This window comes from Granulicella paludicola (assembly GCF_025685545.1).
In the GTDB taxonomy this organism is placed as follows: Bacteria; Acidobacteriota; Terriglobia; order Terriglobales; family Acidobacteriaceae; genus Granulicella; species Granulicella paludicola.
In genome coordinates this window covers 1-57,671 of the sequence record NZ_JAGSYC010000018.1, presented here as the reverse complement: position 1 = coordinate 57,671, position 57,671 = coordinate 1, and the positions used below count along the sequence as shown (strand labels likewise).

At 57.9% G+C, this 57,671-nt stretch carries 40 protein-coding genes, 1 tRNA gene and 2 pseudogenes (1 of these 43 running past the window's edge); 26 read left to right on the top strand and 17 right to left on the bottom strand.

Annotated elements, in window-relative coordinates; all coding sequences use genetic code 11:
• Together OHL14_RS02035 and lptB are read left to right on the top strand one after the other, a co-directional pair.
• Positions 1 to 2,037, top strand: partial view of an LptA/OstA family protein gene (locus OHL14_RS02035; protein ID WP_263377636.1) — the 3' portion only. Its footprint begins 450 nt before the window's first position; the window shows 2,037 of its 2,487 coding nt (coding positions 451-2,487); its start codon lies beyond the left edge, outside the window; its stop codon occupies positions 2,035 to 2,037.
• Between the two features lie 7 nt (positions 2,038 to 2,044).
• Positions 2,045 to 2,803 carry an LPS export ABC transporter ATP-binding protein gene (lptB, locus tag OHL14_RS02030; RefSeq protein ID WP_263377635.1) on the top strand — a complete coding sequence of 253 codons (759 nt, stop codon included), beginning with the start codon at positions 2,045 to 2,047 and terminating at the stop codon, positions 2,801 to 2,803.
• Here the strand turns inward: lptB and OHL14_RS02025 are convergent.
• Together OHL14_RS02025 and OHL14_RS02020 are read right to left on the bottom strand one after the other, a co-directional pair.
• Positions 2,778 to 3,668: a GAF domain-containing protein gene (locus tag OHL14_RS02025; protein WP_263377634.1), complete on the bottom strand. Its 891-nt coding sequence runs from the start codon at positions 3,666 to 3,668 to the stop codon at positions 2,778 to 2,780. The two genes, lptB and OHL14_RS02025, sit on opposite strands and share 26 nt — an antisense overlap.
• A gap of 125 nt (positions 3,669 to 3,793) precedes the next feature.
• Positions 3,794 to 4,618: a GAF domain-containing protein gene (locus OHL14_RS02020; protein ID WP_263377633.1), complete on the bottom strand. Its 825-nt coding sequence runs from the start codon at positions 4,616 to 4,618 to the stop codon at positions 3,794 to 3,796.
• Between the two features lie 445 nt (positions 4,619 to 5,063).
• Between OHL14_RS02020 and rpoN the strand changes: the two genes are divergently transcribed.
• From rpoN to OHL14_RS01980, 8 genes are all read left to right on the top strand, one after another.
• Positions 5,064 to 6,572, top strand: a complete 1,509-nt coding sequence (gene rpoN / locus OHL14_RS02015; RefSeq protein WP_396270717.1) for an RNA polymerase factor sigma-54 — start codon at positions 5,064 to 5,066, stop codon at positions 6,570 to 6,572.
• A 180-nt stretch (positions 6,573 to 6,752) separates the two neighbouring features.
• On the top strand, positions 6,753 to 7,076 hold the full coding sequence (gene hpf, locus OHL14_RS02010) for a ribosome hibernation-promoting factor, HPF/YfiA family (protein ID WP_263377632.1): 324 nt from the start codon (positions 6,753 to 6,755) through the stop codon (positions 7,074 to 7,076).
• Positions 7,077 to 7,155: 79 nt separating this feature from the next.
• On the top strand, positions 7,156 to 8,073 hold the full coding sequence (gene rapZ / locus OHL14_RS02005) for an RNase adapter RapZ (protein ID WP_263377631.1): 918 nt from the start codon (positions 7,156 to 7,158) through the stop codon (positions 8,071 to 8,073).
• 60 nt (positions 8,074 to 8,133) lie between these two features.
• Entirely contained in the window at positions 8,134 to 9,984 is a 1,851-nt protein-coding gene (locus tag OHL14_RS02000) for an ABC transporter ATP-binding protein (protein ID WP_263377630.1), read from the top strand.
• A 34-nt stretch (positions 9,985 to 10,018) separates the two neighbouring features.
• Positions 10,019 to 10,681, top strand: a complete 663-nt coding sequence (gene gmk / locus OHL14_RS01995) for a guanylate kinase (RefSeq protein ID WP_263377629.1) — start codon at positions 10,019 to 10,021, stop codon at positions 10,679 to 10,681.
• A gap of 115 nt (positions 10,682 to 10,796) precedes the next feature.
• Positions 10,797 to 11,012: a DNA-directed RNA polymerase subunit omega gene (gene rpoZ / locus OHL14_RS01990; protein ID WP_263377628.1), complete on the top strand. Its 216-nt coding sequence runs from the start codon at positions 10,797 to 10,799 to the stop codon at positions 11,010 to 11,012.
• Positions 11,013 to 11,038: 26 nt separating this feature from the next.
• Positions 11,039 to 12,061, top strand: a complete 1,023-nt coding sequence (locus OHL14_RS01985) for a uracil-DNA glycosylase (RefSeq protein ID WP_317890387.1) — start codon at positions 11,039 to 11,041, stop codon at positions 12,059 to 12,061.
• 57 nt (positions 12,062 to 12,118) lie between these two features.
• Positions 12,119 to 12,194, top strand: a tRNA-Ala gene (locus tag OHL14_RS01980).
• 112 nt (positions 12,195 to 12,306) lie between these two features.
• Here OHL14_RS01980 and xylB read toward each other — a convergent pair.
• Positions 12,307 to 13,800: a xylulokinase gene (gene xylB, locus OHL14_RS01975; protein WP_263377627.1), complete on the bottom strand. Its 1,494-nt coding sequence runs from the start codon at positions 13,798 to 13,800 to the stop codon at positions 12,307 to 12,309.
• A 123-nt stretch (positions 13,801 to 13,923) separates the two neighbouring features.
• Here xylB and OHL14_RS01970 point away from each other — a divergent pair, with 123 nt between their 5' ends.
• The 3 genes from OHL14_RS01970 to OHL14_RS01960 all read left to right on the top strand — a co-directional run bounded on the left by OHL14_RS01970 (position 13,924) and on the right by OHL14_RS01960 (position 15,770).
• Entirely contained in the window at positions 13,924 to 14,379 is a 456-nt protein-coding gene (locus tag OHL14_RS01970) for a VOC family protein (RefSeq protein ID WP_263377626.1), read from the top strand.
• A 123-nt stretch (positions 14,380 to 14,502) separates the two neighbouring features.
• Positions 14,503 to 15,336, top strand: a complete 834-nt coding sequence (locus OHL14_RS01965; protein ID WP_263377625.1) for an amidohydrolase family protein — start codon at positions 14,503 to 14,505, stop codon at positions 15,334 to 15,336.
• Between the two features lie 95 nt (positions 15,337 to 15,431).
• Complete coding sequence (locus OHL14_RS01960; RefSeq protein WP_263377624.1) at positions 15,432 to 15,770, top strand: L-rhamnose mutarotase; 339 nt, start codon at positions 15,432 to 15,434, stop codon at positions 15,768 to 15,770.
• Positions 15,771 to 16,038: 268 nt separating this feature from the next.
• Here the strand turns inward: OHL14_RS01960 and OHL14_RS01955 are convergent, their stop codons facing one another.
• The 4 genes from OHL14_RS01955 to OHL14_RS01940 are packed head-to-tail and all read right to left on the bottom strand — an operon-like array spanning position 16,039 to position 20,217.
• The gene (locus tag OHL14_RS01955) at positions 16,039 to 16,674 is read right to left on the bottom strand and encodes a LutC/YkgG family protein (protein ID WP_263377623.1); all 636 of its coding nucleotides are present in this window, start codon (positions 16,672 to 16,674) and stop codon (positions 16,039 to 16,041) included.
• A complete protein-coding gene (locus tag OHL14_RS01950; RefSeq protein WP_263377622.1) occupies positions 16,671 to 18,125 on the bottom strand; it encodes a LutB/LldF family L-lactate oxidation iron-sulfur protein in 1,455 nt (484 codons plus the stop codon). The genes OHL14_RS01955 and OHL14_RS01950 overlap by 4 nt, the downstream gene beginning before the upstream one ends.
• 40 nt (positions 18,126 to 18,165) lie before the next feature.
• Positions 18,166 to 19,008, bottom strand: coding sequence for a (Fe-S)-binding protein (locus OHL14_RS01945; protein ID WP_263377738.1), 843 nt, complete (start codon positions 19,006 to 19,008; stop codon positions 18,166 to 18,168).
• Positions 19,009 to 19,053: 45 nt separating this feature from the next.
• The gene (locus OHL14_RS01940) at positions 19,054 to 20,217 is read right to left on the bottom strand and encodes an L-rhamnose/proton symporter RhaT (protein ID WP_263377621.1); all 1,164 of its coding nucleotides are present in this window, start codon (positions 20,215 to 20,217) and stop codon (positions 19,054 to 19,056) included.
• Positions 20,218 to 20,487: 270 nt separating this feature from the next.
• On the opposite strand from OHL14_RS01940, the gene OHL14_RS01935 reads away from it, so the two are divergent.
• The 9 genes and pseudogenes from OHL14_RS01935 to OHL14_RS20125 form a co-directional block, all read left to right on the top strand.
• The gene (locus OHL14_RS01935; protein WP_263377620.1) at positions 20,488 to 21,693 is read left to right on the top strand and encodes a TIM barrel protein; all 1,206 of its coding nucleotides are present in this window, start codon (positions 20,488 to 20,490) and stop codon (positions 21,691 to 21,693) included.
• A gap of 89 nt (positions 21,694 to 21,782) precedes the next feature.
• The gene (locus OHL14_RS01930; protein WP_263377619.1) at positions 21,783 to 23,009 is read left to right on the top strand and encodes a substrate-binding domain-containing protein; all 1,227 of its coding nucleotides are present in this window, start codon (positions 21,783 to 21,785) and stop codon (positions 23,007 to 23,009) included.
• 333 nt (positions 23,010 to 23,342) lie between these two features.
• Complete coding sequence (locus OHL14_RS01925; protein WP_263377618.1) at positions 23,343 to 25,550, top strand: bifunctional rhamnulose-1-phosphate aldolase/short-chain dehydrogenase; 2,208 nt, start codon at positions 23,343 to 23,345, stop codon at positions 25,548 to 25,550.
• A gap of 106 nt (positions 25,551 to 25,656) precedes the next feature.
• The gene (locus tag OHL14_RS01920) at positions 25,657 to 27,078 is read left to right on the top strand and encodes a rhamnulokinase (protein WP_263377617.1); all 1,422 of its coding nucleotides are present in this window, start codon (positions 25,657 to 25,659) and stop codon (positions 27,076 to 27,078) included.
• A 66-nt stretch (positions 27,079 to 27,144) separates the two neighbouring features.
• Positions 27,145 to 29,118: a glycoside hydrolase family 35 protein gene (locus tag OHL14_RS01915; protein ID WP_263377616.1), complete on the top strand. Its 1,974-nt coding sequence runs from the start codon at positions 27,145 to 27,147 to the stop codon at positions 29,116 to 29,118.
• A 9-nt stretch (positions 29,119 to 29,127) separates the two neighbouring features.
• Positions 29,128 to 31,965, top strand: a complete 2,838-nt coding sequence (locus OHL14_RS01910; protein ID WP_263377615.1) for a glycosyl hydrolase — start codon at positions 29,128 to 29,130, stop codon at positions 31,963 to 31,965.
• Entirely contained in the window at positions 31,966 to 33,405 is a 1,440-nt protein-coding gene (locus OHL14_RS01905) for a glycoside hydrolase family 28 protein (RefSeq protein WP_263377614.1), read from the top strand. It abuts the gene before it with no gap.
• A 798-nt stretch (positions 33,406 to 34,203) separates the two neighbouring features.
• On the top strand, positions 34,204 to 34,593 hold the full coding sequence (locus OHL14_RS01900; protein WP_396270708.1) for a transposase: 390 nt from the start codon (positions 34,204 to 34,206) through the stop codon (positions 34,591 to 34,593).
• Positions 34,493 to 34,747: pseudogene (locus tag OHL14_RS20125) on the top strand (IS3 family transposase); the annotation flags it as partial. The gene OHL14_RS01900 and the pseudogene OHL14_RS20125, both read left to right, overlap by 101 nt.
• A gap of 117 nt (positions 34,748 to 34,864) precedes the next feature.
• Here the strand turns inward: OHL14_RS20125 and OHL14_RS01895 are convergent.
• A pseudogene (locus OHL14_RS01895) lies at positions 34,865 to 34,990 on the bottom strand (IS110 family transposase); the annotation flags it as partial.
• Between the two features lie 213 nt (positions 34,991 to 35,203).
• Between OHL14_RS01895 and OHL14_RS01890 the strand changes: the two are divergent.
• Entirely contained in the window at positions 35,204 to 36,031 is an 828-nt protein-coding gene (locus OHL14_RS01890; protein WP_263377613.1) for a hypothetical protein, read from the top strand.
• A gap of 205 nt (positions 36,032 to 36,236) precedes the next feature.
• On the opposite strand, the gene OHL14_RS01885 is transcribed toward OHL14_RS01890, so the two are convergent.
• On the bottom strand, positions 36,237 to 36,746 hold the full coding sequence (locus OHL14_RS01885) for a zinc-binding dehydrogenase (RefSeq protein WP_263377612.1): 510 nt from the start codon (positions 36,744 to 36,746) through the stop codon (positions 36,237 to 36,239).
• A 26-nt stretch (positions 36,747 to 36,772) separates the two neighbouring features.
• Here OHL14_RS01885 and OHL14_RS01880 point away from each other — a divergent pair, with 26 nt between their 5' ends.
• Positions 36,773 to 37,204 carry a beta-xylosidase family glycoside hydrolase gene (locus OHL14_RS01880; RefSeq protein WP_263377611.1) on the top strand — a complete coding sequence of 144 codons (432 nt, stop codon included), beginning with the start codon at positions 36,773 to 36,775 and terminating at the stop codon, positions 37,202 to 37,204.
• A gap of 90 nt (positions 37,205 to 37,294) precedes the next feature.
• Here the strand turns inward: OHL14_RS01880 and OHL14_RS01875 are convergent, their stop codons facing one another.
• From OHL14_RS01875 to OHL14_RS01840, 8 genes are all read right to left on the bottom strand, one after another.
• Positions 37,295 to 40,570 carry a carboxypeptidase regulatory-like domain-containing protein gene (locus tag OHL14_RS01875; RefSeq protein WP_263377610.1) on the bottom strand — a complete coding sequence of 1,092 codons (3,276 nt, stop codon included), beginning with the start codon at positions 40,568 to 40,570 and terminating at the stop codon, positions 37,295 to 37,297.
• A gap of 59 nt (positions 40,571 to 40,629) precedes the next feature.
• Positions 40,630 to 41,775 carry an acyltransferase family protein gene (locus tag OHL14_RS01870; RefSeq protein WP_263377609.1) on the bottom strand — a complete coding sequence of 382 codons (1,146 nt, stop codon included), beginning with the start codon at positions 41,773 to 41,775 and terminating at the stop codon, positions 40,630 to 40,632.
• A gap of 40 nt (positions 41,776 to 41,815) precedes the next feature.
• Complete coding sequence (locus OHL14_RS01865; protein ID WP_263377608.1) at positions 41,816 to 44,077, bottom strand: alpha-N-acetylglucosaminidase; 2,262 nt, start codon at positions 44,075 to 44,077, stop codon at positions 41,816 to 41,818.
• 287 nt (positions 44,078 to 44,364) lie between these two features.
• Positions 44,365 to 45,687: a hypothetical protein gene (locus OHL14_RS01860; protein ID WP_263377607.1), complete on the bottom strand. Its 1,323-nt coding sequence runs from the start codon at positions 45,685 to 45,687 to the stop codon at positions 44,365 to 44,367.
• 884 nt (positions 45,688 to 46,571) lie between these two features.
• Entirely contained in the window at positions 46,572 to 46,808 is a 237-nt protein-coding gene (locus tag OHL14_RS01855) for a hypothetical protein (protein WP_263377606.1), read from the bottom strand.
• A gap of 1,375 nt (positions 46,809 to 48,183) precedes the next feature.
• Positions 48,184 to 48,453, bottom strand: a complete 270-nt coding sequence (locus tag OHL14_RS01850) for a metallophosphoesterase (protein WP_263377605.1) — start codon at positions 48,451 to 48,453, stop codon at positions 48,184 to 48,186.
• A gap of 467 nt (positions 48,454 to 48,920) precedes the next feature.
• Positions 48,921 to 50,249, bottom strand: coding sequence for an OmpA family protein (locus OHL14_RS01845; protein ID WP_263377604.1), 1,329 nt, complete (start codon positions 50,247 to 50,249; stop codon positions 48,921 to 48,923).
• A 91-nt stretch (positions 50,250 to 50,340) separates the two neighbouring features.
• A complete protein-coding gene (locus OHL14_RS01840; protein ID WP_263377603.1) occupies positions 50,341 to 53,874 on the bottom strand; it encodes a beta strand repeat-containing protein in 3,534 nt (1,177 codons plus the stop codon).
• 1,674 nt (positions 53,875 to 55,548) lie between these two features.
• Between OHL14_RS01840 and OHL14_RS01835 the strand changes: the two genes are divergently transcribed.
• Complete coding sequence (locus OHL14_RS01835; protein ID WP_263377602.1) at positions 55,549 to 56,451, top strand: alpha/beta fold hydrolase; 903 nt, start codon at positions 55,549 to 55,551, stop codon at positions 56,449 to 56,451.
• Between the two features lies 1 nt (position 56,452).
• On the top strand, positions 56,453 to 57,580 hold the full coding sequence (locus tag OHL14_RS01830) for a glycosyltransferase (RefSeq protein ID WP_263377601.1): 1,128 nt from the start codon (positions 56,453 to 56,455) through the stop codon (positions 57,578 to 57,580).
• Positions 57,581 to 57,671: the final 91 nt, after the last annotated feature.

Genomic DNA, 57,671 nt, shown 5'->3' with positions numbered 1-57,671 from the left:
AACAAGGAGTCGGGCGAGGTGATTCATGTGCGCACCAGCGGGTTGGAGTACTTGAAGAAGCTGGGTGTCGCGACCACGAAGGAGCAGGTCGAGTTTCACTACAGCGGTATCGAGTGCACGGCGACCGGAGCCGAGTTCGACACGGACGAGAGCACGCTGCGATTGCTATCTGATGTCGTGGCGCACGGTGTGCTGCATGGGCAGCCGGTGGTGATCCATGCTACTACGGCTCAGGTAGACAGGACGGCGAATATTGCAACGCTGACGCAAACGGTGGCGGAGTCGAAGGGACGCACAGCGAGTGCTGACCTGACACTGCTGAACCTTCGCAAGGATGGTTCCATTGCGGCGTCGAAGTCCACGGGCCGTGTGCTGCTTACGGGTAAGACGCAGAAGGTTACAGCACAGGAGCTTGATGCAACGTTTACGGCGGAGACGGTGCCGCAGACGGGACGACTGAGCGGGAGCGTACAACTGGTCGACAGCAACCCGGTGCGTCCGATTGCGGGTTCGGCGTCGGCTGTCGACTTTAGCTTCGATGCGAAGGGGCAGCTGTCGAAGCTGGTGGCTACCGGCGCCCCGCAACTGGCGCTGGTGGACAAACGCCTGGGCGATCGTGGGCTGCAGCGCGAGATGCATGGTGACCGCATCGTGGCGCAGTTTGTGCAGGCGCCTAAAGGAGCGCATACCGAGTCGGAGCTGCGCGAGCTCCATGCGACGGGCACGGCGGAGGCACGCGGCGAATCACTGGCGAGTGGGGCGAAAGGTGCGGCGAAGGCGGCGCCCGGGATCAAGAAGACGACACTGACGGCGGACGATCTGGACCTGATATTTACGCCGCAAGCGGGCAAGAGTGAGCCGCAGAAGCTGCAGGCTCAGGGACACACATTGCTGCGCCAGGATGCGCCTGCAGGCGAGGTGGAGACGAGCGCGGGAGACCGACTGGATGCATCGTTTGGACAAGTCCTGACCAATGGCAAGGCACAGCTGGGGCTGACTTCTGCGGTGCAGACAGGACATGTAGTGGTGCATCGCGTGGGCGCTGAGAAGGCGCAGGCGAAGAGTGGCGTACAGCAGCAGATGGGCGACGCGACCGCGGAGAGGGCGAGCTACGATGGGGCGTCGGAGAAGTTAATGCTGACTGGAAATGCGCATCTTGTGCAGGAAAATGCGACTGTGACAGCGTCGACGGTGGTTCTGGATGATCGGACGCAAGACGCCGATGCGGTTGGCAAAGTGCAGGCGACGCTGTTGGGTGCAGTTGCGAGCGCGACGCACCCTGCGACGTACACGCACGTGCTCGCGGCGAGCGCGCACTTTACGCATGCGAGCAATCAAGCCGAGTTTCACGGTACGGATGCTCAGCCCGCGAAGATGTGGCAGGAGGCATCGCAGGTCCAGGCGGCGATGCTGTTGATGGATAACGTGAAAAAGACATTTGTTGCCCACGGAGCGACACCGAGCTCGTTGATCCACGCGGTGTTTGCCGGCACTTCGACCACGTCTCCGAACGCTGCGCCGCAGAAGCCAAGCCAACGGGCGAATTATGTACGGGTCGCAGCGGCAAAGCTGGATTACAGCGATGTACGGCGTGAAGCGGTCTTCAGCGGGCCGCAGGGTGTCACCATGGAGGCCGATGCAGGTACGATCAGGGCTCAGCGCGCTGTGGCGTATCTTGCTCCAGCGGGGCCGAAGACGACGATAGCTGTTCCGAACAGCACACCCTTCAGCGGCTCGCTCGATCATATTGTGATTACGGGTGATGTGTTGCTGGACCAGCCGGGGCGGCATGGGACGGGTGAACAGTTGGTGTACACGGCGGCGACGGGCGATTCTGTGCTGACGGGAACGCCGGCAAAGCTACCGAAGATTGTGGATGCGCAGCAAGGCAGCATCACGGGCGCCTCGCTACTCTTTGGTGATGCGGGTAGTACGATCATTGTGTCGGGCGAAACAGGCCCGAGCAAGCCGACCCGCGTGCATACCGAGACGCACATCGATCCAAAGTCCGACAGCAAGAGTAAAGAGAGGCAGTAGATCCAAGATGAGAACGCTGGCGGTCAAGGGGCTCGCAAAGTCATACGGTGGACGACAAGTCGTGCGCGACGTCAGCGTGCATATTACCCAGGGCGAGGTGGTGGGTCTGCTGGGGCCGAATGGCGCTGGAAAGACGACCAGCTTTTACATGATCGTCGGTCTGGTGCGCCCGGAAGCTGGACAGGTTACGGTCGATGGTGTCGATATCACAAGCACGCCGATGTATCTGCGGGCGCGCGAGCATGGGATCAGCTACCTGCCGCAGGAGCCTTCGGTGTTCCGTAAGCTTTCGGTGGAGGAGAACATTCTCGCCGTGCTGGAGACGCAGCACCTGACCTGGGAGCAGCGGAAGAAGCGGACCGAGACGCTTATCTCCCAGCTGAATCTTGGACACGTACGCAAGACGCAGGGGTACGCGCTTTCGGGCGGGGAGCGGCGACGAGTCGAGATTGCACGATGCCTGGCGATCGATCCAGCGTTCATTCTTCTGGATGAGCCGTTTTCAGGTATCGATCCGATTGCAGTACTTGAGCTGCAGCAGATTATCTTTGAGCTGAAGGCTTCGGGCATCGGAGTTCTGATTACAGACCACAATGTGCGAGAGACGCTTTCCGTGACCGACAGAGCTTACATCGTCAACGCGGGCAGCATTTTCCGTACGGGAACACCGGGCGAGCTTGGGCGCGATGCTGAGGTAAAGCGAATTTACCTAGGTGAGAACTTCAGTTTTGGGCAGGGCTCTAGTGGGCGCGGATCACTGGGCTAGCACGCTGTGTCCTGGTGGGAGATGGACTAGCGGGGGCTGATGCCGGGTAGGGCATGGAGAGAAGCTTGTTGACCAGCGCGGCCAAGGGCGGAAGTTCGTCCCCGGGTTTTGGGCTGGGGATGGAGAGATAGCTTTCTGTGGCCGGGAACTCGGCGGGAGGCGCTCCTGCTTCGGCGAGATAGAGCACATGGACGAGGCTCTTTAGGGCATTCGTGGGCTGGCTGGCCTGCGTATCGGCCATGGCTGCGGAGCGGCTGAGTGTAGCTTGGCGGAGGAAGGCGTCCTGCTGGCGGCGTTGTCGTATGGCGAGGGCCGCGAACTCGGCAAGGAGTTCCATCATGCGGCAGTCGCCGATGTCGAAGGCCTCGCGGTTGCTGTGCGCCATGATGAAGAGGGTGCCGCGGATGTTGTCGACGCTCCAGGGAAGCACGATGCCATCGGTGACCTCAGGAGCTGTGATGCCGATGAGGTCGTAGAAACGCTTGTAGAAGCGGAATTGCTGGGGGCCACCGCGTTCCAGGCTGACGCCGCAGGCGCTGGGATAGCGGGGCAGCTGGGCATTGAGGAACGGATTACAGGCGCCGTTCGTGGCGATCCAGCGGTAGAAGGTGGCGTCCGGTGCATTCGGTTGCTCGAGGCTTATGCCTGCGCTTTCGGCCCCGCAGAGCTCAACGGCGATGTCAACCAGCTCCTGAAGGACGGATTTTTCGTCGGAGAGGATCGCGCGCACAAGGCGGCGCATCGCAACGATCTGGATCTCTGTGTCCCGTGTATGGAGTCGACGCGCGGAAAAATCGGAGTCAACGCGAATATCGTTGGCTTCGATGCCAGTGTCATCGAGGTGGTGGGGGCACGGGGAAATCATGGGGTTATTCAACACCTGTTGCGGAAAGTTATCAATGAGAAAGGAAGGTTCTGGCTGGGGCTATCGACTACAGCAGTCGAGCCGTTGGTGCGAGTTCGCCCAGGCCTGCTCCTGAAAACAGTCCCTTAGTTTTCCCAGAATTCTCTGGTGGGATAGGGAATTGCCAGCATTTTGTTAGCAAGCTTGGAGAGGGGTTGCATCTGGTCGCCAGCACCAAAGCCGAAGAGGTGCTCGCTGCCGGTGTTGAGACCGCCTTCCGTCATGTAAAGGACATGGATAAGGGTTTGGAGAGGATTGGCGGCTGTGCTGGTCTCGTTGCCGAGCATGGATTTCGCTGACGTGCGAGCGGCCTCCTTCAGAAATTTGTCCTGGTGGCGTCGCTGGCGGATAGCGAGGGCGGCAAAGTCAGAGAGCAGCTCCATCATCTGGCAGTCGCGAAGATCGAAGGCTTCATGGCGTTGGTGGGACAGTATGAAAAGCGTGCCCTGTAGATCGTCTACGTGCCAGGGCAAAGTGATGCCATCGGCGATGGGCTGGGCCTCGATACCAAGGATTTCAAAGTATTCCGGCTCAAAGCGGAAGTGCTGAGGTCCACCGAGTTCGAGGCTGACGCCGCAGGCGCTGGGGTAACGCGGAAGATCTGCACCTAGGAAGGGGGTGTATTTCCCGGAGGTCGCAACCCATCGGTGACAGAGGGCGTCGGTGGCGTTTGGCAGCACGAGACTGAGACCAGCGCTGTCAGCCCCGCAGAGTTCAACTGCGATGTCGACAAGGGTTTGGAGAACGGACTCGTCGCTATTAAGGACCGAGCGGACAAGGCGGCGCATGGCCATGACCTGGATCTCCGGCGAGTGGCTATGGAGCTGCCGCGCGGCGAAGGCTTTGTCTTCCCGGACATCCTGGATTTGCAGCCCGGTGTTGACGATGTGCAGGGGATTTGCCTTCTTCATTTTCAATATTCAAAACGTTGAGAGTCAGGGTTGCAACAATACTTGTGCGTTTTCATGAAGTAGATGTTTCGTATGGGGAAAAATCATATGGCAACGGGTGCGGGTACCGTGACTAAGGATCGCTTCAACGGAAGGAATCAGAGTCTGAGCAGAGGATGAATGCCCACTTTCCCCGGAGGCTAGTCGGGGTAAATCGCCCGTTATGGAAATGCTTCAATCGTGTGCCAAGCTGGGTCAAAAAGCGAACATGAGTGGTGAACGGGTATCTTTGCTGACGGATGGATCGGAGTAGACTGGCACAGTACGTGCTTGCGGCCTACGGGAGCAGGCACCTGCTCACTGGACGTCTCCCCCGGCCAGCGATGTAACGAGGTTTAAACTGCTTCAGCCACGCCTGACCGTAAAGCTCGGCCAGCGCCAGATCCTTACCCCCGGACTGGTGCAGATGGTCAGTGTGCTCGCTTTGAACAAGCTCGAGCTAAAGGACATGATCAACGGGGAGTTGGTGGAGAACCCTGTCCTCGAAGAGATTGATGAATCGACCGAGACGATCGAGGAGCTCTCTGCCCGAGAGGCGACGTCTGAGCTGAGTGTGGAGGACCAGAATCGCGATACGGAGGCCGCCGACCCGTTCGATGAGGTGGACTTCGGGAGCTATTTTCAGGACTTTCTTGACCCCGGCTATAAGACGGCGACGACCTTCGAGGACGCGGATAAGCCGTCCTTCGAACATTTTCTGGCGGCGCCGAGCAATCTTTCGGATCATCTGCAGTGGCAGCTGGGAGCATTGGCTTTGAGCGCAGCCACCCGATTTGCAGCAGAGCTGATTGTTGGCAATTTGGACGAGGGTGGATATCTGACGGCGACCGATGAAGAGTTGGCGGCAGCACTGGTGGCAGAGGCTCAGATTGCCGGTGTGGAGTCTGCGCCGATGACAGTGGAGTCAGCGCTGGCACTGATCGATGAGGCGCGCGGGGTGGTAGCACAGCTTGATCCGGTAGGTACGGGATCGCGGGATCTGAGGGAATGCTTGCTGCGACAGATCAACGCGCAGCGCGAGGCCATGCGAAGGGCGGCGCTGCAGCGGAATGAACTGCGGTTGACGCAGATGGACAGAGCGGCGGCTGAGGCGGCTTCGGCGGACAGCTCGGAAATTCTCGATACAGCCGCAACGATCGTGGAGTCGCACCTTGGGTTACTGCAGAAGAAGGATCTGCGTGAGCTGGTTAGATTGCTCAAGCGTCCGGCGGAGCAGGTCGACGCGGCGATTGGGGTGATTCGACGACTGGATCCACGGCCGGGGCAGCGATATAACCAGTCGGCGACGCGGCTGATTGAGCCGGATGTGGCGTTTGTGAAACGCGATGAGAGTTACGTTGTCGTGATGAACGAAGAGGACATGCCCTCGCTGCGACTGAGTGGCGTGTATCGCAAGATGCTGCGAGATCGAGGGCTGGAGCGAGATGTCCGTGAATATGTAAAGGACCGCTACAAATCGGCGATTCAGTTACTTCGGAACATCGAGCAGCGAAAGAACACGATCGTGCGGACGTGTGAGGCCATCATCCGGAGACAGGAGGACTTTCTCGAGCGCGGGGTGGAGGGTCTTCACCCGATGATGATCAAAGAGGTGGCGGAGGAGATTGGGGTGCATCCTTCGACGGTGAGCCGGGCGGTGGCCAATAAATATGTACACACCGCACAGGGCGTTTATGAGTTACGATTCTTCTTCTCCGAGGGAGTGAACGGTCCCGAGGGTGGAGACCTTCCGTTGCTGCTGTTGAAGCGCAAGGTGAAGAAGCTGATCGAAGAGGAGGACCCTCGCAAGCCGCTTACCGACGACAAGCTGGCTGCTGAGCTGCAACGGCAGGGTATCCAGGTGAACCGGCGGACGGTGGCGAAGTATCGCGAAGACATGCAAATTCCTAGCACACATCAACGACGGCAGCGGTAATCCGCTGTACTGATTGTTCATCGGGCATGGAGGGTTCACGGCTTGTTTGGCGCGTCGATTGCACATGGCAACCCTCTATCCATCTTCACGTCTAACCCAACATGGCATGAGATACAACGCCGAGCACGCACTGGGCAGAACGAACCGCCTTCATCGAAACCTGAATCTAAGGAGCATCGCTTGAATATTGAGTTCACCGGACGTCACACTGTTGTTACGCATACTTTGAAGCAGCAAGCGGAGTCAGCACTCGCCGCCATCACACGCGTTACGAACCGCTGCACGAACGCCCATATCGTGCTGACGGAAGATAAGTACCGAAAGATCGCCGAGGTCAGTCTGCAGTGTCGCGGGGACGTTCTGGTAGCGACTGCGGAGGCGGCTACGATGGAAGGCGCATTGCATGACGCGCTTGCCAAGGTGGAGCAGCAGGCCATTCGAAACAAGGAGCGCTTCTCTACGGTGCGTGACCATCCGCGACCGATTGCTGCGCCTGCGCTGTAGAAATTGAATGGGGGCGAGATGCCAGGGAGGGAACCTGCCTGGCATCTCGCCTGTGTAGTTTCGGGGATATACTTTCCGCATGGCCCCTGCCAAACGACTTCGTAGAAAGGCTGTCGCGAAGACAGCTGCCGCTCCGCGTGAACTGGTGATTTTGACTGGACTTTCGGGGGCGGGGAAGGCCTCGGCGCTGAAGGCGTTTGAGGACCTCGGCTTCTACTCTGTAGATAATTTGCCTTTAGAGTTGGTGCCTCGTTTCGCCGACCTTGTGGCGAAGTCGGCGGAGATCACTCACGCTGCGCTGGTAGTGGATGTCCGTGAAGGGATAAGCCTGAAGGGGTTTCCGGCGATCCTGAGCAAGGTGCGCAAGGTGCTGCCGACGCGGGTAGTTTTTCTCGAGGCTCAGGAAGATGCACTGGTGCGGCGGTTCTCTGAGACCCGGCGACCTCATCCGCTGGGCGGGCCTAAGGGTGAGACGGTCATTGCGAGTATTCGCGATGAGCGTAAGCGGCTCGATCCGGTGCGGAACGTCGCGGACATTCTGCTCGATACGACGCGATTCAACGTGCATGAACTGCGGGCGCACATCAATGCTCAGTTCACGCATGGCGACGGCAAGAGTGATCGGAATCTGACGATTGCCGTGAACAGCTTCGGCTTCAAGAACGGTGTTCCAACCGATGCGGACTTGGTGTTCGATGTGCGGTTTCTGCCGAACCCTCACTTCATTCCGGAGTTTCGGAAGCTGACCGGGAAGCATCCGAAGGTGGCAAAGTATGTGCGGCAGTTTCCACAGACGCAGGAGTTTCTGGACAAGGTAACGGAGATGCTGACGTTCCTGTTGCCGCACTACATCCACGAGGGCAAGAGCTATTTGACGATTGGGATCGGATGCACGGGTGGGCAACATCGTTCGGTGATGATTGCGGAAGAATTGAAGAAGCGACTCGGGGCAGCGGGATATCGCGCGAAGGCCGGACATCGGGATATGCCCAGGTAGTGTTAGCCGCGTACACTAGCACTTGATGAATCACGATTGCGAAGACAGCTGGTGGCGGGGATGAAGCGCGTTCTGCGTCTGCTGGAATATATGAAGCCCTATGCGTTGTTCTGGGGGGCTTCTGTCGTGCTGATGGCGGCGGTGGGGGCGCTGACGGCGTTTCGCATTCTGCTGATTAAACCAATCATCGATAACGTGCTAAGTGCGGCGTCTGCTCCAGACGAGGTGCTGAACTTCGTCATTCCGCATACGCAGTTCCACATCAATCTGCAGGCGTTGCTGCCGCATCGGTTTCATAATGCGTGGACGGTAGTGGCGATTGCGCTGGTAGCTTCTGCGCTCATCAAATTTCCAGCGGATTACCTTGGGACGCTACTTGCGAATAAGTCCGGGTATGGCATGGTCCGGGACATCCGGAACGACCTGTATAACTCGATCCTTCGGCGGTCTACGGCGTTTTTCCAGCGTCACACGACAGGCACGCTGATCTCAACGCTGATCAACGACGTTGACCGCGTCCAGAGTGCGATGTCAACGGTGATGAGCGACTTTCTGCAACAGCTGTTTACGCTGCTCGGGCTGATTGGCGTGGTCATCGTTGTGGGCGGTCGCATGGCGTGGGTGCTTCTGATCTTTGTGCCCGTGATCGTCTCTTCGACTCGACGCGTTGGACGCAACGTGCGCAAGACGACTCGCAAGGGGCAGGATAAGCTCGCGGAGATTCAGAACATCGTGCAGGAGACAATCTCGGGCAACGGGATTGTAAAGGTGTTTGGCACGGAGCTCTGGGAGATGGACCGCTTCCGGAGGGCAGCGGATCGCTTGCTGACAGCCAACATGCGTGCTGTTGCAGTGCAGTCTATTTCGTCCCCGCTGATGGATGCGCTGGGCGCCGTAGCAATTGCGCTTCTGTTGTCGTATGGGCGGCATCGGATTCAGCATGGAGCGACGGCAGGCGAGTTTATCGCGTTCCTGATCGCAGTGATGGCTTTGTACGATCCTGTTCGCAAGATGCCTACGTACTACAACAGCTTTCAGCAGGCAGTAGGTGCAAGTGAGGAGATATTCCGTTTCATCGACGCCCAGGATGAGGTGCGCGAGCGCAGGGGCGCAGCGGTGCTGAAAGGCTTCACGGGGCTGATCGAGTTTCGCGATGTGCGGTTCGATTACAACCGCGATGGCGCGGTGAAGGAGGTATTGCACGGCATATCGCTGACTCTGCGGCGCGGTGAGGTGCTGGCTTTGGTGGGGCCGAGCGGTGCAGGGAAGTCGACGCTGGTGAATCTGCTGCCGCGATTCTACGATGTGACGGGTGGAGCGATTCTGCTGGATGATCATGATGTGCGGGATCTGACGCTGGCCTCTCTGCGGAAGCAGATTGGCAAGGTCACGCAGGAAACCGTGCTGTTCAACGACACCGTGCGACATAACATTGCGTACGGTCAACCCGATGCTCCGATGGAGAGGATCGAAGCGGCCGCGAAGGCTGCGTTAGCGCATGATTTTATCCTGCGAATGCCGCAAGGTTATGACACAGTGATTGGTGAACGTGGCGCGCGGCTGTCGGGTGGAGAGCGACAGCGGCTGGCGATCGCACGGGCTCTTTTGAAGGATGCCCCGATCCTGATTCTGGATGAAGCGACCAGCGCACTGGATACCGAAAGTGAGGCCGCCGTGCAGGCTGCCCTTGCGAACCTGATGCAGGGGCGCACCGTGCTGGTGATTGCGCATCGCTTGAGCACGGTGCGGCGGGCGGACCGCATCGCGGTGATGGAGCGTGGCTCGATCACAGAGCTGGGAACGCATGAAGAGTTGCTGGCGCTGGGAGGAACGTATCGCCGGCTCTACGATCTGCAGTTCGGCGCCGTGGACAGCTCGGATGAAGATGTGGCCTTGCCGGGGATTGGGTAGGGCGGGCCAGCGGTCAGTTACACTTAGCAGACACATGGCTGGCATTCTCTTTATCATTTCGGCGCCCAGTGGGTCGGGCAAGTCGACGCTTGTAAGCGAAACGCGGCGGCTGGTGGGTGGACTCGATTTTTCGATCTCTTACACGACGCGACAGCCGCGTGGTTCGGAGCAGGATGGTGTGGAATATCACTTCACCACGCGTGCGGAGTTCGAGAGAATGATCGCCGCGAAAGAGTTCCTGGAGTGGGCTGAGGTCTTTGGCAACTACTACGGGACGGCTTTGTCGGCGCTTGACCATGCGCGAGAGAATGGCACGGATCTATTACTCGACATCGACGTGCAAGGAGCATTGCAGGTAATGAAGACGATGCCCAAGGCGGTATCGATCTTTATCTTGCCACCAAGCCCCGAGGTGCTTGAGCGGCGGTTGCGGAATCGTAGTCAGGCTGAGGGCGTAGCTGAGGAGTCTGTGATTGAGCGGCGGCTCTCGCAGGCGCGTACGGAGCTGTTGAAGCTCGATGACTACCGGTATGCGCTGGTGAATGATGTGCTGGACCAGGCTGCCTCTGAGATGCGGGCGATCGTGCTGGTGGCGCGTGGCGCAGGCGATAGCGCGGATGTTGCACTGGCAGCAGAGTGTCTCACTTCGCAACACTCCGGGCGGCTCGATGCAGCGCTTGGCACATTCGGGCTGTAACCCAAGACTGTTATCGACAGTGATTTGAACTGTGACTGAAATTCCACAGTAAAAAGTTTTCCTCAGCAGGTTAACTTCTCGATTACCATACCTCCATAACCCCGGAGGTGCCTATATGTCCCTGAACGAGCACGATTCTCTGCTTTTGCAGAACAAGTACTCTCTCGTGAAGGGCGCTGCTCGTCGCGCCCGGCAACTGCAATCGGGAGCGCCATCACTGGGCGTCTCCAATTCCTTAAAGGCCTGCCGCGTGGCGACCGATGAGGTGCGTGCTGGCAAGGTGACGTACACGGTTGGCGCGTACAAGCCGCTGCCTGGTTCTGCTGCGTAGCAACGCGTCGCCAGTTAGACTGGTACATGATGAGCGTTCCTCCTGAGCAGCAGCTGCGCGCCTATGTCGACTACCTGCGCGACATGGGTATCTACGATCTGTATCGCCGCGACGACCCTTCGGTGCCGCTGCCAGAGTCGTTACGAGCGGCATTGACTGCCGCCAAGTCGGCAACGAGCGTGCAAAATGTTGTGGTGCCAGCTCGAGCCCAGGCTGGCGCGCCGGTTCGAGGTGCGGCAACCGTTTCGCCGCGTGCGTCTGCTCCGCCGGCAGCTGCTTCTGTGCGTGCTTCAGCATCGGCGTTTGCGCCGCCCGCAGTTCCTACTCCTGCTACAGCTCCGACGAACTACTTTCCTTCGGACGATGCGCCACCCCCTATGTCTGTGGAGATGTCTGCCCCTATGCCGAAGCCGAAGTCGTTCGATGCGCTGGTGCCTGTGCCCTCGCTGGTTTTACCTGCCGCCGAACGGTCGGCTGCTATGGAGAAGGTTCGTGCCGAAATCGGAGATTGCACCCGCTGTCCCCTGGCATATGGGGGTCGGCACAAGATTGTGTTTGGCGATGGTGACCTGAGCGCTCGGCTGATGTTTGTGGGTGAAGGCCCGGGAGCGGACGAGGATGAGAGCGGTCTGCCGTTTGTTGGCAAGGCAGGACAACTACTGAACAATATGATCGGCGCGATGGGGTTGCCGCGCGAACAGGTCTATATCGCGAACATCGTGAAGTGCAGACCGCCCGCGAACCGCACGCCGGAGTATGTTGAGGCGACGACTTGTTCCCAGTTCCTCATTCAGCAGATCGATGTGGTGAAGCCACAGGTGATTGTGGCGCTGGGAGCGACGGCGGCAACGTATCTGCTCGGGGTGAAGCAGTCGTTGGCGTCACTTCGCGGAAGCTGGCACGAGGCACGCGGAGCGAAGGTGGCAGTGACCTATCACCCTGCGTTCTTGCTGCGCGATCCGCGGCAGAAGGGCGAGGCGTGGAAGGACCTGCAGCGGGTGATGGGAGAACTGGGGCTGCAGGGAGCGAGACCGAAACCGACGGCTTAGAGCGGGCTTGGTATCTGCCGGGGTGTCCTGCTAGACTGTTTTTGTCACCCAGACAGTGGGGCTGTAGCTCAGCTGGGAGAGCGCCTCGTTCGCAACGAGGAGGTCAGCGGTTCGATCCCGCTCAGCTCCACCAATCATCTCGACGTTCGGTATTTTTGGGGCCTGTGCGGTGGACGCACTTGTCGAAGCAATCCTTCCATTGGCATCCCAGCGCGAACTGTTGCTTATTGCATAAGCGGCATCTGTCATGCTGTCCCGTAGAAGTCCCGCAGGCGCTGATTATAGGTGCGGCGTGCCTCATGGTAGGCGGCCAGCCTGCCGGGATCGGGTAGCACTGTCTTGGTGGTGTCGAGTTTCACACAAAGGTCCGCGATCTCGCTGAGTGTGTCTGCATGACCGAGCGACGTACGATGCAGGTACAACGCCTGCATTGCCGCGCCGAGGCACCCGGCTTCCTGCTCCATCGGCACTTCAATCGTTGAGCCCGAGGCGTCTGCAAGTAGTTGTCTCCACGCAGCGGAGCGGGCGCCACCGCCGATGAGTCGGATGCGATCGCTTTGTTTGCCTTCGAGGATCATCTCCAATCCGTTCAAAATTCCAAAACTCACGCCTTCTACCGCTGCACGGATAAGGTGATCCGGTGTGAAGTTGCTGGTGGCGATCCCTGTAAGTGTTCCGCGAGCCATTGGAAGATCGGGTGTGCGTTCCCCGTTGAGGAAGGGCAACAACGTGAGGCCGTCGCAGCCGGGCTCGGTTGCTGCGAGTGCGGCGTCGATGTCACGAACTGTGCGGTCGAGCAGGGACACGGTCTGGGTAACGACGTTCGTCGCGTTCATGGTGCAGACCAGCGGTAGCCATCCACCTGAAGACGAGCAGAAGGGAGCGACGCAGCCTGTGACGTCTTGCGAAGGTGAGTCGCGGAAGGAATAGACCGTCGCTGAGGTGCCAAGACTGATCGTGACGATACCCTCGCGCACATTGCCGGTGCCGATCGCTCCCATCATGTTGTCGCCGCCACCGGCGGAGACGAGGCAGTCGGCTGGCAGGCCAAACTCCTGTGCGACGCTGGCAAGGATTGTCCCTGCAGGCTCGTTTGCCTGCACGAGAGCGGGCAGGGCGCTGAAGAGCTGTCCTGTGCCGCTGTCGATGAGGTCGAGCACCTCGCGTGACCACTCATGCGAGCGGACATCGAAGAATGCGGTGCCGGAGGCATCGCCTGCCTCAGCACACAGTTGGCCGGTGAGCCAGAAGTTCAGGTACTCGTGCGGCAGCAGGATGTGGCGGATGCGTGCGAAGTTCTCCGGCTCATTCTGCTGCAGCCACAGTAGCTTGGATACGGTGTAGCCGGTGAGTGGGATGATCCCGATGCGCTGAAGGCAGGCCGCGTTGCCGCCGAGGCGGGCGATGATCTCGGCGTTCTGTGGTGCGGTCTCGGTATCGTTCCAGAGTTTGGCTGGGCGGATGACCTGCAGGTGCTCGTCGAGCACGACGAGTCCGTGCTGCTGACCGGAGACGCCGATGGCGCGGACGGTGGATGTATCGATACCAGCGAGTGCCTGCTTGAGCGCTGTGCGAAGGGCTTCGACCCACCAGGATGGGTCTTGCTCACGAGCTCCGTTTGAGCGTTCGATGAGAGCGTGGGCAGCATAGCCCGAACCAACAGCGTTGCCGTGGTCATCCATAAGCAAAGCTTTGGTGCCTTGCGTGCCGCAGTCTATGCCGATGTACAAGTCCCGCATACAAAATCCTTCTTCCCGGCGAAGGCGCGGGAGTCCTTGAAATGTGACCTACTCATCTTCTCAGAACAGTCGGGTACGCAGAGGCTTACCGTGAATAAGTGTGTCGCTGCTATGATGCCAGCCATGAACAAACTTACGCCGTTCCTCTGGTTCAACGACAACGCTGGAGAGGCTGCCGAGTTTTACCTCAACGTCTTTCCTCATGCGCGCAAGATTGATGAAGTGCGCTCCAAAGGCGTGGGACCATGGCCCGAGGGCAAAGTCGCTACGGTCACCATCGAGCTGGAAGGTCAGGAGATGGTCTTTCTTAACGGAGGTCCGTCCTATGCGCTCAATCCAGCGTTCTCGTACTTTATCCGATGCGACTCGCAGGAAGAGATTGATAGCTACTGGGACAAGTTGATCGAAGGCGGAAAGCCTATGGCTTGCGGCTGGCTGACGGATCGCTTCGGATTGTGCTGGCAGATCGTGCCCCGCAACATCGGTGCGCTGATCAAGCATCCCAAGGCTATGGCAGCGATGATGAAGATGGTGAAGATGGACTTGCCTGCACTGGAAGCTGCCGCGCGCGAAGACTGAGGCTTTGCGATGCGCTCTGCTTTGTCTCGCGGCCTCAGGCGCTCTGCTAAGCTTTTGGTAGCCGCGGTGCTCTTTTGATGCCGCGATGAATTCGCAGCGTGTCTAAGCTGACCAGGGATTTTAGTGCGCATCGATGCTCACCACCACGTATGGCATTACTCTGCTGATGAGTATGGATGGATCGACGAGTCCATGCTTGTGCTGCGGCGCGACTATCTCCCAGCTGAACTGACCGCTCACTGCGAGGCTGCGCGGGTGAACGGCACCGTTATGGTGCAGGCGCGGCAGACGATCGAAGAGACAGAGTGGTTGTTGGAGCTGGCGGACCAAGATCCTTTACTGCGCGGTGTGGTCGGTTGGGCTGACATAGCAGACGATGACTTTGCGGCAACGCTGGAGAAGCTCAGCACGCGCCGCTTGCTGAAAGGTCTGCGACATGTGGTGCAGGCTGAGCCGGAGGGATTTCTCGATGCCGTGGATTTCAACCGGGGGATTGCTGGGCTGAAAGGCACGGATCTGGTTTACGACATCCTCATTCGATCGCAGCAGTTGCAAGAAGCGACGCGCTTTGTGGATCGGCATCCGGAGCAGAGTTTCGTGCTGGATCATATTGCCAAGCCTGCCATTGCGACGGGGGATTCAGCTTCCTGGGAGAAAGAGATTCGCGAACTGGCGCGGCGACCGAATGTGAGCTGCAAGCTTTCAGGGATGGTAACGGAGGCTGATTGGAAGTTGTGGACTTCGGATTCGCTGAAGCCGTACTTCGACGTGGTGCTGGAGACGTTCGGGCCGGAGCGGCTGATGGTCGGTAGCGACTGGCCGGTGTTGAATGTGGCTAGCAGCTATGAGCAGTGGTGGAAGACGATCGATGGCTGGCTGGCTCCGCTGTCTGCGGACGAGCGCGCGGCGATCGAAGGTGATACGGCGAAGCGAGTTTACAGGCTAGACATCGAATAGTTTGTTGGACGATCGATGTCCGCTTGTCGTATTTTCAAGGTGCAATTCATTTCCTATCGAATATTGCCCTGGTACAGAAAGAAAGCAGGTGTCCGTTGCAGCGTTATGCCCAGATCATCCGTCTTCGTGCTGAAGATGAAGCCGAATACATTCGTTATCACGCCGAAGTCTGGCCTACGGTTTTGAAGAGGATTGAGGATTGCAACATTCGCAATTACTCGATCTTTCTGCGCGATCATGTGTTGTTTGCTTACTTCGAATATCACGGTACAGACTATGAAGCGGACATGAAGCTGATGGCTGCGGATGCTGAGACGCAGCGGTGGTGGAAGATCATGGATCCGATGCAGCAGCCGATGGAGAATGCTGGCGCTGGAGAGAAATGGAGCGCTTTGAAAGAGGTGTTTCACTTCGATGGGCCGTCGGTAGGGTGACCCCCTCCCCCCCCCCCGCCTTGAAGTCTCAAAGTCTTCATTCGGTGTTGGTTAAGTCTGGACTTTGATACCCCTTTAGAACGCGAAGGCCGCCATGGCCTGAGGGCCGGGCGGCTGTTTTTCTTTGCGCTGTCTCTAGTATACCAAGCTGAATCTGGTAAACATCCAAATTTCTTTCGTGCGAAAAGCCTCATGGTTGTTGGGGATTTCGAAGTTGGTGAGTCGAGAGGGGCTTGACAGGAATTTGCTGTAAGCCCCTTCCGTGCGTTTAGCCGTAGAGGATGACGCTGAGGCGGCGGGGGCCGTGGACGCCGCGGATGCGGGTCATCTCGATGTCCGAGGTGGCGGAGGGGCCGGAGATGGTGGTGATGGCGTAGCGACTGCGGGCGTCGATCGCGGCGACGGCTTCGGGCCAGAGTTCGAAGACCTGGCTGCGGGCGACGATGCAGATGTGGTGGTCGGGGAGCAGCGTGATGGCGCGGCGGCCCTGTGCGCCTTCGTGCACGAGGATGATGGTTCCGGTTGCGGAGACAGCGGCTTCGCAGGTGGTGACGACGGTGGCGAGGCCGTCGAGTTGCTGCGTGGTTAGCTGGGTATCTCGAACGACGTCGATGCCTGAGGGCAGCCAGGCGGCGGGGAAGGCTTCGGCGACGAGCACCTGTTGCTCGCTGGCGCGCTGCAGGGCCTCGGCGACGGCAGAGGCGATTTCAGACTCATGTGTGACTTCGACGATGTCGGAGTCGTAGTCGAGCAGGCGGTCTTTCAGAAGGTGCAGCGAGGCTTCGTGGTCGAGCTTGCCTTTGCGATCGTAGGAGCGGGGAATTTCCTCGTAGCTCGGGCCGACTGGAGCGTCTTTGAGGGCCGAGCGGATGCGGCCGAGGATTTCTTCGCGTGCGTTGCTCATGCTTCACCGCCGGGCTTGCTGGTTTCGCGGGACTTCCACCAGTCGCGGAAGCTCTGCTTAGGGATGGGCTTGAGGTCGCGGAACTTCGTCCATGCGCCTGCCATGCCGGGAAGGTTGGTGAGCTGGCCGTTCCTTTCGAAGAGGCCCTGGCCGATCTGCACAAGCTTCTGCGCGGCCTCATAGCGGCTTTCGCTCTTGAAGGCCATGGCTGCGCCCTGCATGGCGAGGTTTTCGACGCCGAGCTTGCCGCTGAGCGTGGCCTGATCTTCGCGGACGACGCGACCGCGGAGGTGGATGAGGATCTCGGGGATGTTGATTTTAACCGGGCAGACTTCGTAGCAGGCGCCGCAGAGCGTGGAGGCGTAGGGCAGCGAACGCGAGTGCTCCAGCGACTGGAGTTGTGGCGAGAGGATGGCGCCGATGGGGCCGGAGTAGATGCTGCCGTAGGCGTGGCCGCCGGTTTCGCGATAGACGGGGCAGGCATTGAGACAGGCGCCGCAGCGGATGCAGGCGAGGGTCTCGCGCTCCATCTCGTCGTGCAGGAGTTTGGTGCGGCCGTTGTCGAGCAGAATGACGTGGAAGGCCTTGGGGCCGTCTCCTTCATGAACGCCGCACCATAGGGAGTTGTAGGGGTTCATGCGCTCGCCGGTGGCGGAGCGGGGAAGCAGTTGCAGGAAGACGTCGAGGTCTTCGAAGCGAGGGATGACCTTTTCGACGCCGATGAGCGAGATGAGCACGTCGGGCATGGTGAGACACATGCGGCCGTTGCCTTCGCTTTCGACGACGCAGACGCCGCCGGTTTCAGCGATGGCGAAGTTCGCTCCGCTGATGCCGATTTTGACGTTGAGGAAGCGTTCGCGAAGATAGGTGCGGGCTGCGCCGGTGAGCTCTTCGGGCTGCTCGGTGAGATCGGGCAGATCCATCGTCTCGCGGAAGATGTCGCGGACCTCGAAGCGGTTTCGATGCAGTGCGGGGACGACGATGTGCGAGGGTTCGTCGTTGCCCATCTGCACGATCATGTCGGCGAGGTCGGTTTCGTAGGGTGTGATGCCGGCGTGTTCGAGCGCAGGATTGAGCTGGATCTCGTCGGAGGTCATGGTCTTGACCTTGATGACTTCCGTGCCGTTGTACTGGCGGATCAGGTCGAGCGCAATGCTGTTGGCTTCGTCTGCGTCGCGGGCCCAGTGGACCTTGCCGCCTGCGAGTTCGCAGTTGCGTTCGAACTCGATGAGGTAGGTGTCGAGATTCTTGAGGGTGTGCGCCTTGATGGCGCTGGCGGCATCGCGGAGGAGTTGCCAGTCGGGCATCTCTTCGACACGCAGGGCGCGCTTGTTGCGAATGACGTTTGTTGCGTGGTGAACGTTCTTGCGGAGCTGGTCGTTCTTCAGCGCGATCTTAGCTGCGGAAGGGAACTCGGCGGCGGTGGAGGTCTTGCCGACGCGGACGCTCATCGTGTGGCTCCGGCTGTGTCGAGAGAGGTTTGATGGGCTTTCATTCGGCCTTTCCCTCCGGGGCTAAAGCCCCCAATTCATTGCGCTCTGAATGTACGGGCTGAAGCCCATACCCTTCAATGCCAGAACCTACGCCTTTCGACGTTGGTTTATGCGGAGGATTGCTGGTAGCTGCAAGGATTTCGGCGATGTGCAGGGTGCGGACTGGCGAGCCGGAGCGATGCAAACCGCCGTAGATCTGCATGAGGCAGCTATTGTCGAGTGCGGTGACGACCTCGGCTTTGGTTTCGATGATGCAGCTCTGCTTTTCGGTGAGCATGGCGACGGAGACGTCGGCGTTCTTGACGGCGAAGGTCCCACCGAAGCCGCAGCACTGCTCGCGGTTAGGAAGCTCGATGAGATCGAGGCCGCGGACCTGGCGGAGGAGCTTGATGGGGGCGTCGTAGATGTGCAGCATACGCAGCGAATGGCAGGAGGGGTGATACGTGACGCTGTGCGCGAACTCTGCGCCGACGTCTTCGATGCCGAGGCGATCGACGAGGAGTTCGCTGAACTCGAAGATGCGCGGAAGAAGGCTGCGAACTTCGGAGAGGAAGGCGGGGTCGTTTTCGGCTTCGGCCATCATGACGTAGTGTTCGCGCATCATGGCGACACAGCTTGCCGAGGGGACACAGACGGCTTCGGCATCGCGGAACATTTCGACGAAGCGGCGGACGAGCGGCACGGCTTCGCGGTGGTAGCCGGTGTTGTAGTGCATCTGGCCGCAGCAGGTTTGCTGCAGAGGAAACTCCACGGTATGGCCCAGCCGCTCCAGCACCTGCGTGACGGCGATGCCAGTCTGCGGGAACAGTGTGTCGTTATAGCAAGCTACAAAAAGTGAGATCTTCAGGACTGCTCTCCGGCTGGGGAATCGTCAGGCTTTTTAAGCCTACATCCCCTTGACTTTAAGATAGCTGCCCAAGCCGACGACGACGGACGACGTGACGAGCAGGATGAGGCCGCAGGCGACGAGGACGCGGGTGCGCTTGCTGGTGCCGCGCCACTCCTTTAGCGCGATGCCCCAGAGGTTGGCGAAGAGGATGATGCTCGCCATGTGGAGCGTCCAGCTGGCGAAGTTGTATTTGCCCATGCGCGTTTCGCCCATGGAGTAGAAGAAGAACTGGAAGTACCAGATGACGCCGGCCATGGCGGCGAAGATGTAGTTGCGGAGAAGGACGCTGCCGCTGATGCGACCGAGATAGTCGCGCGGGTCGAAGTCGACGAGCGTGTCGCCGGTGACGGGCGCGGTGCCCATGGGGTTGACGCCGGGGGCCCCGGCAAATTGGCCGAGGGAGCGGTTGCGGACGATGAGCACGGCCGACCAGATGAAGTTGGTAACGAAGCCTCCCCAGAGTACGACGATGAGCACTGGGAGGTTCGACCAGAGGTCGGTGATGTGTGCAGCCTCAAGGTGCTTGCGGGTGATGTCGTGGATGGGCTGGCCGGCGCGCAAGCCGAAGGCGAAGAAGGAGCTCATGATGCCGGCGAAGACGGCGACGGCGAGGCCCTTGCCGAAGGAGAAGTCGCGCTCCCCGGTTTCGGCTTTCTCTTCTTCGGTGACTTCGCGTTCCTTGGAGGCACCAGCGGCTCCGCTGACGGCGATGGCGAGCAGCGTGATGAGTACGCCGAGGACGGTGACCTGGCCGGAGCGCTCGTGGAGGATGGCCATCATCTGGTGGTCGTAGATGGGCGGGATGAGTGTGCCGAAGGCGGTGCAGAAGCCGAGGGCGATGGCGTATCCGAGACCGAGGCCGAGGTAGCGGATGGCGAGGCCGAAGGTGAGGCCGCCGACTCCCCAGAGGATGCCCATGATGATGGGCCACATGAGGCTGGCGTCGCCGGAGCGGTGCGCTTCACCGAGGATGGTGAAGACGTGCGGAACGAAGATACTGGCGATCAGGGTGGGGGTGATGAGCCAGGCGGCGACGCCCTGGATGATCCAATAGACCTCCCACGACCAGCGCTTGATACCGCGGAAGGGGATGAAGTTGCTGGCGGAGGCGAGGCCTCCGAGCCAGTGATAGATGACGCCGATAAACGGATTGGGTCCCACGTCGGTCCTCGACTCTAAGGAGAAATCTTGTGCCGTCGCGCGGAGTTCAAAGGAGCGTGAAGGTCGGTGTGAGCGGCGACATCATCCTACCTTATTGAATTAAGCGTTGGGAAATAATGTGTCTATTGGACGAGAGTCGTCTATGCAGATCGCAGGTAGAGTCATTTCCGGTGGATAAAGGTACTTGCGCGTGATTGTTTCAATACATAGTATAAGTCCTCTATGAAATTTCGCGGTTTCTGCCGCATCGGTTCGAGGTCCTAAGGGTATATGTCCAGCAACTCCATCTCCAGTGCAGCGCAGTCCCGCATCCACCAGGCGCTTGATGCCTTTTCGATTGAGATTCCCTCGTGGGGTTTCTCGAATACGGGCACGCGGTTCGGCAAGTTTTTGCAGCCAGCAGCGGCCACGAATATCGAAGAGAAGTTTGCCGATGGCGGGGAGGTGAATCGGCTGACGGGTGCTACGCCGACGCTGGCGCTGCATGTGCTTTGGGACCTGCCGAATGGCGTGGCCGATGTGGCGAAGATTCAAGAGCTGGCGAAGACGCACAACATCCGTCCGGGGTCCATCAATCCGAATGTGTTTCAGGAGCCTGAGTACAAGTTTGGCTCGATCTGTAACCCGAGTGCCGAGGTGCGGCAGAAGGCTACGCAGCACCTGATTGATTCGGTAGAGATTGGCAAGGCGCTGGGCTCGGCCGAGGTTTCGCTGTGGATCTCCGATGGCTCGAATTATCCGGGGACCCAGAGTATGTCTCGCCGCATTGGGTGGGGCAAGGAGGCGCTGGCGGCGGCGCACGCCAAGCTGGCTCCGGGGCAGACGATGCTGGTGGAGTACAAGCCGTTTGAGCCTGCTTTTTATCACACGGATTTCGGCGACTGGGGCATGGCGCTTGAGTTTGCGCGTAGTGCTGGACCGCAGGCGAAGGTGTTGGTTGATACGGGACATCACTATCAGGGAACGAACATCGAGCAGATTGTGGCCTGGCTGATCGAGCTGAATGCGCTGGGTGGTTTCCACTTCAACGATCGCAAGTATGCGGACGACGATCTGACACTTGGGTCGATTGATCCGTATCAGATCTTCCGTATCTTCCACGAGATTCATGCGGCGCAGGCGAACAAGCAGGGCTTTACGGCACCGGCTTACATGATCGACCAGAGCCATAACCTGAAGGGCAAGATGGAAGCGATGGTGCAGACGGTGGTCACGGCGCAGGAGCTGTATGCGCGTGCTGCGCTGATCGATCAGGCTGAGCTGGCCTCGCTACAGGACAGCTGCCAACTGATCGCTGCGGAGGAGTTGTTCCGCGGCGCGTTCTGGACGGATGTTCGTCCGGTGGTGCAGGAATGGCGCTCGGAGCGCGGACTGCCGGCAGATCCTCTCGCCGAGCTGTATAAGAGCGGCTATGTGGAGCGGATTGCTGCGGAGCGTGGCGCGAAGAATGCAGTCGGGCAGAGCTCTTACGCCTAAGGTAGGTCCGTGGTGGTATGCTTCCGGGAGCGAGAATCCATTAGGGAAACTCTCGCGTTCCAGGAGCACACTTCGCAAAAGGGTGAAAGATGCCAGCAAAAGTGAAGGCAAGACGCCTCTACCTGATTCCCGTTCTTACCAAGGCGCTCGATATTCTCGAGCTGTTGCAGACGGAAAACCAGCCGATGGTGCTGGAGACGATCCACAAGCGCACGAAGATCTCCAAGACGACGGTATATCGCATCCTGAAGACGCTGGTGCATCGCGGCTATGTGGGGCAGGGCGCGGACCGTCAGTATCGGCATATCGCGCGCCCACGCAAGCTTCGCTTTGGCTTTGGTGGACAGAGCGCGGAGATGCCGTTCTCTGAAGCGATGACGGCGAGCCTTCGTCAGGCTGCCGCGATCGTGGGCGTCGATCTCGTCGTGCTCGACAATCAATACGATGCGCAGGTCGCGATTGAGAACGCCGAGACCTTCATCCGTGAGCGCGTGGATGTGGTGATCGAGTTCCAGGTCGACGAGCATGTGGCACCGATCATTGCGGACAAGATTGCGGAGGCGGGGATTCCGCTGATCGCGGTCGATATTCCTCATCCTCGCGCGACCTTTATCGGAGTCGACAACTATCGCGCCGGTCTTGAAGCGGGCGGGCTGCTTGCCGACCATGCACTGAACTACTGGGACGGCAAGATGGATTGGATGATCGGCCTCGATATTGAAGAGGCAGGCCAGCTGGTGCAGAGCCGTATTACTGGAGCCTTCCAGTGTGTGAAGACGCGCCTGCCGAACATGCCTGTCGAATCGTTTGTGCGTATCGATGGGCGTGGCCTTCGCGAGAAGAGCTATAAGGTGATGCTCGACTTCCTCAATCGTCATCCGAAGGACAAGCACATTCTGGTCGCTGCCGCGAACGATACGAGTGCGATGGGCGCGATTGCTGCGGTGCGTGAGCTGGGCCGCGAGAAGCATGTGGTGGTGGTGGGGCAGGATTGCGTGGAGGAGATGCTGCAGGAGATGCAGCGTCCCAACAGCCCGGCCATTGGCTCGATTTCGCATGAAGTCCAGGTGTATGGTGCGAAGCTGATCGATCTTGGTCTTGCACTGCTGCGTGGCGAGACGGTGCCGCCGTACAACTATGTGGAGCACCGGGTGGTGACGCCGGATTTGGCAGGGCGGTTCCTCGAGGGCTCGCCGCAGAACGCGGCTTCGTCTACGGCGCCGGGTAGTTCGGGAGAGCCCAGCCCGCGGACGTTAGGGGCGGGGAAGAAGAAGACGGTAGTGAAGAAGTCCAGCACAAAGGTTCCGGCGCGTTAGCCGGGACCTTTGTCCGTTTGGGGAGGCCCCAATTTGTCCCATCAGGATCAGACAGTGTGGACCTCCGGGGCGAAAGCCCCTTCGTTTAGGAAGCTCCCTGATGTACGGGCTGAAGCCCGTACCCTTCAAAGCGGGCTGCCCTCTTTGAAACGGCTTCATCCTTCCTACGGGTTGTTCGGAGCCTGTTAGAGGCAAGGATGTTCACAGAGAGGTAAAGAATACCTCTATAGGAATAGTTGTTCTATTGGTAGAATGGATGGCGGTTCACAGTACGCTGCCGCAACGGTTGTCACTACAAGCGCGGACGAAAGCACAGGAAACAGACAAAGGCATATGACCACTGCAAATAAGCTCCACTTCCTTGAAGATCGCTGGGACGAGGCGGTTGCCTCCAAGCTCGATGCACCCGAACTTCTGCGCTACCGCTCCAACCTGCTGGGTTCCGACCTGCGCCTGACGAACTTCGGCGGCGGCAATACCAGCTCCAAGATCGACGAGGTCGATCCACTCGATGGCCAGACGAAAAAGATCCTGTGGGTGAAGGGTTCGGGCGGCGATCTCGGCAGCATCAAGCGCGCTGGCTTCGCGACGCTGTATCTCGACAAGGTGCTTGCGCTGACGAAGAGCTACAAGGGCGTTGCGCTCGAGGATGAGATCGTGGGCATGTACCCGCTGTGCACCTTCGGCAACAACCCGGTGGCTGCTTCAATCGATACGCCGCTGCATGGCTTCCTTCCTTTCCCGCACGTCGATCATCTTCATCCTGACTGGGGCATTGCGCTGGCTGCTTCTGCCAACGGCAAGGAGAAGATGGAGGAGTTCAACAAGCAGTTCGGCCACAAGATGGTGTGGGTGCCGTGGCAGCGTCCGGGCTTTGAGCTCGCGATGATGCTGCGCGACGCGGTGGCTGCTGTTCCTGGCTGCGACGGCGTGGTGCTCGGTGGCCATGGCCTGTTTACGTGGGGCGAGACGCAGCGTGAGAGCTACCTGAATACGATCACGATTATCGACCAGATCGGCCAGTTCCTGGCTTCGCATCGTGAGAAGAAGGGTGTGGCGTTTGGTGGTTCGAAGTACTCGAACCACGAGGAGCGTGCGGCGCTCGCAACGAAACTGATGCCGATCATTCGTGGTCGCGTGTCGTCGCCAAAGCTTCGCACAATCGGCACGTTTACGGATACGCCGGACGTGCTTGAGTTTGTGAATTCGCATTCCGCTAAGCAGCTGGCGCATCTCGGCACCAGCTGCCCGGACCACTTTATCCGTACGAAGATTCGTCCGCTGTTTGTGGAGTGGGATCCGTCGACCGATCCTTCGGTGCTGGAAGAGAAGTTCACCACGGCGTTGGAGACGTACCGTGCTGAGTACGCTGAGTACTATAAGGCGCATGCTCTGCCGGAGTCGCCGGCGATGCGCGATGCCAGCCCGACGGTGGTGCTGATCCCCGGAATTGGCATGTTCAGCTTCGGCAAGAACAAGACCGAGTCGCGGGTTACAAGTGAGTTTTACACGAACGCCATCCATGTGATGGAAGGCGCGGGCGGCATGGACGAAGGCAAGTGGCCACCGGTGCTGCCGCAGTCCGGCAATGCCGCACCGACCTCGGCGTTTACAGTGCATGAGAACTACGTGGCCCTGCCGCCGTCCGAGGCGTTCCGCATTGAGTACTGGGCGCTGGAAGAGGCGAAGATTCGTCGCCAGCCAGCGGAGAAGGAATTGTCGCGCGGCATCGTGCTGGTAGTCGGCGGCGCCAGCGGCATCGGTCGCGAGGTGGTGCTGCTTGCAGCTGAGCGCGGCGCTCACGTTGTTGTCGCTGATCTATCGCAGGAGGCGGCGCAGAAGGTTGCGGACGAGGCGAAGGCTATTGGCGGCAAGGAGTGCGCTGTGGCTACGTCGATCGACATTCGCAAGCGCGATGCGATCAAGGACGCTCTGAATGCAACGATCAAGGCTTTCGGCGGCATCGACATCCTGATCAACACGGCAGCGATGTTCCCATCGTCGCCGGATGGCGTCATAACCGATGCGCAGTGGGCGCTGACGCTTGAGGTGAATGTGACCTCGAACTACCTGCTGACGGATGAGGCTTCGGCGATCTTCAAGAAGCAGGGACTGCCGGGTAGCGTGGTGCTCACGAGCTCTGCAAATGCTGTGGTGCCGAAGCGTGGGACTGAAGCTTACGATGTGTCGAAGGCGGCGCTGTCTCACCTGGTGCGCGAGCTTGCGGTGACGTATGCGCCATTGCTGCGGGTCAATGGCATCTCGCCCGCGACGGTGGTGAAGGGATCGACGATGTTCCCGCGCGATCGTGTGAAGGCTTCGCTGACGAAGTACGACATTGCGTTCGAAGAGAGCATGAGCGATGACGAGCTTCGCAACCTTTTGGCGAAGTTCTATGCCAAGCGCACGCTGACGCATGTGCCGATCGATCCGAAGGACTGTGCCGAGGCGATCTTGTATCTTGCTGGACCGAAGGCTCCTGTGACCACGGGTCATTTGATCCCGGTAGACGGTGGCCTGACCGAAGCCTACCTGCGCTAAACCAATGGCACCGCCTTCCTATGAATGGAGGCGGTGCTTTTGTCTTTGCTTCCTGCGTACATTTTTGTTGAAACTCCGAAGGGAATCTGCGTCTCGAGCCCGCTCTATGTCAGACCGTATCCCCACCGATCTTCGCGCTCTTGTTGCCATCGATCTTGGTGCTGAAAGCTGCCGCGTCTCTCTACTTCGCTGGCTGGATGGCAAGCCGCACATTCAGTTAGTTCATCGCTGTCCGAATCACGCGGAAGAGCGTGCCACGGGTCTGCACTGGAACCTGCAGCATATTTTGTACGAGCTCGATCTCGGTCTGCGCGAGTGCGCCGGGATTGCGAAGGAAGGGATTCGCTCGATCGCTGTCGATGGCTGGGCGGTGGATTATGTGCGCCTCGATGAGCAGGGCCATGCTGTAGCGGAACCGTTCTGCTATCGCGATGAGCGCACGGTGGCTGCCGAGCCTGCGCTACATGCGGTACTACCTGCCGAGCGCATGCGTGAGTTGACTGGGATCCAGCTGCTGCGCATCAACACGGCGTATCAGCAGTATTCTGATTTACCCGCGTTCAAGGTGCGCCGCTGGCTGCAGTTGCCGGAGTACATACTTCACAGGCTTGGTGGTCTTGCTGTCGCAGAGCGCACAAACGCGACGCACTGCCAGATGGTTGGTCTCGACGGAGAATGGTCCTCAGAGATCTTTGCGGCGCTAGGGCAACCTGTTGAACTGGCCCCCGAGTTGGTGTCACCGGGAACGGATGTTGGCAAGCTTTCGGGTCCGCTTACGGAACTAGCCGCTTTCAGCAACACGCGACTCATCGCGCCTTGCTGTCATGACACTGCCTCTGCGATTGCTGCAGTGCCGGACAGTGGCGACGACTGGGCTTACATCAGCTCGGGCACGTGGTCGTTGGTGGGGACGCTGTTGAATGAACCCATCAACACGGCGGAGGCGCGCGCTGAGAACTTTACCAATCTTGGTGGGGCCGACGACACGATCTGCTTTCATAAGAATGTGAATGGCATGTGGCTCGTTCGCCAGTGCCTTGAGACATGGGCAGAGCAGGGAGTTGAGCTGAACATCGCTGATCTGGTGAAGGCGGCGGCTGCGTTACCAGTTCCGCCGTATCTTCTGGAGGTCGACGAACCTGATCTTTTGCTACCTGGACATATGCCGGAGCGCATCAATGCGCAGCTGTCGCGTCGAGGTTTGCCTCTGCTCGACACAACGCCTGCTTGTGCGGCGGAGATGGCTTCGTTCCTCTTCCATTCGCTCGCGGCGCGCTATGCCGAAGTGCTGGCAAAGGTCGCCAGCATCACGGGCAAGAAGCTACGCAAGCTGTACATCATGGGCGGAGGAAGTCAGAACCAGCTGCTGAATGAGTTGACGGCGAGGGCGACCGGGCTTGAGGTGATTCGGGCGGGTACGGAGTGTTCGACGCTGGGCAACTTTGCGGTGCAGCTGGCAACGCTTGAGGCTACGCAGGGAGCGCGACCTTCGGCGGCGTGGGCCAGCGTGCTGAACCAAGCGCTTTAGGCCGCGGAGTTTCCCGAAATAGTTTGTCTATTGACACCGGTTGTTCGGTCTCCTTACAGTTCGGACGTGCCTATCTCTATGTCCTCCGCTTCTTCGCTGGTGAATTCGTTTTTTCGCGCCGTGCTTGTCGTGCTGTGCGGCTGCTGTGCGCTGCCTGCCGTGGCGCAGCAGAGACCGGCGCATCGTTTCGTAGTCGACGACGACCACTTCGCGCTCGATGGCAAGCCCTTCCAGATCATCGCCGGTGAGATTCATTACGAGCGTATCCCTCGCGAGTACTGGCGTGCGCGCATGGAGATGGCGAAGGCGATGGGCCTGAATACGCTTGCGACGTATGTTTTCTGGAACATGCATGAACCGAAGCCGGGAGTTTACGACTTCACGGGCAACAACGATCTCGTGGCGTTTCTGAAGCTCGCGCAGGAAGAGCATCTCTACGTGCTGATGCGAGCCGGTCCGTATTCCTGCGCGGAGTGGGAGTTCGGTGGCTTTCCCGCTTGGCTGCTGAAGGATCCGAAGATGTCGACGGCGCTGCGGACGACGGACCCTGCTTTCATGGTGCCTGCAGCACGCTGGATCAAGCGTTTGGGCAAAGAGATCGCGCCACTGCAGATTGAGAATGGCGGCCCGATCATCGCTACGCAGATTGAAAACGAGTATGGCAACTTCTCCAATGATCATGCGTACATGGCGCAGATGCGGGATGTCTTCGTTGAAGCTGGTTTTACGAAGTCGTTGCTGTACACCGTTGATCCTTCGAAGGCGCTGGCGAACGGCGAGATCCCGGGTATCTACTCCGGCGTGAACTTTGGTACGGGTAATGCGGAGCACGGTCTTGGATTGCTCGAAGCGCAGCGCCCCGGCCAGCCGCTTTTCTCGACCGAGTACTGGCCCGGCTGGTTCGATCTGTGGGGACATCCGCATGAAACACGGCCGCTGGCGCCGCAGCTCGGCGATCTGAACTACATCCTTAGCCACAATGCCTCGGTGAACATCTACATGTTCCACGGCGGCACGAGCTTCGGCATGATGGCGGGAGCGAGCCAGAGCACCGGCAACTATCGTGGCAATGTGACAAGCTACGATTACGATGCGCCGCTCGATGAAGCAGGGCATCCGACGCCGAAGTTCTTTGCGTATCGAAACACCATCCTGAAGTACACGCATCAGCCTGCCATGCCTGTGCCTGCGGTGGCCCCGGTCATTTCGATTCCGCCGTTCGCACTCACCGCATCGACCTCGCTGTGGGATCATCTGCCGAAGCCTATTGTCTCCGAGCAACCGTTGACGATGGAGCAGGTCGATCAGGCGTATGGCTATATTCTTTACCGCAGACAGATGCCGGTTGCACTGCATGGAGCCAAGCTGCATCTGGATCATTTATATGACTTCGCGGTGGTCTACCTGAATGGGAAGCAGATCGGCACACTCGATCGCCACTACAAGCAGGAAGACATCACTCTCAACAGCGACGGGCCAGCACAGCTGGACATCCTTGTTGAGAACACGGGCCGTTTGAACTCAACGAAGTATATGCGCGATGAGCGCAAGGGGATGCGTGCGGCGACGCTCGATAGCGCCCCGCTCACCGGCTGGCAGATTTACTCCCTTCCGATGGAATCAACGCCCGAAAAGCTTGTTGCGGTGACGATCGATACGCTGCACAATCCGCACTTCTCAGCTGGACAGTTCACGCTTAAAGAAACGGGCGATACCTTCCTCGATGTTCGCGGGCTGGGGAAAGGCCTTATCTGGATCAATGGCCACGCGCTGGGCCGCTTCTGGAACATCGGTCCGCAGGGCACGTTGTATGTGCCAGCACCGTGGTTGAAGAAGGGTCGCAATGAGGTCACGATCTTTGAGCTGCTGAGCTCAGACGCCGCGCCGAAGCTTGCAGGCCTTACAACGCCTATCCTCGACGCACCCACGCCAGCTTATGCAAGCGATCCCGAACGCAGGAAGAAGGCCGCAGCCGATGCAGAGTTCGGCCCCAAACTCGCCACGCCTGCAAGCGCAGGCCCCACTTATCCGAAGGAGTAGTTGACTGCCATGACTCTTCGCACACGCGCACCGTTATTACTTACTCTCTCGATGCTGGCGGCCGGAGCTATGCCTATTGCCGCACAGGCTACGCAGGCTAAGACGAATTCTGCTTCCATCGATGCTTTGCGCGAGAGCTTTCTCCATCCTCCGGATGAAGCGAAGCCGATGGTGCGCTGGTGGTGGTTTGGGCCCGCTGTGGTGAAGCCTGAGATCCAGCGTGAACTGCAGCAGATGAAGGCTGACGGTATCGGCGGTGCGGAGCTGGCATTCGTCTACCCTATCGTGCTGGATGATCCTGCGAAGGGGCTGAAGAACCTGCCGTTTCTCTCGCCAGAGATGCTGGATGCTGTGCGCTATGCGCAGAGCGAAGGGCGCAAGCTCGGCCTGCGGATCGATGTGACGCTGTGCACCGGCTGGCCCTATGGTGGCAACAACACACCGCTTTCGGAGGCGGCAGGTCGGCTGCGCACGCTTGAAGTTCCCGTGCCTGCGAACGCGACGTCGGTGAAGGTTCCGACGCTTGCGGAGGGCGAATCCTTCCTTTCTGCTGCTATCGCGAATGCAAGGGCCGTTCCTGCGCAATCAGAGGCGCGTGGCCGCGATGCGGCGCCGAAGCCGGTGGATTGGGACGCTGCTTCAGCGCAGCCGCTGTCGACCGGGTCGGGCAGCGTCGCACCATCTTCTGTCGCGCGTGTAGCGTTGTTCTTTGTTGCGGGACACACGAAGCAGCAGGTCAAGCGCGCCTCCGTGGATGCGGATGGTTACGTGCTCGATCCCTTCTCGCATCAGGCTGTGGCCACACACCTGAAGAAGGTGGGCGAGCCGTTGCTTGGTGCGTTCGGATCGACGCCACCGTATGCGATTTTTTCCGATTCGTTGGAGGCCTATGGAGCGGACTGGACGCCAGCACTGCCTGCAGAGTTCAAGAAGCGGCGTGGCTACGATCTGCTGCCGCATATGGCTGAGCTGGTTGCAGGCGGGAGTCCGGTAGCCGATAAAGTTCGGCATGATTGGGGTGTAACGCTGACGGAGCTGGTCAACGAGAACTACCTTGTGCAGATCAATGACTGGGCGAAGGCGCATCACACGAAGTTCCGGTCTCAGACCTATGGCGAACCAGCTGTGAGTCTTTCGTCCGAGAACCTCGTGGGTCTGGCAGAAGGTGAAGGTCCTCAGTGGCGGGCGTTTTCCACGCTGCGCTGGGCCGCATCTGCGAATCATGTCTTCGATCACAACGTCACGTCGGGCGAGAGCTTTACCTGGCTGCATTCGCCGGTGTTCCGAGCGACGCCACTGGATATGAAGGCCGAGGCGGACATCGACTTCATTACGGGTGAGAATCTGCTGGTGTTCCATGGCTGGCCCTACTCCCCGCCAGATCATGAGGTGCCTGAGCCGGGTTGGTCGTTGTATGCGGCTGCTGTCTTCAACGACCATAATCCGTGGCATCCGGTGATGCCAGAGGTCACGCGGTACATCGCGCGCTTGAGCTGGCTGCTGCGCCAGGGTAAGCCAGCGAACCAGGTGGCGATTCTGCTGCCGACTGACGATGCGTGGGCGAGCTTTTATCCGAGCAAGGTCAGCGTGACGGCGGCGATGCAGAAGCTCATCACGCCTGCGCTGATGTCGTCGATCCTTTCGGCTGGTTACAATCCTGACTTCATCGATGCCGAAGCGCTCGACAAGGTCGGCTTTGGTACGCATCAGGTGCTGGTGATCCCTCCCACTGACCGTATCCCTGTGGCGACACTGCGCAAGATCGAGGCCTTTGTTGCGAAGGGTGGCAAGGTGATTGCGGTGGAGAAGCTGCCGTCGCTGGATGCTGAAGGGGAACCTCTAGCCAATGTAGCCCAGCAAACCAAGTTCATTGCGCTTATTCCTGGAACCGATCAGCTGGGGCAGGCTCTGCACAATGCCGTCGCTCCTGATCTGCAGCTGCTCCCCAATGAACAGCTATCTTCGTCGGCACTCGCGAACCTCGGCTTCATTCGTCGCAAGCTTGCAAGTGCGGACGTTTACTTCGTTGCGAACACCTCGAATGAACCGATGCAGCTGCGTGCGACGTTCGCGACGACCCACGCGTTCGGAGAGGTCATCGATCCTGATTCTGGCAGAGGTACGGAGACCGCACGCGCAGTCAACGGTCGCGCTGAAGCGGACATTCAGCTAGCACCATATGAGTCGCGTGTTCTTCTCTTCACGGATGCGAAAGGGAGCAGCACCGCAGGGGCAACGTCTTACAAGTCCATCGCGGACCTGACCTCAGACTGGCACTTGACTTTCACGGGGACGGAGAAATCCGTTGCCGAGCACACACTGACGGACTGGACTGGGGATGCGGACACGCTGCATTACTCCGGTGAAGTCGTGTACGCAAAGGATGTAACGCTTGGGGGGTTATCGCACTCGCCGGTCTACCTTGAGGTTGAAGGAGGAACGCCACTGCCTGGCTCACCGAACTCACCAGCGGAGCACGCTGCGTTGGGAGCGGACGGCCTGCCGAATCCGCTCGTCACGCGGCCAGGTCCTGGTACGCACGCGTTCTTCGATGCACCCATTCGCGAGGCGGCTTTGGTGACGATTAACGGAAGGCCTGCGGGAGCTCTGTGGCATCCACCCTATCGCCTCGACGTGACGAAGTTGCTGAAGCCCGGCGTGAATCATGTGGAGATTCGTGTCTATAACACTGCGCTCAATGCGTGGTCTGCGCTGCCGCCACATGATTACAAACCGCTCATCGCGAAGTATGGAGACCGCTTCCAGATGCAGGAACTCGATAAAGTGAAACCAATTTCCTCGGGTATTCTCGGCACGATCCACCTCGTCACACAGGACGGTCAATAGATGAAGTACACGCTTTTCGCACTCACTCTTTTTGCCACGACCGCAGCCTATGCAGCGCCCAAGGTGTACTCAGTTGCGGACTACGGCGCGAAGGCCGACGGCACCACGCTCAACACCGCAGCGATCCAGAAGGCGATCGATGCAGCGGCTGCGCATGGGGGTACCGTTGCGTTTCCAGACGGCACCTACCTTACGGGTTCAGTCTTCGTGAAATCAGGCGTTACATTGCGCATCGACAAAGGCGTAACGTTGCTTGGCTCGCAGGACATCAAGGACTATCCCGAACTGCCTACGCGTGTCGCGGGTATTGAGATGGTGTGGCCTGCTGCACTGGTGAACGTCTATAAACAGACGAACGCGAGCATTACGGGCGAAGGGACCATTGACGGGGATGGCAAGGTCTTCTGGGACAGCTACTGGGCGCTGCGTAAGATCGATGAGCCTAAGGGGCTTCGCTGGGCTTCGGATTATGATGCAAAGCGGCCGCGCCTCATTCAGATCTTCGACTCGTCGAACGTGCATCTCGGCAATGGTAAGCAGAGCAGCCTTAACCTGCATCGCTCGGGCTTCTGGACAGTCGATATCTGCTACTCGCATGACATCGTCGTCGACGGCGTGACCATTGTGAACAACATCGGTGGTCGTGGCCCCTCGACCGATGGCATCGACATCGACAGTTCGAAACACATCGAGGTGATGCACGCGGACATCTCTGTAAACGACGATGCGTTGTGCCTGAAGGCAGGGCGCGACGCGGATGGCCTGCGCGTCAACCGACCGACGGAGGATGTCGTGCTGCATGACAACATCGTGCGCGATGGCGCTGCCGGGGTCACCTTTGGCAGCGAGACCTCCGGCGGCTTCCGCAACATTGAGGCGTACAACATCACGACGATGGGGCATGTGCCTGTGGGCATTCTGTTCAAGTCGGCGCATACGCGTGGTGGCTATGCAGAGAACATTCGTCTGCACGACTTCAGCATTACGGATGCGCGCAGCGTCCTGACGATCACGATGAACTGGAACCCGAGTTATAGCTACGCGAAGATTCCCGACGGCCTGACGAACTATCCCGAGTACTATAAGACGCTGACTACCGTGGTGCCTCCGGCGATGGGGATCGCGCATGTTCACGATGTGCATATCTGGAACATCAAGGCGCGCAATGCTAAGGCAGCTTTTACTGTGGACGCGTATCCGAATGCTCCGGTCTATGACGTAACGCTCGATCATCTCGACTTCGAAGCGCAGACGGCGGGGCACATCGATGACGCGAAGAATTGGACGTTCTCGGATGCGTCGATCAAGACAGTAGATGGCAGTGTGGTCGAGGTTTCGAACACGCAGAATGTAAAAGGCATTGAAACCCGCGAGGCACCGCCAAACCAGCAGAAGCCTGATCCTGCGAAGCTGACCTCAGCGCAGCAGGACAAGTCCTGAGTCGGGCGTACAGCGGCTACCCAAGGGGGCGCGGGAGACGCTATAATCGCAGCACTGAGCGGGAGTAGTTCAGTGGCAGAACGTCAGCTTCCCAACGCGCCCAAGTCCCGCATTTTCAGCAACTTGAAATCACTCAACCCCACTCAAAAATAGCACAAGTCGGTATCCGTGTGGGGTTACTTGTGGGGTTGTTTTTAACCCCACATCCATCCCCACAACTAAGGACCTGCTCCCGACTGTACGATCTAACCACGGTCGAGTTCGATGAAGAAGGCGAAGAGTGGTTCGGCTACACCTTTGGCGGTTCCGACGAAGAACCTGCCTCCGTAGTGGCGTCCTTAACCGGTAATGTCCAGTACGTCGAATGGCTTTGTGGGCAGACTGCGTCTCTGAAGAGCCTCAGTCTCAGGCTAAAATTCGAGCGCCTTTTTTTGCTTGATACCGGAAGCCTGTAGCACAGCTATCACTGACGACCAAGCCTCTTTGATTGGCGAGATCGTTCGCCTTAGGAACCGCTATGCCCACGGAAAGTATGGTGAGGCCGCTCCGTCAACCTTTCGGTTGCAGACGCTTTCCACCAAGATAGCGACCCTCCTCTGCCATTACGAGTTTGTGGCTGACGGTCGAACTGAACTTGCGATTGAGGCCGCAGGTCATGGAAGCCTGTACCTTCGCGAGGTCTTGGCACGTACGGACGTGCCCGTACGGACATGACGAAGCTGATCGGCCTCGGTATTTTTGAACCAAAGCAAGTGTAGTCTTCGGCCCAAACCTGACCTGAGAGGGTGGAGGCTTTGGATGGAGAAGAAGAAGCGTTTTTCTTTGGAGCAGATCGTCGATGTGTTGAGGCAGGCGGAGGTGGGCGTTCTTGTGGCTGAGGTGATCCGTAAGGCAGGGGTCAGCGAGCAGACGTTCTATCGCTGGAAGGCGAAGTACGCCGGGCTGGAGGTCGATCAGGTTCGTCAGAAGGCACAGCTACAAGAGGAGAACATGCGCTTGAAGCGGTTGGTGGCTGACCTAACACTGGACAAGACGATGTCGCAGGATGTGCTCTCAAAAAATGGTGAAGCCTTCACGGCGTGGACCGATGGTCGATCGGTTCATGAGCAGCTATGGGGCGAGCAAGCGCTATGCCTGCCGTCTTCTGCGCGTGACGCGTGGGACATATCGCTACCGGAGCTGCCTTGATCCACGGACTGAATTGCGGATGCGTATCCGCGAGATCGCTCAGGCAAGAGTGCGCTATGGATACCGCAAGATCCGCGTGCTGTTGAACCGCGAAGGCTGGGATGTTGGCAAGTATCTGGTGTACCGGCTGTGCAAGGATGAAGGTCTGATGCTGAAGCGGATGAAGCCCGCGGGCAGGCGTAAGGCTGCTCGTCTGCGGTGTCAGATTCGCTTCCGCGTTCTCGAGGATGTCGTCCATGTCGGCCATGGCGGCCTTGAGCTTCGCTGGCGTCTGAGCGAATACCATTCCTCGTTCAAGCAGGAATGCCCTCAACTGGTTGATGACGGCTGTGCGCCGCGAGATCAGTCGGTCGCGCACGCAGTGTATCGCCTGGAGGTCCAGCTGATCATCCGTCTTTCGGCAACTACGCCACGAACCTTCCGACGCTGCCATATCTCGGCCTTCTGCTCCGCAGAAAGACCGTACCGTCTCCCTTGTCTCATCAACACCACCTCCAAATCAGATAGTGTTGCATCGACCCGTTGAGACCGCCGGCGTTTCACGGAAATTGTTTGTCTCACAGACTGCCGCCGGAGTATCCTCTAGCCGCGAGCATCTCGGAGTTCAACTATGGTGTCGAAGATTGTCTTAGCATTAGCCCTCGCCGTCAGTTTTCCAATCGGAGCGCTTGCCCAAGCAGCGCAGTTCTACTGCACGCCCCCTGGTTTTCCTGGCGGGGTGTCCCTAGGAACTAGCCGCATCGGAATTGGTACGCCCTACACACTTACGGCGGTCATCAAGTCAGGCATGGTGTCTGCCAACGGCGCTAAAACTGACGGCGGTGTCACGACTTCATCTCAGGCACGAGACAGCCAAGGCCGCACACGCCTCGACGACCCGGTTGGCTGCAGTCAGGCGGGTGGCCAGCCGCGCTGGGTGGGCTCTGTCCTCGTCAATGATCCTGTCGCCAATACCTTCACTTCGTGGCGAGTGGGTTACATCTTGCCTGCGCTTGTGGCGTACGTAAAGATTGGATCGATCAAGCAAGATGATCCATCTACAGCACAACAGGAATTGAATCGGATGCGGATCGTGAGCCAAGCCTCTGACCAAGACCCGGAAGCTGAGATCCATATCCATCGCAAAGTAGAAGATTTAGGCAAGCGCACCATCGTAGGGCTTGAGGCAAGCGGCATGCGAATCACTACGACCTTTCCGGCGGGCGCTCTAAACAACAGTTCCGCAGCAGGATTGCAAATCAATCAGCGGCCCTACACGGAGGTGGAGGAAAGATGGACATCCGACGAGTACCGAATGATTTTGCTGGATATCATCAATAATGAAGCTCTGGGGACGAGCAGCTATGAAGTGACCAACTTCACGCGCGGCGATCCCGACCCGTCGCTGTTCCAACCACCCCCGAACTTCGAAATTAAAGGATCCAACGTAACCCAATAACTTATCGCTTGTCCGCTTAAGAGCTTTTACGACCCCGCGTGATGCCGAACAAGCTTCGCAAAGCGTCAACGTGTTCGCTTTGCAGGAAGTCGCCACCGCCCAAACTCCTTCAAAATCGCATTTTCTGCAACAACGGCCTGAACCTTCCGATAACGCCGTTTTGCGGGAGTAGTCGAATTAGGTTGCCGAAGATGCTACAGCATGCCTAAGGAACAAGAATCACGATCTTGCCGCCAGCCTTATTCTCTTCCATGAGCCGATGAGCCTCCACAATCTGATCTATCTGGAAGACGCGGCCTATCTGAACTCTCAAGGTGCCAGCGGCAATCTGTTGAGAGAGTTCCTCCAGAGGAGTGCTCATGAAATCTGCAGATTCTCCCGCGTACGAAGTGAGGCACACGGCTGTAGGAATCTTCTCCATCGGCGCGAAGTTCTCGAACGCCCACTTGTTGCCGACGATGCCAGTTATACAAACCACGCCGCCCTCGCGGGCGCAATGAAGGGAGTCCTCAAGCGTGGTGGTACCAATGAGTTCGAGTACTTTATCAACGCCCTTTGGATAGGCGCGGCGAACGTCCTCCGCAATGGCCCCGCCGTCCTGAAATACCTCGTCCGCGCCTGACAAGCGCAGCATCGCGATACGGTCAGGATTACGCGTCGTGGAGCTCACGTGCGCTTCGAAGTTCTTCGCAATCGCAGCTGCAGCTAGCCCCACAGACGTAGTTCCGCCCCGCACCAGAAGTGTCTCGCCCTTTTGAAGTTCTAACGCAACGTTCCGCCAGGGTTGCAAAAGCAGAGGTGATCGTGAAGATGGACGTCAGAGGATTGGTCGACAAGCAGGAAGGCGGTTTGGCGCACTTTGCGAAAGCAAACTGCAGGATCGCCGTCGTTCAAACAGGGAAAATAAGGAGGCTGCTGCGCTTCGATCAAGAAGATGCAACAGCGGGACCAGTCGTAGCTGCCGGAGATGTCTGGCTCCGTTCAACATGGGGTGTTGAGGGCTTCGCACATTTCAGCTACAGCATGGATGGCTTGAAATTCAAGGAAATTGGAAATCCCTATCGCCTATCATTGGGAGCGTATCGCGGTGATAGAGTCGGGCTCTATACCTTGAACAGCGTAATGGACCGAGGATATGTGGACTTTAGCAACTTCCATTACCAGATTCAATGAAGAATCTATTTAGTCCGATAGTGTACGTGCAAGCAAAAAGCATGGCCAGATAGGTTTGAGCTATCTGGCCATGGTAGTTTGAGGTCAACGTTAGAACGTAAGTTTTAGAGCTGCCTGACCCACACGGGCCGGGATGGGACCGCTCGATGTGATGGCACCGAAGTTCGAGTCGTCTGGGTTCGAATCCGGCTGGCCGAAGCTGGGATGGTTGAGCGCGTTGAACGCCTCGAAACGGAGCTGCAGATTGTAGTGCTCGAGGTAGGTCCAGTTCTTTTGCACGCCGAGGTCAGCCGTGTAGATTGGAGCCTCCTGGATCAGGTACTTAGGTGAGTTGCCAGCAGTCCCGACGGCATTGACCGTGAAGGCAGCGGCGTTGAAGTAGTGGCTGAGCCAGTTCGCCTTACTACCCTGCCTTACCTGCAGAGGCGCCCCTGTAAGATCGGCACGGTCCTGGTACACCAAGAATCCGGAGTTATTGTTCCCGTTACCGCCGTTGATGGTAAAGGGTGGTCCGGACTGCAGGGTAATAAGACCGCTGAGCGACCAGCCACCGAGAACGCTTCGCACGATGGGATTGAAGTTGTGAAGTTTAGGTGCCTGGTAAATGAAGTTCGAAACCGAAACGATCGGGTAGTTAAGGCTCGATGGGCCATGGTCGTGGCCAATGTTGTGGGGATCGCTAACGCTGGATTCGAACGAGGGGTCCCCCGAACCGCCGACATCAAAGGCATGCGACCAGGTGAAGTTGGACTGGAACTGGATGCTACGGGAGAGTCGCTTTTCGAACCCGACCTGGAGGGAGTTATAGCTCGCAGTGCCCCCCGTCTGGACCTGGATGATGGAGCCAAAGTTCGTCATGGAACGGGTGTCGCCAGGATTCGAGAGCGATCCGGGATTGAGCTCGATGGGAGTGGAGAGGTGGTACGTCTGGCTTCCCACGTAGGCGATGTGAAGAGCGAGCGTGTCTGTAAACTGCTGTTCGATCGAAAGGTTCCAGCTTTGCACGACGGCGAGGCGGAAGTTCTTGGGGAATACCGCGCCAAGCTGCATGGGTAAGGTAAAAGTCGAGTTGGATGCGGGGATGACAGAGGGCGATGCGAACGGCGGGAAGGGGCTGACGCCACCGGTGGCCCCGAAGCCGCTCCAGGGACGATCAAGCGAGATGGGGGTGCTGCCAGCGTTCAGCGAGAAGGACGGATCGAAGGGTGCAGTGTCGTAGACATGGTTGTAGCTGGCGTCTTCGAGTGGGGTGGTGAACAGACCGAAGCCAGCGCGAACACTGGTCTTGGGTGCGGGCTGGTAGGCGATGCCGATGCGCGGCTCGAAGTAGAGCCAGGATGTGGGCATGATGGCATCGTTGACGCCGGTGTCACCTGGGAAGACAACGCCTCTAGGAGCATTGGGATAGCGTGTGCTCTGCTGACCGGGAACGAAGGCGGCCCCGCGACCTCCTGCGATCTTTAGAGGAGTGTAAGGGTCCCAGCGCAGACCGGCGTTGACTGTAAGGTTGGGACGGACCTTGTACTGGTCCTGGGCGTAGTAGCCAGTCATCCAGCCACTAACGCTGCCGCTTTCGCCAGCGTTCTGCGAGAAGCTGTTGACGTCGCCGAGCAGGAAGTCCGAGAGGGTAAAGCCAGTGAAGGAGTTCGCAATGCCGACGATGGGGTTGGCCCCGTTGCCTGAGCTTTCATGGGTGTAGCGGTGGAGAATGTCGGCGCCGAAGTACATGGTATTTCTGCCGTGGGTGAAGGTGACTGTATCGGAGACGCCCCAGTTGCGGCGGCGGGTGTCGTTGACCGAACCCGAGAAGAGGCTGAAGCCGAGCGCACCGCCGTACAGGGAGTTGCCGTCGATGGCGGAGAAGCCGCCGATATAGCACGAGCCCACGGGATCGGAAACGGAGATGTACTTTGAGAGGCATTCCTGCTGGACGTTCTTGTTGAACAGTGCTGTGCCTGAGCGGAAATCAAAAGACTGGTAGTAGGCGGTAATGCTGTTCAGGAGATTCTGGCTGAGAGTCCAGGAATGATTGATAGCGTCGTTGAGGTAAATGCCGTGAAGCCCCTGAACGCCACTGAGTAGGTTGCCGGGGGTGCCGAGTCCAGGCTGGTCGAAGTTGTACATAAAGTTGCGGACGAAAAGGCGCTGGCGATCGTTGAGGATGTAGTCGATACGGGCGGTGCCTTCGTTGTAACTGTCTTTCTGTTTGGGTGAGATGAAGTTGGTGAGGCCGGTGGCGGGGTCGCCGCCCAGGGGCAGCGAAGCGGCGATGGCAACGGCACCTGGACTGAAGAGCGCTGGGTCAATCTGGTTTCGCTTGCCGTTGACCGTCGCGAAGGGGGCCTTGAGATTGACGGCGACGGCGCTGAAGTCACCCGCGAGCATAGCCGCCGTAGGGGTGTAGGTGGAGTTCTGGGTGGATACGGTGCTTGCGCGCGTGCCTTGATAGTTGGCGAAGAAGAAGAGCTTGTCCTTCTTGATCGGGCCGCCAAGGTAGCCGCCGAACTGGCTCCTCTTGAGCGGATCGCGAGTATGGCTGAAGTAGTTTGAGGCATTGAGTTCGGCGTTGCGGAGGAACTCGAAGCTGCCACCGTGGAAGTTGTTCGAACCACCCTTGCTCTGGATGCTGACGACGGCGCCGGGAGAGGAACCATAGCGGGCATCGAAATTATTCGAGATGACGCGAAACTCTTGAGTCGCATCCGCGTTCGGGAACGGTGCTGCGAGCAGAGCGTAGTAGTCCATGTTGGTGACGCCGTCGAGCAGATAGTATGTGCTGCCCTGTCGACCACCACCGGCCGAGCCGCTGGACTGGGTCGGGAAAGAATTTGTCGAAGGCAGGGTGGATGCCTGGGACTGCAGCTCGTTGGTGACTCCAGTCGTCAGGAAGACGAGGCTGGAGGGATCGCGGCCGTTGAGAGGCAGCTCCTTGATGGAATCTTCGCCGACAACGGCGCTGATCTCGGCCGTGCTGGCGTTGATGATGGCCACGTCCGATGTGACATTGACGGTATCTGTGGCGGCGCCGTTCTTGAGAACTACGTTGATCGTGGCGTTCTCGCCAATGGTGAGCGTGATGTTTGTCTGGAGCGTGTCGGCGAAGCCGCTGGCGGAGGTGAGGATCTTGTAGGGACCGGGTGCAAGTGGAGGCGCGGTGTACTCACCCTGCTGGTCGGAGGTGATCTTCACGGTGGCGTTGGTGCCTGTGTTGGTGATGACTACAGACGCCTGTGGGATGACGGCCCCGGTTGCGTCCGTGACCTGACCCGTCAGGCGAGCACCTGTGACCTGGGCATGCAGCAAGAGGCCAGTAGAGAGGAGGGATAGGCTGAGGATCAAGAGGAAGCAGCGTGTAATTTGTTTCATAGGGAGCCCCTTTCGCTTATGTGTGCGAAGCAATTTTTCTGGCAAGTAAGTTCTTTGTTCTAAATCTTGATGAAGATACGGTTGCGATATAGCAGCCAAGTCGGGATAAAGCAGACCAGTACGAAGAGAAAGGAATAGAGAAACGAGCCAAAGGCCGGATTGACGAGGTGGATGAACCAGGTGCTGTAGACGTGAACCTGAAAGCTCTGCGTACTGTTCACCTTGAAGACCGCGACGGCGGTAGACAGCAACTCCGAGAAGACGTACGCGGTGATGGCATTGGTTCCGAACACGAGCAGCGGGTAAGTCCAGTGACCGCGGGACTGGCGTATTTCCACCACGTAGTAGAAGAAAGCCAGAAGCAGGATGCTGAGGCCGCCGGCAAAGAGGACGTAGGAGCTTGTCCAGAGACGTTTATTGAGGGGAAAGGTCTCGGACCAAAGCAGACCGGCAGCTACCAGAACGGCTCCTGCGCCGAGCAGGCCGAGAAGTTTTTGGGCTGCGGGCCGCGCCTGTTTGATCCATGCGCCGGCCAGCAGACCAAGCAGCGTCGTGGCGAAGGCAGGTAGATCGCTGAGCAGACCTTCGGGGTCACGACTGCCTTCAAACAGCCGACCTGGAAACACATGGCGATCGATCCATGAGACGAGGTTCAGGTCATGGTCCATAAACGGGATATCACGGCCTGGAACCCCATGGCCCGGAATGGGGACGAAGCGTAGCAACGCCCAGTAGCCGATGAGGGCCGCGACGAAGAGGATGACACGGAGGGCGATCCGGTCGGTGACAAGCAGTAGCAGGGCGCAGAGGAGATAGCAGACTGCGAAACGCTGTAGCACTCCGTAAATACGCAGATTGCCGAGATGAAAGTAGGGGAACCCGTTGACGACCAGCCCCCAGAAAAAGAGCAGGGCGAAGCGTCTGAGAATGACCGGAAGCATCCCCGCGTTGCTAGTGCCTTTGGCCCGTTGAGCGCTGAAGGAGAGCACCATCGAGATGCCCATGATGAACAGGAAGGTCGGGAATACGAGGTCGGTCGGAGTAAAGCCGTTCCACTGTGAGTGATTGAGCGCGCGGTAGGCGAGCGCGTTGTTCCCGTTGTTGTTCACCAGAATCATGAACGCGACCGTGAGGCCCCGAAAGAGATCGATCGAGAGAAGACGGGTCGACGGCTTGGTGATCTGGGGTGAGGCTGTGGCCGACATAGGCGCTTGACTCCTTTCGTTGTGGCTGAGCACTCGATAGCTAAGACAAGTGCTGAAGTTCGATGAGCAGCGCGTGCGATTCGGCGATAAGATCGGACACCGCGAGCGGTTTGCTGGGCCGGTAAGGAGAAGAGAGCCATGTCTGCTGCCAGATATCGAGCGAGAAGGGAATGCCAGCGTGACGTGCGGTAAACCAGGCCCGCCATCGGGCTGCATAATAATCGCGGATGAGGCCGGACCAGACGCGGGAGGCGTAGTCCGAAAGTTCCGGCCAGCCCCAGGTCGTGATCAGCAGGCGTGCGTTCTCGTCGTAGAAGGCGGTCTCGTCCGGGGACTTGGCGTAGAGGGCGGTTGCGGCCATCCAAGTCTCCAAGCGACGGTCGGCCCGTAGGTTCATAAGCCCATCGATACGGCCCATCCAGGCGATAGCACGGTTGGCCTCGAGAACGGCAAGTTCGTCCTGTTTGGCATCGCCAGCCTGAACCGCGAGGGCCAAAGACTTGTCGACGCCGCCGCCTACGGCTTGGGCAATCATCTCAATGAGGTCATTTCTATAAAGCTCGTTTTGGCCGAGCGCAGGAGCGCACGAGAGGAAAAGTTCGACGGCACGGACGAAGGTGGGGCCGGAGTCGACCGAAGCGGCGACAGGATGAGCGCTCGGCTCGCCCTGCCAGGCTTGCTTGGTCATCCAGATATGGCCGCTATAGGCGCTTGTGAGAAGCAGAGTCCAGGCCTGCTCCATCGCGGGAGGGCAGGCGCCATACCGGGAGCGGCAGTAAGCAGGTATCCATGTAGCGAGGTCGATGGGCGCAGTATGCCACCCGGCGTCGGTCATCAGCTCGTAGACGACCTCGTTGGTTTCGATGCCTTCGGGGCACATACCCCAGCCGACGAGATTGCCGCGATCGGAGCTGGCGAGAACGGCTGCAGGCTCCGTCGCCATGAGATTGAGGTTGCCCTTCAGATTGTTGTTGCCGCCGAAGGTGTGGGCCATGCCGTTGATCCACTGTTTTCCGAAGAAGGCTTTCTGCAGCTTCCACTGGCTGGGCGAGTACTTACCTTGAACCGCAGGGGCGAGATCGTTCGCGTAGTCGATGATGAGCATGCGGTCATTGGGGATGCCGCGCAGGAGCGCTTCGACGGATTCGTTGTTCCAAAAAGCGGAATCGTAGACGAAGGTCCAACCCTGCATGACCCAAGTGCCTTTGGGATCGCCAGCCTGGACACTTTCGAAGACCGTGCGACCAAAGAGCTCAAGGTCTTCGAAACGATGTTCCGGACGCACAGGGACGGCAAGTTCGTTGAAGGTGTCGGCGAGATAGTACTGAACCTCCCCGTACTCGGCCTTGTAGGCTTCGATAAAAGCTTTACCGATCTGGCGGTACAGGTCCTTCTGCGCAGGGTGAAGGATGAAGGTGCGCGTGCTGCGGGGAATGGTTTTGAACTCCCCAGGTAGCCACAGGAGCGTGAAGGTGTCGACCTCAGGATGTAGGCGCTTGAACCCTTGGGGCACGAATCCGGCGAAGGCCGGGGCGACAGGCTTCATGCCGAGTTCCCTCATGCGGTCGAGGACCTTGTGCTGGAGGAGGCGCTTTTGATCGATAAAGTCTTGCGGCAACGGGCCAGCGATATGGTTGATGTTGCCCATCCGATGCCAGGGGAGATGGGCGGGGCCGACCGAAAAGTCGTCAATTTCTGCTTCGGTGAGTCCGAGAGCGAGCCAGACACGGTTCCAGATGGCCTCCTGACCCTCAAGGGCAAGGGGCATGGTGATTCCATGCAGCGCCATCCAGTCGAGTTCGCGCTCCCAGCGGGGCCAGTCCCAGAACGCCATAGTGTAACCGTAGGTGCAGGGGTTCAGGTACTGGACGAACTTGTAGGGACAGACGACGCGGTGGTGGGCCGCATCCGGCAGCGTCGCGGGCAGGTCGAGGTTCCGACCGCTCCAGGTGATCATGGCATTGCAGTGCTGGCGGAGATAGCTGTAGATGCCTCGGCATAGGCTGACGCCGCTGGAACCGGCGACGGTAACGCGGCCTCCAGAAGCCGAGAGCTCGTAGACCTCGTTGCCGTCGGCAGTGGGGATAAGTTTCAGATCAAAATCGGCGGCACGAGGGCCGAGCTGCCGCTGGAGAACCCCGCGACAGGAGGAGATGGCCGTGTCGGCGAAAGTCTTGACAGTATCTCTCCGCGGCGGTGCTGCGGCAGAGGCAGGCGAAACAGAAGCCTCGGCAGTGCGCGAGACGACCGCGGCACCAGCACCTGCACAGGAGAGTTCGATAAATTTACGTCTCGTCCACATGGGAAAGGCATTTCTCCGATACGCGAACCTTCGCATCCGGCGGGGTCGGGAGGGAAGGGTTTTCACCGTTTCCGGCTCCGTTTTCACCGTCAAATCGCGTATGTGTGGGGAAAATTAGCTATGCCTAGCCTGTGCGTTGGGCTGACCGATAGAGCCCTTCGAGACCGAAATTCGACAGGGCTTGCGCTGCGAGCCCTTAGAAGGCGCACTGGCACAGAAGCACCTTGGAAAATCGGCGAGCAGTTTGAAGCTGCCTGGATTCGCTCTGCCAGGAGCGGATCTGGCTCTCAGGGCTGGATCCGCCGGTAGGTGATGACCGTTGACTCGGGCGCGTTTCCCCCCACGCTGCTGGTTTCGAGGAGCACCTCGAAATAGGGCATGTGGTCCTTCGTCGCGCCGATCGAGCGGGCAAAGTTCTGAAAAGCGACCTTGGAGAAGGGAAAGTCTGCGGCGGACTCGGTTCCGGCCATCCCGGTGCCCTCAAACAGTAGGGCTTCCCCGTTCCCTTCGATGCCAGGAAGAAAGGCAAGCACCCCATAGCTCCGTCGGGCTCCATCCGCCACGGTCTCGCGATAAATAGAAGCTTCGCCCTTGGCTGGGTGCTTATTGAGCACAAACCCCTCAGAGGCCTTCCAGTCCCATTTCACATCGAAGTTGAGCCGGCTTTGAAAGAGGCTGACCCACGGATTGGCGCCTGTCCCTCCGATCAAGACCACGTTTCGGCTCTTGAGGTCGTCGATTCGAAGGACACGGGCGTTGCGGGTCTCGACCTCAGCCGCAATGGCCTGGGGGAGCCTGCCAAGCCTGAGCGCAAGATTAAGGTCGGCTGAGCTGGTGTATTGATGCGAGGCGAACCAATCGGCGCTGAGGGGAGCTCCTCCGATGCTGGGAAGGTTAACCTTTGTCAGGTAGGCGTCACTGAGGTAGTCATCGAGTTGAACGGGAACCCGAGTGAACTCCTGAAAAAGGACGAGCGCATCATCCGATGGCACGATAAGCACGGGTCGGCTGGGTGTGAAGAGTTTGGACCAGAGGGCATCGGCTGCGTTTGCGGATCGCTGGACGTATATCCGCTGGTAGACCAAACCGGCGAGCAAAAGCCCCAAGACAAGGACCACGCTGACGAGAGCAACAAACCCAAAGACCGATGCACGGGAACGACTGGGGATGGGAGCGCTGCTGTTTCCGTGTGGAGAAGCAGAAAACACTGTTTGACCCGCTGGAGACTGGAGTTCCGGGGTTTGAACTGCGACAGGCTGTGCTTCGCTGCGGGGCTCGAAGACCGGCACGTAGCCGCCCTTCGGGATGGTGACAATGAGCCGACTCTGAGGACACTCGGTCTCGAAATATTCCTCGAGACGCTGGCGAAGAAGGCGGGCTTGGCTGCGAACAATACTATCGTCCGAAGCGCTATAGGCGGCCGAACGACCGAAGACGTGAATGCCGATTTGCTGTTCGTTGATCTCGCGGGCGCGGCCCTCGATCAGCGAGACACAAATGAATTCGAGAAAGCGGGCAAGTCGAGGAGATTTGGCGAAGGTGCGCGATCCGACAACGCGCTGTAAGAGCAGTAGCCGTTCGTCTTCGACCGGCTGAGTGGGTTCAACCAAAGGCGTGCTTCCAGTCTTCGAGTTGGGATCGATGACAATGGATAGAATCTATCATTTTCGCTTAGGGCCTCGCACGAAGTCGTTGCTCCTGAAACTTTCGATGCGGCATTGCGGAGGCTCTTTAGCTCTGAGGCAAGGTCCGCGCAGCCGGGTGGCCGCTCGGGGTTTCGCATGGTCTGGAGAGACATTCACGGGCACACATTCGCTCTTAGTTACCCGAAGACTTTCGCGAAGGTCCGATCGGTTACGGACGGCTATAGCCGCCCATGTACTCCAAGCGAAGAAGTACGTCTGCTACCGTCGCACGGGCTTCAAGGGTACCTTTCGCAGAATTCGACCGAAAAGGTATGAGCGCCTGTTGGGATTCATAACGGCCTACGGTTGGACCTATGCTGACCTTCCGCGTTTCGCATGCACGCGGTGCAACTTACGGCAGTGCTGGATCGGCTGAATCGCCAAAAGAACAATACGTTGAACGGCTAACTTACAGCACCAGCCTTTGTAGCTTCTTCAATTTCGATGAGCCTGCCAGTCTTGACATCGTAAACGTTGCGACGTACTTCTGATTAGAAGAGATGACCTCGTCGAGAATCTTGCTCATGGGGAAGCTCCCTTATTTTTGGTGGTTCGCTCTAATTTGAAGAGTCAGGATTTACAACGTGGATGGGAAGGTCCCAGTGGTTGGTCGTCAACTCCCAACGGCGATTCTCTTCGCGTTTGAAGGTGATCTGATCCGGGAAGAGTTGCCTGGCGACCTCTCCTTCCGATTGGCCCGGAGGTGCATCGGCGGAAGCGCGAACGATGATAATGCGTTAGTCCTAGCGGGCGTCTTCGCTGGTGTGGAGGCTTGGGGAGTAGACCGTAAACTCCTTGACGTAACCGAGCTATTTCTGTCGTTCAAGGATGGCGATCTGATATTCCTTGAAGAGAGCCCACCATTCGTCCTTGTAACCATATTTGGTTCGGTAAACCCATTCTTCGATGACGGGTTTGGCTGATGGTGCTGATGCCGTGGCTACCTGCTGCGCCGCAGCGGCTCGAGATGGGATGAGCAGAGTAGCTATCGAGAACGATGCGAGAACGAAACTGCTTTTCATGGCGAATCGGACTCCGAGTTTCATCAAGACTTCTCCTGAAGAACAGCTAGATAGCTGCGAAGACTTTCGTATCGCACTAGATCAGACCAATAGCTCGACCTGCGATGCCGACGCGCAGCCAGAGCAACATCGAGACGAGTGCGATTACTCGTTGGGCGGCCACGGGAGCCCCTGCGCTGCTGGGGTGACCTTCTTGCCATTCCAAACGCTAAGATCCAACATTACCAGCCCCAGCCATGCCATATCGCGAGTGAATAGATACATCGCGTACTCCGAGTGCACGCTGCCCGTTTCAGGGGACTTGTGTTGCATCCTAACGTCAAAATCTGGCATGGCCAATGGAATAGCCAGATCTGACTCGAGCGCTTCGTAGATGCCTTTCCCTGTCAATTCTCAAATGCTGTGCTGGCTGTGTTGAAGACCCAGTTCTGGCAAACGAGATATGTGCCTGGATACTCTGAGCCGCGCCTCGGCAGGATATCGTCGGGAGTGTAGTTGCCGGAGCGTCCTTCCAGCATCTGCTCCAGCGTTGCATGCGCTTCGATCGGGAAGAAAGGGTCGTCTCTTGCAAATCGAGGTCTGCCGCGGTCTTGGAGAGATCGATCTTATTGGCAAAGACGTAGTTCCCATATCCGCGGCATCCATTGCGTGGCGCATCTGTACACACTACAACTGCAAGGGTTATCGAGACAAAAATCCCAAGTCCCATGCCTCTCGCTCAGTAATTCCCATGACTGTGGGAAGTCCGCAGTCAAGAATTCGCATTTGAGGTAGCCACCGTTCTTCAGAAATCGAGACGTTTCGAAGGGCCGTGCGCAACTCTTCTATCGTTGAAAACTGTCTTGCACGGAGTTCAATAGTGAGAGTCTTCTGTCTCAAAACGCGCGCGTCGATAGGAGCCCTCCCGTCGACGCGCCTGAACAGCACGGTGAAGTCTGAAATGGGGCGATTTGATATTCCAGTCAGCGTGAGATTGATAGAAGCGTCCGAAACGCAATCTTTTTATGTGGTAGTCAAAGCTAAGCTACTCACTAAAAATCAGTATCGAATTGAAGAACTATAGGTTCCTGATCGATGGTCCCATTATTTTCCCATGAGCGCGCAATTGACGAACACGACGCCCTCCTTAATCAGGCTCCCGTAAGCACCGTGGACATGCCCAAAGCAATGGAGTTTGAGGGAAGGAAGACTTCTGAGGCGCGCTCTAAGCTCAGGATCACAAAGTGATTCTGGTGTTCCAGGTGCCTCGTCCAAGATCCCGTGAGGTGGCCCGTGCGTAATCAGAACGTTCACATCCTCAGGTATCCCCGCCCAGTGCTGAAATCTATTTCGTGGAGAGGAGTTGCCGAAAGCACCGCCATATAACGGAGTAATCGACGAACCGAAAACCTTCAACTCTTTATAGGTGATTTTCTTCGTCCAGGAGAACAGTTGCATTCGATAATAGCGCTCGTCGTGAAGCATCTGCCTCCAAAAAGAATTCGTGATTTCCTGGCACCACTAACTTGCAGAGATGTGGGAGCTCGCCTAGCCAGGCATTGAAGTCAAGAATCATGGAAAGCCGCTTGCTCATAATCGTGAAATCCCCCGTGAATATTAGGAGATCGGAAGGTGGAACCGAGACCTTACGATGCTGTTCGTGTGTGTCGCCCAAGATCACGATCTTCATCGGTTCACTCCTATGCGCAGCGTTAAGCCAGCCCGCATCGAGAGTTGTAGATCCGCATACGGCGGGGGACAGAAAGTTTCTTTACGGAAGGTCTTCGGCATAGACGCGAGATCGGCGAGCTTTTGGGAAGTTCCTCTCATACTATGTTCTACAAGGAGCTTTGCCTCCGAGGGAGAAGTATTTTCCGACAGCTATTTATTCAGCAGCAACTCTCGTAACTACTATCTGCGTGTATACGATGGTAGCTCCAGTCATGTCCCGCATACTGTCTACGTTTATCCCGATTAGGGTGCCATCCTTATTGAGCCCTGCGACGCCTTCTGGCGATTCTTGAGAGAATCGATAGGGTGAAGAGAGAGGGCGTCCGTACCGAGACATCAACTCGTTGGTGACCGACTGGACCAGAGCACGATCTCAGAGCCCCGTCCGCATGGGTCCTCTGCGAACGGGGTGCATTACTCTTCTGATTAGGGATGCATGTTGAAGGCCGCACGACGGTTTTGCTGTCTGCAGGTCTCGTTCTCAGCTGTACACACCTGCACTTCTTTACCGTAACTTACGATTTGAACCCGCTCCGGGCTCACGCCTGCTGCGATAAGTGCCATGCGTGCTGCCTCTGCACGTCGCTCCCCAAGTTTCAGGTTGTAGACGACAGCCCCACGGTCATCTGCATAACCGCCTACCATCACATAAATATCAGGATGGCTTTGTAGATAGACAGCAGCGTGATTGATGGCTGTCTGTGTATCAGGCCGAATCGCCGCACTGTCATAGTCGAACAATGCATCCGGGACGTTCTCGTGGAACTCCTTGACTCTAGGTGTTTCCGGCGCAGCCGGTACAGGCGTCGGTGCCTTGACCGTTTGTTGCTCTGTCTTGATGCGGAAAGGAATGTCGCAGTCGGCCGACATGGTCTTTTGTCCTACCGTCACAGCATGCCCAATCACGTGATAGTTACCCGGTGGGACACCCTGCGTGTCGAGCATCACTCGATGGCCTGTCCCAACGATCTTGCCTACCGTACTTATCCAGTCGTAGGTTACCTCCAGTTTGTCTGGCTCGGTAAGGGTGCTGCCGTAGATTTCGAGTGTGTCACCTTGATCGAGATTGCTTACGCTGCTGGTACAACTCAGAGCGATATTGTCTTCCCGAACGAAGGAGTACGGGATGGTCGCCGGTTTCTTGATGACATCGCCGAACTTGAAGATGATGCCGGCCGATGCCATTAGGTGGTTCTGGGTGTTGTTAGTCCCGTTCGGCAGTTCGGTCTTGAGGTATTGAACGTCGAACGCGCGTACGGAGATAAGTTTGTTGATCCCCACCTCAAGACCGCCGCCTGTGGAGAGGGTAAGGCTGGAAGCGGTGCTGCTGTAAGTAGTCCCTGTAGGGAAGTAGGAATCACTGCCATGCGCACCGCCGATCAGCACCTCGCCAAATGGCACGAGACGATGGCCAGGATAAGAAACCTTAGGTCCACCCGCGAAGGTGAGCAATGTAAGGCTCTGCCCCAAATTGCTGATGTTAGTTTGGTGCTGGCCGGTGACCTCACCTTCAAAGCTGAGCCACCTGGTCACATGAAATGCAGCAGAGGCGTAGCCTCCGTTCGCGTCGAAACAACTGCAGCCGCTTGGCGGTGCGTTAGACCTCAGAAAGTTATAGCCAAGAGACACATCGAACTTTGGAACCTCAGTTGCCGGTGAAGATATTTCCTGACCGTATATTTGAGAGCCTCCCGTCGCAACTAGCAGGACTGCCAGCATCTTGATGCTCAACTGGACCAGAGAATCTATGTTCATTGCTTTTCACTCCTTCGGGGCTTTCCCGTTCCTGGCGATAGGTGCAGTGGAAGCTGCAGCGGAGGACAAGCGCTCCGCTGCAGCAGCTGGGCTAATAGAGCAGGGAGACGGCTGGCGAAGTCGTCAGAGCGCTCGTGTCCAGCAGCACGAAGGTATTTGGAGTGATGGCGTATAGTACGGTTGTCCCTCCACTGCCCAGAGTGAACCGTCCCGTCGTTGGATCGGGTGCGGTATAGGTCTGCGACGATGTGCTGCCCAGAGTCACTACGTTGAGCGTTCCAATGCCTACGCTTGTATCAAGCGTCTCTATTGCTGTTCCATTCCCATTGGAGACGATCGTGCCAGAGTTATCGATGCTTGCCACTGAGCTTGCCGGTGCCATGCCATAGACATAGGTTCCGGTAAACGTACTCGCTTCACTGAAGGGTGATCCAGTCTGTGCCGCTATTTGGCCGAGGCCAGCATAGGATGTCTCCAGGAAATAGCCGGAGTTTGGTGAGTACAGGTAGAGCACTCTCGGCGCGGGTGCTGTAAACAGTGGAATGCCGAGCAACGTCGGCTCTGGATACTGCAGCACACCACGACCATTTGCAGCTACGGTGCAGGTCGTCGATCCCGTCTGGCTTGACGCTGCCAATAGGTTAGACAGACCTGTAGTGCTCCCCAAAATGCCAGTAAGGCCATTGAGCAGGCCGGTGACGCCACCTGTATCCACATTGGTGATGTTGCAGGTGCCAGTTGTAGATCCGGTTCCACCCACACCGCGGAAGATCGTTGCGGTGGAGAGGTTCAATACATTCTGCAATGTTGCGCCAAGCAGGCCTGGGTTGGAGTAAGAGTTCTCATAACCGATGAACGGGGCATTTAGGGAGGAGTTGCTGAACGTCGTCTGGGTTTGTGCCGTGGCTGAGCCGGCGAGCAGGATGTAACTCGCGTGGGTATCCCTTGAGACGATAAAGGCCTTGCTCGCGTTCACCACATATACGGCATAGTCGGTTGGATAACTGGCTGCCGATGTACCAGCGGTCGTCATGCTCAATTGCAGACGTCCGTTGGAGTCGGCTGTCGTGTAATTTCCACTTACGGCTGCACTCGCTATATTGGTAGTCGCGTCGTTGGAGTCGGCCATACCGCTCGTGATGCTTCCTGAACCGTTGGTGGTGAACTCGCCCACAGTGGCTGCCGGTCCGGCAACCAGACCCACGGTGCAGGTCGGTGAGCAGGGTGTATCACCTTGGAGACCGAACGCATAGCTACCTGTCAGGCTTGTTGTAAAGGCTGAAGGCGTCTGTGAAAGCAGCGTTCCCGAACCCTTCGAACCGCTCAAAGTATTACTGTCCGATTCGATTAGGCTTCCTTCCGTGGTTGTGGTGGCGGGTGATGTCGGGGCCTTCACCGCGAGCGCGTAGGTCGTCGTCTTGTCTACCGTGCCGGCTGCATTAATTGTGGTGACCGTCAGCAGGCCTCGATAGTCGGAACCGAGTTCGTAGGTGCCGATAAGATTTTCGCTGGCAATAGTACCTGTCGCCGTTGAGTTCTGGTGGTTGGAGTCGATCTCCCCGGCACTGATTACGCACGATCCATTCGCCATGATGCTCGCAGCGGATGCAGTCTGGTACGCGAGCACACCCAAGAGTTGGTCGTCGTAACCCTGGAACAGGTAAGCATACTGTCCGTTCAGGGCCGCACTCTGCGATGTGCATGGGTATGTAACGAGCAGGATCAGTGGAAGGCTGGCAGTCTGTGGTGTGGGGCTCTCGCTGTCGGTCGCCGTCACCGTAAAGCTATAAGCGCCTACCGCCGTTGGCGTTCCGCTGATCGTGCCACCAGAAGACAAGGTGAGTCCCGATGGCAGACTGCCAGAGGTAATCGCGTAGGTGTAGGGTGGCAATCCACCTTGTGCCGTCAACGTCTGCGTATAAGGCATATTAACAGTGGCGTTCGGGAGGGTTCCGGTTAGCGTCAGTTTAGAGATCGGGTTGATGATCAGACTCACCGGGCTGGTTACGGTAAGCACCGGACTACTGGAATCCGTAGCCGTTACCGTTAGCGTAGTAGTGCCCGCTACCGTTGGTGTGCCAGTGATCGTGCAGTTGCTGCTGGTCAATCCAGCGGGCAATGTGCCAGCGATCGTGCAGGTGTAAGGCCCCTTGCCTCCGGAGACACCGATCAAACCCGTATAAGGGGTGTCCACTGTACCTGCGGGCGGCGAAGCAAGTGTGAGAGTGCCTGGTGTTGACGCCGGGTTGATGACGATGGTGACTGGTGCAGTAGTGGTGTTCTTTGGGTTGCTGGAATCGGTCGCCGTCACCGTAACCGTGGTGTTGCCCGGACTGGTCGGCGTACCTGCAATCGTGCAGTTGTTACTCGTCAGTCCGGCAGGCAATGCCCCCATAACGACACAGGTATATGGCCCAGTTCCGCCACTCACACCGATAAGTCCGGTGTACGGCACATTGACCGTTCCTGCGGCAGGCGGAGTGATCGTCAGCACAGACGGGGAGGACACCACCGTAAGTGTGACTGGTCCGGTGATCGTCTCCTGCGGACTGCTCGAGTCAGTTGCCGTAACGGTGAGGACGGATATCCCCGCCACCGTAGGTGTCCCTGAAATCACACATCCTGAAGCTGTCAACCCAGCGGGTAGCGTACCGCCAACGATTGCGCAATTGTACGGGCCCTTGCCTCCGCTTACACCGATCGTTCCCGTGTAGGGAGTACCCACCGTCGCATTTGGTGGTGAGCTCAGAGCCATCGGTGTTCCGGCTCCGACAATCGCAATGCTGAAGTTTGCTGTAGCTGTATCTCCCTGCGAGTCCGTAACCTCCGCCGTGAAGCTGTAAGTGCCTGCGGTCGTCGGCGTACCAATCAATAGACCGGTTGAAGTACTCAACGTGATACCGGGAGGAAGAGAACCAGAAGCGAGGCTAAACTGATAGGGAAGTACCCCGCCCGTTGCGACCAGTTGCGACACATAAATCGTGCCAACTGTTCCAGAAGGGGGAGCGCCCATGAGTTGCAGAGGAGTGATATTCGGCACGGCAGCGGTGATTGTGATGATTCCTGAAGCCACGGCGGTGTAAGGTACTGCGCTGGAGTCCACAGCTTGGGCCTTCACCATATAGCTGCCAGGTGTCGTAGCTGTTCCAGTGATCAGTCCGGTGCTCGCATTAAAGCTCAACCCCGCGGGTAACTGCGTTGTAATGCTGAGAGTGACCGGGGCTGTGCCGCCGGTGTAAGTCACAGGAATCCTGACTGCGGCCCCGACCACATAGGTCACGTTGCCGACGATCACAACAGTGTCAGGGTTGACGGTAATCGTCACGGACTTCATGCTGTTCGTCCCTGCAACCTTTGCCGTCAGCACGGCTTGGGTCGGTGCGTTCAGCGCCGCAGGCGCCGTGTACACCACAGTCGTTCCGGTGGTGTTCGACACAGAACCACAATTGGTTCCGCAAGTACCTGCCAGTGTCCAGCTGACTGGCAAATTGCCCGCATCCGTTGACTGAATAGTGTAAGACTGCCCTGCATCCAGCGTGAGCGCACTGACATTGAGACTGGAGATGCCACCCCCTGGATACCCACCCGCGCCGCATCCTGCCAGGCCGATCGTGGAACCCAGCATTGCCAAAAGCAGCAGAAGATGGCCAACTGCCCCATATGTCTTAGCTCTTGCCGTCGAATTGAAGATGCTAAAGAAAGTCTCAACATTCTTTCGGATAGAAAGATTTAGCTGCGGGGTCCCCATAACGATAGCTCCTAGGTCTGTAGGGCTCTCTACACACAGCACACGAAACCGACGACGGCAACGCTGTCCACGAATATGTAGCCTACGATCACCCACTATGCGTGGGTTCCGGAACTTACTCATTGATATATGTCAAGTATTTCTTCGCGCCCAATTTTGACAGAACGCATCATGAAGCTACATCGTATTTACCCGATCATTGAGGAGAAACTGTTCATGCGACACGTCCCACAATTCGCCTTCCATCGAGCCCCATTTCCGCACGGATTGTCCCGGAATATCTTTGACAGCGCCTCGGTTGCCTCATGCATGGGCTTCTGGACTGACCCCTCATCCTCAACTTTGCGAAGTCGACCGCTCAGTAGAAGCAGTTTGGACTCTCCTTACAAAGGCTCACCCATAGCTTTTGCGTGGAGACCCTGATTCATAAACCTAACGAGGGGAGGATAATGCGGGCCATGATCACTTACCGAGCCTGCGAACCCGGTCCCCCGGTCGGTCTGAGTAAGGTAGTAATCCTCCTAACGATTCGAATTCGCAATTCGTTATAAAGCTCTTTGCGAAGAACTCTTCGGCGAACACAGTCTCGAAGAAACCGCCGAAGTCCTGTAAGTATCACCGCAGACCTTGATGCGCGGCTGGAAGATGGCTCGGGCTTGGCTGATGACGGAAATCAGCCTCTAAACCTCATCCCGGCTTCTGCGATTTTTAAGGTCACCGACCGCTTAGCGAGAAACAGCAAGGTAGAAGAGTCTGCGTTGCCGATATCAGGTCAATGCACGTTTCCAGCCGCAGCTGCCTTAATGAGTGGCTCGGCGATTTGTCACTCGGCGAAGCACTAGCAGCGAAAAAATCGCACGCAGTTTGCGGAGGGAGACCGCTCAGAGTTCCAGATTCCTGCGCGCAACCGGAAGGGGTCGATCCCAATGTTGGATGCGCGGTCTGGATCGCAAGCCCAGGCCACCAACTCCTTGCCGATGTCAGTCGGGGAGAGGGTTTGCGTTGCTCTACCGCCTTGCGCGACCGACGTCTTCTTTGAGCCCGTTGAGAAGCATCGGCACGGGACCTTAGCTCAGCTCGCATGTCGCACATTGCGATCACCAAAACCGTTGATGGCGAAGCGGTGGATTGGCTTGAAGCTGTTTCAGCGGATCAGTATTCAAAGTGATCTGCGGAATCCCTGCTGATATTGGCGAAGGTGATAGATACGTTTGGCCTTCGTTTTGGCGACTGCTGACGGAGTGACCTTGGGATATCAAGGGAACACATTCAACTCGAGTCGTTGCCCTTAGTTATGTCGCGGGATAACACGAACAAGAATTTTCGCTATTGCGAACGGCCGCTTGATTCAAGTCAAGGCGGCTCTCAATGTGCTTGCACTAGTGTCGCATTACATCGTCACAAAAAAATCAAGATCGGTCACCTATAAGCAAAGCGCTAGGCGCAATCGACGCAATTTCCTTGTATCAAAGACTTTCTCCTAGTCTCCTCTACAACTCATCTCACCCATGGCATTCAACCAATCTTGCTGAGTGCATAGGAGATCCATGCATGAAACCTGAAGCCGTTGTCATTGAAGTGCTGGGTAAGCATCGCATCTACGTGGAGCACTACAAACAGGTGCACCGCGAGAAGACTTTGATTCTAGTGAATGGTGCTTTCGCAACTACAAGCTCCTTCAACCAGACCGTACGGTACCTCAAAGAGCATGTAAACCTGGTGCTCTTCGATCTGCCCTATGCAGGACAATCCAAGGAACACAATCCCGACAGCACGGTGCTTTCAAAAGATGATGAAGTTGAGATCCTCCTCGAACTCCTTGAGCGCTATCAGGTGAATTATCTTATGTCTGTCTCGTGGGGAGGCGTTTCGTCGCTGCTGTCGCTCGCGCGCCGCCCTGCCAGCATGGAGCGTGCCATCATCGCTTCGTTCTCACCAGTTATCAATCCAGCAATGCACGATTACATGACTGGAGCACGAAATTTTCTGCAATGTGGAGACCTCTCGAGTGCCGCCCATTTACTCAACAACACCGTTGGCCGCTACCTGTCGTCGCTGGTAAAGACACACAACTTTCGCTACCTGATCGAAAGCCTCGGCGGGAACGAAGAGCAGTTGATCTTCCATATCAATCAAATCTTCGATCTTGATCGCGAGCAGTATATGCAACGCTTCTCTTCGATCGGAATTCCCGTCCTCTTTATGAATGGGGAACTTGACGAATACACGACGCCGCAGGAGGCGCGCTCGCTCGCCAGCCACATTGCCCGAAGCGAATTTGCAGTCGTTGAAGGCGCGGGTCATTTCCTTGACCTCGAAAGCCGACAGCTATGGAAGAAGGTTAGCCACATCGTCCGAGGCTGGATGTTCGGCGAAGCGACGGATACCGTAGAGCCGATGTCCTTCGCAGCCGCCTTCCATACAAACCTCGCTGTGGCGGAGGCTGTGGAGTAGATTGCACATTTTTATCATCGCAATCGGCTCTGCTGGTGACGTTCATCCCTTCGTTGGTATGGCAAGAAGCTTTGCTGCTGAGGGACATCGCGTTTCCTTCTGTACGAACCCTGCGTTTGAAGACGTTGTCACTTCCGCCGGTTTGCCTATCGTTCCCCTTGGGACCGCCGATGAGTACCACCGCGCCATGAACGATCCGGCCCTTTGGGATCCGCGCACGTCTTTTCGCGTTCTATGGAAAACGATGTCCTCCTTCCTTCGACCGCTCTTGGAGATCCTGCATCGCGAGGTCGGCGAAGGCACAATTATGGTTGGCTCCCTCTGGGCCTTCGGCGCGCGCATGATGCAGGAAAAGTACGGCATTCCCTATGTGTCGGTGCAGGTTTCACCGTCCACGTTTCTCTCTGCCAAACTCCCTCCGGTACATAAACGCTTTGTCGTACCGGCCTGGTGGCCTTATCGCCTCCGTGCTGTGCTTCTATGGGCTATCGAACGAGTGGTGCTCGATAGCGTTTGCGGTCCTGAACTCAACGCGGTGCGCAAAGAGATGGGGCTACCTCGCGTCAAGCATGTTCTGGGTCAATGGGTACATTCGCCTCAAGGTGTGTTGGGGCTTTTCCCCGATTGGTTTGCGCCCATCCAAACGGACTGGCCTGCGAAGGTTAGCCTCTCAGGCTTTCCGCTTTATGACCGGTCTGCTTCGCAAACCCTTGATGAGGAACTTATTACATTTCTCTTGGCAGGGCAGAAGCCCGTCGTCTTTACTCCGGGTTCTACGCACGTGGACGAGCTTACGTATTTCGGCGTTGCGAACGACAGTCTCCGGCGGCTTGGCGAACGAGGCATCTTCTTGGCCAAGCGCAGCGCCAAACTTCCGCCTTTCGGTACGAACATTCTCGTGCGCGAATACGTTCCTCTCAGCCTCTTATTGCAGCATGCAAAGGCTCTCGTTCATCATGGCGGCATTGGCACCGCGTCGCATGCGCTCGCGCAAGGCATACCGCAGCTCGTTATTCCCTTCGCACACGATCAGTTCGACAACGCAGCCCGTCTCGAACGTCTGGGTTGCTCACGCACATTGCGTAGGGCCGTCTGGAGTGCCCGGCGTTTTTTGAACCAGTTGCTTTGATAGAAACTGGCAATCAAGGAGCGAACGATGGCACGGCGGAAGAAGCATACGCCTGAGCAGGTAGTGAACCTGCTGCGGCAGATAGAAGTGG

Coding starts and splice junctions, on each gene's coding strand:
- lptB (WP_263377635.1), top strand. CDS start 2,045: ATGAGAACGCTGGCGGTCAAGGGGCTCGCAAAGTCATACGGTGGACGA.
- OHL14_RS02025 (WP_263377634.1), bottom strand. CDS start 3,668: ATGATTTCCCCGTGCCCCCACCACCTCGATGACACTGGCATCGAAGCC.
- OHL14_RS02020 (WP_263377633.1), bottom strand. CDS start 4,618: ATGAAGAAGGCAAATCCCCTGCACATCGTCAACACCGGGCTGCAAATC.
- rpoN (WP_396270717.1), top strand. CDS start 5,064: ATGGTCAGTGTGCTCGCTTTGAACAAGCTCGAGCTAAAGGACATGATC.
- rapZ (WP_263377631.1), top strand. CDS start 7,156: ATGGCCCCTGCCAAACGACTTCGTAGAAAGGCTGTCGCGAAGACAGCT.
- OHL14_RS02000 (WP_263377630.1), top strand. CDS start 8,134: ATGAAGCGCGTTCTGCGTCTGCTGGAATATATGAAGCCCTATGCGTTG.
- gmk (WP_263377629.1), top strand. CDS start 10,019: ATGGCTGGCATTCTCTTTATCATTTCGGCGCCCAGTGGGTCGGGCAAG.
- rpoZ (WP_263377628.1), top strand. CDS start 10,797: ATGTCCCTGAACGAGCACGATTCTCTGCTTTTGCAGAACAAGTACTCT.
- OHL14_RS01985 (WP_317890387.1), top strand. CDS start 11,039: ATGATGAGCGTTCCTCCTGAGCAGCAGCTGCGCGCCTATGTCGACTAC.
- xylB (WP_263377627.1), bottom strand. CDS start 13,800: ATGCGGGACTTGTACATCGGCATAGACTGCGGCACGCAAGGCACCAAA.
- OHL14_RS01970 (WP_263377626.1), top strand. CDS start 13,924: ATGAACAAACTTACGCCGTTCCTCTGGTTCAACGACAACGCTGGAGAG.
- OHL14_RS01955 (WP_263377623.1), bottom strand. CDS start 16,674: ATGAGCAACGCACGCGAAGAAATCCTCGGCCGCATCCGCTCGGCCCTC.
- OHL14_RS01950 (WP_263377622.1), bottom strand. CDS start 18,125: ATGAGCGTCCGCGTCGGCAAGACCTCCACCGCCGCCGAGTTCCCTTCC.
- OHL14_RS01935 (WP_263377620.1), top strand. CDS start 20,488: ATGTCCAGCAACTCCATCTCCAGTGCAGCGCAGTCCCGCATCCACCAG.
- OHL14_RS01930 (WP_263377619.1), top strand. CDS start 21,783: ATGCCAGCAAAAGTGAAGGCAAGACGCCTCTACCTGATTCCCGTTCTT.
- OHL14_RS01925 (WP_263377618.1), top strand. CDS start 23,343: ATGACCACTGCAAATAAGCTCCACTTCCTTGAAGATCGCTGGGACGAG.
- OHL14_RS01920 (WP_263377617.1), top strand. CDS start 25,657: ATGTCAGACCGTATCCCCACCGATCTTCGCGCTCTTGTTGCCATCGAT.
- OHL14_RS01910 (WP_263377615.1), top strand. CDS start 29,128: ATGACTCTTCGCACACGCGCACCGTTATTACTTACTCTCTCGATGCTG.
- OHL14_RS01905 (WP_263377614.1), top strand. CDS start 31,966: ATGAAGTACACGCTTTTCGCACTCACTCTTTTTGCCACGACCGCAGCC.
- OHL14_RS01900 (WP_396270708.1), top strand. CDS start 34,204: ATGGAGAAGAAGAAGCGTTTTTCTTTGGAGCAGATCGTCGATGTGTTG.
- OHL14_RS01890 (WP_263377613.1), top strand. CDS start 35,204: ATGGTGTCGAAGATTGTCTTAGCATTAGCCCTCGCCGTCAGTTTTCCA.
- OHL14_RS01875 (WP_263377610.1), bottom strand. CDS start 40,570: ATGAAACAAATTACACGCTGCTTCCTCTTGATCCTCAGCCTATCCCTC.
- OHL14_RS01870 (WP_263377609.1), bottom strand. CDS start 41,775: ATGTCGGCCACAGCCTCACCCCAGATCACCAAGCCGTCGACCCGTCTT.
- OHL14_RS01865 (WP_263377608.1), bottom strand. CDS start 44,077: ATGTGGACGAGACGTAAATTTATCGAACTCTCCTGTGCAGGTGCTGGT.
- OHL14_RS01855 (WP_263377606.1), bottom strand. CDS start 46,808: ATGAAACTCGGAGTCCGATTCGCCATGAAAAGCAGTTTCGTTCTCGCA.
- OHL14_RS01850 (WP_263377605.1), bottom strand. CDS start 48,453: ATGAAGATCGTGATCTTGGGCGACACACACGAACAGCATCGTAAGGTC.
- OHL14_RS01845 (WP_263377604.1), bottom strand. CDS start 50,249: ATGAACATAGATTCTCTGGTCCAGTTGAGCATCAAGATGCTGGCAGTC.
- OHL14_RS01840 (WP_263377603.1), bottom strand. CDS start 53,874: ATGCTGGGTTCCACGATCGGCCTGGCAGGATGCGGCGCGGGTGGGTAT.
- OHL14_RS01835 (WP_263377602.1), top strand. CDS start 55,549: ATGAAACCTGAAGCCGTTGTCATTGAAGTGCTGGGTAAGCATCGCATC.